50 protein-coding genes and 6 pseudogenes (1 of these 56 only partly in view) are annotated in these 56,582 nt (G+C 68.7%); 26 read left to right on the top strand and 30 right to left on the bottom strand.

Annotated elements, in window-relative coordinates; all coding sequences use genetic code 11:
- Positions 1–73: 73 nt before the first annotated feature.
- A complete protein-coding gene (locus ACQEXA_RS57160) occupies positions 74–1,012 on the bottom strand; it encodes an IS1380 family transposase (RefSeq protein ID WP_433134311.1) in 939 nt (312 codons plus the stop codon).
- A 25-nt stretch (positions 1,013–1,037) separates the two neighbouring features.
- On the opposite strand from ACQEXA_RS57160, the gene ACQEXA_RS57155 reads away from it, so the two are divergent.
- Entirely contained in the window at positions 1,038–2,129 is a 1,092-nt protein-coding gene (locus tag ACQEXA_RS57155) for an integrase core domain-containing protein (protein ID WP_433134310.1), read from the top strand.
- A 66-nt stretch (positions 2,130–2,195) separates the two neighbouring features.
- Here ACQEXA_RS57155 and egtD read toward each other — a convergent pair whose 3' ends face one another.
- From egtD to ACQEXA_RS57120, 7 genes and pseudogenes are all read right to left on the bottom strand, one after another.
- Entirely contained in the window at positions 2,196–3,158 is a 963-nt protein-coding gene (gene egtD / locus ACQEXA_RS57150) for an L-histidine N(alpha)-methyltransferase (RefSeq protein WP_433132875.1), read from the bottom strand.
- Complete coding sequence (egtC, locus tag ACQEXA_RS57145; protein WP_432920262.1) at positions 3,155–3,943, bottom strand: ergothioneine biosynthesis protein EgtC; 789 nt, start codon at positions 3,941–3,943, stop codon at positions 3,155–3,157. The genes egtD and egtC overlap by 4 nt, the downstream gene beginning before the upstream one ends.
- On the bottom strand, positions 3,943–5,259 hold the full coding sequence (gene egtB, locus ACQEXA_RS57140) for an ergothioneine biosynthesis protein EgtB (protein WP_432920264.1): 1,317 nt from the start codon (positions 5,257–5,259) through the stop codon (positions 3,943–3,945). Before egtB ends, egtC begins: the two co-directional genes overlap by 1 nt.
- A complete protein-coding gene (gene egtA, locus ACQEXA_RS57135) occupies positions 5,256–6,575 on the bottom strand; it encodes an ergothioneine biosynthesis glutamate--cysteine ligase EgtA (protein ID WP_432920266.1) in 1,320 nt (439 codons plus the stop codon). The genes egtB and egtA overlap by 4 nt, the downstream gene beginning before the upstream one ends.
- Positions 6,576–6,744: 169 nt before the next feature.
- Positions 6,745–6,825, bottom strand: a pseudogene (locus ACQEXA_RS57130) (hypothetical protein); the annotation flags it as partial.
- Complete coding sequence (locus ACQEXA_RS57125; RefSeq protein ID WP_361005080.1) at positions 6,789–7,082, bottom strand: hypothetical protein; 294 nt, start codon at positions 7,080–7,082, stop codon at positions 6,789–6,791. The gene ACQEXA_RS57125 and the pseudogene ACQEXA_RS57130, both read right to left, overlap by 37 nt.
- A 46-nt stretch (positions 7,083–7,128) precedes the next feature.
- Positions 7,129–8,046, bottom strand: coding sequence for an NADP-dependent oxidoreductase (locus ACQEXA_RS57120; protein WP_432920269.1), 918 nt, complete (start codon positions 8,044–8,046; stop codon positions 7,129–7,131).
- A 489-nt stretch (positions 8,047–8,535) separates the two neighbouring features.
- Here ACQEXA_RS57120 and ACQEXA_RS57115 point away from each other — a divergent pair.
- Positions 8,536–9,707 (top strand): annotated as a pseudogene (locus ACQEXA_RS57115) (IS3 family transposase).
- An 87-nt stretch (positions 9,708–9,794) separates the two neighbouring features.
- Here ACQEXA_RS57115 and ACQEXA_RS57110 read toward each other — a convergent pair.
- Entirely contained in the window at positions 9,795–10,463 is a 669-nt protein-coding gene (locus tag ACQEXA_RS57110; RefSeq protein ID WP_432920271.1) for a TetR/AcrR family transcriptional regulator, read from the bottom strand.
- Positions 10,464–10,701: 238 nt separating this feature from the next.
- Between ACQEXA_RS57110 and ACQEXA_RS57105 the strand changes: the two genes are divergently transcribed.
- The 3 genes from ACQEXA_RS57105 (at position 10,702) to ACQEXA_RS57095 (ending at position 12,962) form a co-directional block, all read left to right on the top strand.
- Positions 10,702–11,154: a carboxymuconolactone decarboxylase family protein gene (locus tag ACQEXA_RS57105; protein WP_433134308.1), complete on the top strand. Its 453-nt coding sequence runs from the start codon at positions 10,702–10,704 to the stop codon at positions 11,152–11,154.
- Between the two features lie 24 nt (positions 11,155–11,178).
- Complete coding sequence (locus ACQEXA_RS57100; RefSeq protein ID WP_433134306.1) at positions 11,179–12,138, top strand: NADP-dependent oxidoreductase; 960 nt, start codon at positions 11,179–11,181, stop codon at positions 12,136–12,138.
- Between the two features lie 359 nt (positions 12,139–12,497).
- Entirely contained in the window at positions 12,498–12,962 is a 465-nt protein-coding gene (locus tag ACQEXA_RS57095) for a pyridoxamine 5'-phosphate oxidase family protein (protein WP_433134304.1), read from the top strand.
- 373 nt (positions 12,963–13,335) lie between these two features.
- Here the strand turns inward: ACQEXA_RS57095 and ACQEXA_RS57090 are convergent, their stop codons facing one another.
- The 3 genes from ACQEXA_RS57090 to ACQEXA_RS57080 form a co-directional block, all read right to left on the bottom strand.
- Positions 13,336–13,845 (bottom strand): hypothetical protein, encoded by a 510-nt coding sequence (locus ACQEXA_RS57090; protein ID WP_433134821.1) that lies wholly within the window; start codon positions 13,843–13,845, stop codon positions 13,336–13,338.
- 226 nt (positions 13,846–14,071) lie between these two features.
- Positions 14,072–14,779 (bottom strand): IS5 family transposase, encoded by a 708-nt coding sequence (locus ACQEXA_RS57085; protein ID WP_433134302.1) that lies wholly within the window; start codon positions 14,777–14,779, stop codon positions 14,072–14,074.
- Positions 14,780–14,930: 151 nt separating this feature from the next.
- Positions 14,931–15,302, bottom strand: a complete 372-nt coding sequence (locus tag ACQEXA_RS57080) for a hypothetical protein (RefSeq protein WP_433134842.1) — start codon at positions 15,300–15,302, stop codon at positions 14,931–14,933.
- Between ACQEXA_RS57080 and ACQEXA_RS57075 the strand changes: the two genes are divergently transcribed.
- Together ACQEXA_RS57075 and ACQEXA_RS57070 are read left to right on the top strand one after the other, a co-directional pair.
- Positions 15,260–15,565, top strand: coding sequence for a CstA-like transporter-associated (seleno)protein (locus ACQEXA_RS57075; protein WP_432920313.1), 306 nt, complete (start codon positions 15,260–15,262; stop codon positions 15,563–15,565). The two genes, ACQEXA_RS57080 and ACQEXA_RS57075, sit on opposite strands and share 43 nt — an antisense overlap.
- 79 nt (positions 15,566–15,644) lie before the next feature.
- Complete coding sequence (locus ACQEXA_RS57070; protein ID WP_432920311.1) at positions 15,645–16,418, top strand: SDR family NAD(P)-dependent oxidoreductase; 774 nt, start codon at positions 15,645–15,647, stop codon at positions 16,416–16,418.
- Positions 16,419–16,613: 195 nt separating this feature from the next.
- On the opposite strand, the gene ACQEXA_RS57065 is transcribed toward ACQEXA_RS57070, so the two are convergent.
- Both ACQEXA_RS57065 and ACQEXA_RS57060 read right to left on the bottom strand, forming a co-directional pair.
- Positions 16,614–17,051, bottom strand: a complete 438-nt coding sequence (locus ACQEXA_RS57065) for a hypothetical protein (RefSeq protein ID WP_433134300.1) — start codon at positions 17,049–17,051, stop codon at positions 16,614–16,616.
- Positions 17,052–17,303: 252 nt separating this feature from the next.
- Positions 17,304–17,714: a hypothetical protein gene (locus tag ACQEXA_RS57060; protein ID WP_433134298.1), complete on the bottom strand. Its 411-nt coding sequence runs from the start codon at positions 17,712–17,714 to the stop codon at positions 17,304–17,306.
- A gap of 963 nt (positions 17,715–18,677) precedes the next feature.
- Between ACQEXA_RS57060 and ACQEXA_RS57055 the strand changes: the two genes are divergently transcribed.
- From ACQEXA_RS57055 to ACQEXA_RS57035, 5 genes are all read left to right on the top strand, one after another.
- Complete coding sequence (locus ACQEXA_RS57055; protein WP_433134296.1) at positions 18,678–20,090, top strand: site-specific integrase; 1,413 nt, start codon at positions 18,678–18,680, stop codon at positions 20,088–20,090.
- Positions 20,087–21,886 (top strand): hypothetical protein, encoded by a 1,800-nt coding sequence (locus ACQEXA_RS57050; protein ID WP_433134294.1) that lies wholly within the window; start codon positions 20,087–20,089, stop codon positions 21,884–21,886. The genes ACQEXA_RS57055 and ACQEXA_RS57050 overlap by 4 nt, the downstream gene beginning before the upstream one ends.
- Positions 21,883–24,069 (top strand): hypothetical protein, encoded by a 2,187-nt coding sequence (locus ACQEXA_RS57045; protein WP_433134292.1) that lies wholly within the window; start codon positions 21,883–21,885, stop codon positions 24,067–24,069. The genes ACQEXA_RS57050 and ACQEXA_RS57045 overlap by 4 nt, the downstream gene beginning before the upstream one ends.
- Positions 24,066–24,602, top strand: a complete 537-nt coding sequence (locus ACQEXA_RS57040) for a hypothetical protein (RefSeq protein ID WP_433134290.1) — start codon at positions 24,066–24,068, stop codon at positions 24,600–24,602. Before ACQEXA_RS57045 ends, ACQEXA_RS57040 begins: the two co-directional genes overlap by 4 nt.
- 534 nt (positions 24,603–25,136) lie before the next feature.
- Positions 25,137–25,910, top strand: coding sequence for a hypothetical protein (locus ACQEXA_RS57035; RefSeq protein ID WP_433134289.1), 774 nt, complete (start codon positions 25,137–25,139; stop codon positions 25,908–25,910).
- Here the strand turns inward: ACQEXA_RS57035 and ACQEXA_RS57030 are convergent.
- From ACQEXA_RS57030 to ACQEXA_RS57020, 3 genes are all read right to left on the bottom strand, one after another.
- Positions 25,907–26,650: a hypothetical protein gene (locus ACQEXA_RS57030; protein WP_433134287.1), complete on the bottom strand. Its 744-nt coding sequence runs from the start codon at positions 26,648–26,650 to the stop codon at positions 25,907–25,909. The genes ACQEXA_RS57035 and ACQEXA_RS57030 overlap by 4 nt on opposite strands.
- A gap of 173 nt (positions 26,651–26,823) precedes the next feature.
- The gene (locus ACQEXA_RS57025; RefSeq protein WP_433134285.1) at positions 26,824–28,491 is read right to left on the bottom strand and encodes a hypothetical protein; all 1,668 of its coding nucleotides are present in this window, start codon (positions 28,489–28,491) and stop codon (positions 26,824–26,826) included.
- A 325-nt stretch (positions 28,492–28,816) separates the two neighbouring features.
- Entirely contained in the window at positions 28,817–30,112 is a 1,296-nt protein-coding gene (locus tag ACQEXA_RS57020) for an ISAs1 family transposase (RefSeq protein WP_433134283.1), read from the bottom strand.
- A 216-nt stretch (positions 30,113–30,328) separates the two neighbouring features.
- On the opposite strand from ACQEXA_RS57020, the gene ACQEXA_RS57015 reads away from it, so the two are divergent.
- A complete protein-coding gene (locus ACQEXA_RS57015; protein ID WP_433134281.1) occupies positions 30,329–30,703 on the top strand; it encodes a hypothetical protein in 375 nt (124 codons plus the stop codon).
- A 46-nt stretch (positions 30,704–30,749) separates the two neighbouring features.
- Here the strand turns inward: ACQEXA_RS57015 and ACQEXA_RS57010 are convergent, their stop codons facing one another.
- Together ACQEXA_RS57010 and ACQEXA_RS57005 are read right to left on the bottom strand one after the other, a co-directional pair.
- Positions 30,750–31,202: a hypothetical protein gene (locus tag ACQEXA_RS57010; RefSeq protein ID WP_433134279.1), complete on the bottom strand. Its 453-nt coding sequence runs from the start codon at positions 31,200–31,202 to the stop codon at positions 30,750–30,752.
- A 73-nt stretch (positions 31,203–31,275) separates the two neighbouring features.
- Complete coding sequence (locus tag ACQEXA_RS57005; RefSeq protein ID WP_433134277.1) at positions 31,276–31,800, bottom strand: hypothetical protein; 525 nt, start codon at positions 31,798–31,800, stop codon at positions 31,276–31,278.
- A 452-nt stretch (positions 31,801–32,252) separates the two neighbouring features.
- Between ACQEXA_RS57005 and ACQEXA_RS57000 the strand changes: the two genes are divergently transcribed.
- A complete protein-coding gene (locus tag ACQEXA_RS57000; protein WP_433134275.1) occupies positions 32,253–32,579 on the top strand; it encodes a hypothetical protein in 327 nt (108 codons plus the stop codon).
- Positions 32,580–32,917: 338 nt separating this feature from the next.
- Here ACQEXA_RS57000 and ACQEXA_RS56995 read toward each other — a convergent pair whose 3' ends face one another.
- Both ACQEXA_RS56995 and ACQEXA_RS56990 read right to left on the bottom strand, forming a co-directional pair.
- Positions 32,918–34,192 (bottom strand): IS701 family transposase, encoded by a 1,275-nt coding sequence (locus ACQEXA_RS56995; protein ID WP_433134273.1) that lies wholly within the window; start codon positions 34,190–34,192, stop codon positions 32,918–32,920.
- Positions 34,193–34,299: 107 nt separating this feature from the next.
- The gene (locus ACQEXA_RS56990; protein ID WP_433134271.1) at positions 34,300–35,190 is read right to left on the bottom strand and encodes an alpha/beta fold hydrolase; all 891 of its coding nucleotides are present in this window, start codon (positions 35,188–35,190) and stop codon (positions 34,300–34,302) included.
- 191 nt (positions 35,191–35,381) lie between these two features.
- On the opposite strand from ACQEXA_RS56990, the gene ACQEXA_RS56985 reads away from it, so the two are divergent.
- The 9 genes from ACQEXA_RS56985 (at position 35,382) to ACQEXA_RS56945 (ending at position 44,309) form a co-directional block, all read left to right on the top strand.
- Positions 35,382–36,620 carry an IS701 family transposase gene (locus tag ACQEXA_RS56985; RefSeq protein WP_433134820.1) on the top strand — a complete coding sequence of 413 codons (1,239 nt, stop codon included), beginning with the start codon at positions 35,382–35,384 and terminating at the stop codon, positions 36,618–36,620.
- Between the two features lie 243 nt (positions 36,621–36,863).
- Positions 36,864–37,790: an IS5 family transposase gene (locus ACQEXA_RS56980; RefSeq protein ID WP_433134269.1), complete on the top strand. Its 927-nt coding sequence runs from the start codon at positions 36,864–36,866 to the stop codon at positions 37,788–37,790.
- A 267-nt stretch (positions 37,791–38,057) separates the two neighbouring features.
- Complete coding sequence (locus ACQEXA_RS56975; protein ID WP_433134267.1) at positions 38,058–38,393, top strand: hypothetical protein; 336 nt, start codon at positions 38,058–38,060, stop codon at positions 38,391–38,393.
- A 244-nt stretch (positions 38,394–38,637) separates the two neighbouring features.
- Positions 38,638–39,141: a DUF6233 domain-containing protein gene (locus ACQEXA_RS56970; protein ID WP_433134265.1), complete on the top strand. Its 504-nt coding sequence runs from the start codon at positions 38,638–38,640 to the stop codon at positions 39,139–39,141.
- Positions 39,142–39,332: 191 nt separating this feature from the next.
- Positions 39,333–39,647 (top strand): hypothetical protein, encoded by a 315-nt coding sequence (locus ACQEXA_RS56965; protein ID WP_433134263.1) that lies wholly within the window; start codon positions 39,333–39,335, stop codon positions 39,645–39,647.
- A 19-nt stretch (positions 39,648–39,666) separates the two neighbouring features.
- Positions 39,667–39,789, top strand: coding sequence for a hypothetical protein (locus ACQEXA_RS56960; RefSeq protein ID WP_433134261.1), 123 nt, complete (start codon positions 39,667–39,669; stop codon positions 39,787–39,789).
- 702 nt (positions 39,790–40,491) lie between these two features.
- Positions 40,492–41,787 carry an ISAs1 family transposase gene (locus ACQEXA_RS56955; protein WP_433134259.1) on the top strand — a complete coding sequence of 432 codons (1,296 nt, stop codon included), beginning with the start codon at positions 40,492–40,494 and terminating at the stop codon, positions 41,785–41,787.
- A gap of 875 nt (positions 41,788–42,662) precedes the next feature.
- Entirely contained in the window at positions 42,663–43,175 is a 513-nt protein-coding gene (locus ACQEXA_RS56950) for an Imm21 family immunity protein (RefSeq protein WP_433134257.1), read from the top strand.
- A 334-nt stretch (positions 43,176–43,509) separates the two neighbouring features.
- Positions 43,510–44,309 (top strand): IS5 family transposase gene (locus ACQEXA_RS56945; protein ID WP_432938706.1). Its coding sequence is split into 2 segments (ribosomal slippage): positions 43,510–43,858 and positions 43,858–44,309, totalling 801 coding nucleotides; the frame shifts between segments, so codons are not numbered across the junction.
- A gap of 35 nt (positions 44,310–44,344) precedes the next feature.
- Here the strand turns inward: ACQEXA_RS56945 and ACQEXA_RS56940 are convergent.
- Together ACQEXA_RS56940 and ACQEXA_RS56935 are read right to left on the bottom strand one after the other, a co-directional pair.
- Positions 44,345–45,880, bottom strand: coding sequence for an ISKra4 family transposase (locus tag ACQEXA_RS56940; protein WP_433134255.1), 1,536 nt, complete (start codon positions 45,878–45,880; stop codon positions 44,345–44,347).
- A 65-nt stretch (positions 45,881–45,945) separates the two neighbouring features.
- Positions 45,946–46,473, bottom strand: a complete 528-nt coding sequence (locus ACQEXA_RS56935; protein ID WP_433134253.1) for a hypothetical protein — start codon at positions 46,471–46,473, stop codon at positions 45,946–45,948.
- A 446-nt stretch (positions 46,474–46,919) separates the two neighbouring features.
- On the opposite strand from ACQEXA_RS56935, the gene ACQEXA_RS56930 reads away from it, so the two are divergent.
- Positions 46,920–47,636 carry a GntR family transcriptional regulator gene (locus tag ACQEXA_RS56930; protein WP_433134251.1) on the top strand — a complete coding sequence of 239 codons (717 nt, stop codon included), beginning with the start codon at positions 46,920–46,922 and terminating at the stop codon, positions 47,634–47,636.
- A 134-nt stretch (positions 47,637–47,770) separates the two neighbouring features.
- On the opposite strand, the pseudogene ACQEXA_RS56925 reads toward ACQEXA_RS56930, so the two are convergent.
- Positions 47,771–48,553: pseudogene (locus ACQEXA_RS56925) on the bottom strand (IS1380 family transposase); the annotation flags it as partial.
- Positions 48,554–48,627: 74 nt separating this feature from the next.
- On the bottom strand, positions 48,628–50,088 hold the full coding sequence (locus tag ACQEXA_RS56920; RefSeq protein ID WP_432920295.1) for a group II intron maturase-specific domain-containing protein: 1,461 nt from the start codon (positions 50,086–50,088) through the stop codon (positions 48,628–48,630).
- Between ACQEXA_RS56920 and ACQEXA_RS56915 the strand changes: the two are divergent.
- Positions 49,996–51,117, top strand: a pseudogene (locus tag ACQEXA_RS56915) (recombinase family protein); the annotation flags it as partial. The gene ACQEXA_RS56920 and the pseudogene ACQEXA_RS56915 sit on opposite strands and share 93 nt — an antisense overlap.
- 531 nt (positions 51,118–51,648) lie before the next feature.
- Here ACQEXA_RS56915 and ACQEXA_RS56910 read toward each other — a convergent pair.
- Together ACQEXA_RS56910 and ACQEXA_RS56905 are read right to left on the bottom strand one after the other, a co-directional pair.
- Positions 51,649–52,380 (bottom strand): reverse transcriptase N-terminal domain-containing protein, encoded by a 732-nt coding sequence (locus ACQEXA_RS56910; RefSeq protein WP_433134819.1) that lies wholly within the window; start codon positions 52,378–52,380, stop codon positions 51,649–51,651.
- Positions 52,381–53,072: 692 nt separating this feature from the next.
- A pseudogene (locus tag ACQEXA_RS56905) lies at positions 53,073–53,669 on the bottom strand (transposase); the annotation flags it as partial.
- Positions 53,670–53,800: 131 nt separating this feature from the next.
- On the opposite strand from ACQEXA_RS56905, the gene ACQEXA_RS56900 reads away from it, so the two are divergent.
- Positions 53,801–54,160: an aminotransferase class I/II-fold pyridoxal phosphate-dependent enzyme gene (locus ACQEXA_RS56900; protein ID WP_433134249.1), complete on the top strand. Its 360-nt coding sequence runs from the start codon at positions 53,801–53,803 to the stop codon at positions 54,158–54,160.
- Positions 54,161–54,265: 105 nt separating this feature from the next.
- Here ACQEXA_RS56900 and ACQEXA_RS56895 read toward each other — a convergent pair whose 3' ends face one another.
- The 3 genes and pseudogenes from ACQEXA_RS56895 to ACQEXA_RS56885 form a co-directional block, all read right to left on the bottom strand.
- Positions 54,266–54,544 carry a hypothetical protein gene (locus ACQEXA_RS56895; protein WP_432920291.1) on the bottom strand — a complete coding sequence of 93 codons (279 nt, stop codon included), beginning with the start codon at positions 54,542–54,544 and terminating at the stop codon, positions 54,266–54,268.
- A gap of 517 nt (positions 54,545–55,061) precedes the next feature.
- A complete protein-coding gene (locus ACQEXA_RS56890; RefSeq protein ID WP_432938702.1) occupies positions 55,062–55,889 on the bottom strand; it encodes an NAD-dependent epimerase/dehydratase family protein in 828 nt (275 codons plus the stop codon).
- Positions 55,890–55,919: 30 nt separating this feature from the next.
- Positions 55,920–56,582 (bottom strand): annotated as a pseudogene (locus ACQEXA_RS56885) (NF041680 family putative transposase); it runs 778 nt beyond the window's last position.

Below are 56,582 nucleotides of genomic sequence, written 5' to 3'. Positions count from 1 at the left end.
CGCCGAGCGGTGTGGACCAGGCGGCCTGGGACGGTGAACAGGGTCCGTTTCAGGGTGGTGGCTGTGGCTCGGGTCAGCTCGTGACCTGCGAGGATGCCGATGGCGTGTCCGAGGTTGTGGCCATGACGGCGAGCGCGAGCCAGGCGGCATTGGCCGTGAAGCGCCCCGAGGGCAGGTGGGCCAGACCGGCGGATTTGAGTTCGGCGATGGTCTGCTCGACCACCGCATGCCGCCGGTGGTCGGCCTCCATCTTCACCACGTCGCCTTGGCGGTCGGTGACGAACGCGTGGTGGTCGTAGCTGGTGAACAGGGCCAGTTGTGAGCCGGGAGTGGGGCGGACCCGGCGGACGATCAGCCGGACCGTGAGTGGGGTCTTGGTGTGCGCGAAGCAGGTGTAGGTGGTCTCGGCGACGTCTGCGCCGGAGACCTCCGGGGTGGACAACCAGTACGGGATCGGCCTCCAGGCGTCCTCGGGTATCGCGGCGATGGCTGCCTTGATCTTGGGGTCCTGCCGGACGGTGATCGAGAAGCGGACATCCAGCGTGCGGGCGGTCAGCAGCACGGCTTGGGAGTAGAACGCGGAGTCGGCACGGACGCTGAGAGGGCCCGCTGCTCCGGCGTGTCGGACTCGGCTGACGGTCTCGGTCAGGAAGGACTTGGCGCCGCGGGCTGCCCCGGCGTTGCCGCCGCGCAGACGGCAGAACAGAACCTGGCCAGTCTCGGGGCAGGTGGCCAGCTGCGGGTGGTAGCCGCGGACCTTGGTGTAGCCGAAGGCCGCACCCTGCTTGCCGCGTCCGTAGACCGGGACGATGGTGGAGTCCAGATCGATGGTCAATGGACCGGCAAGGTCCTTCGGCCCGCCGCCGGCTGCCCACAATCGGGCGAGCAGTTCCCGGGACACCGCGTCGAGTTGGCGGATGTTGTGCCAGCGGAACGACCTCAACCAGGTACCCACCGTCGAGGGAGCACGGGTGGCGTTGAACAGCTCTCCCGTCGCGCCGGCCCTCAGCACGCTGGTCCGCTGGCACCATCTCTGCGTGATCGTTTCGCTGGTGTACAAGGTGACCCGGAAGCTTCTGTCCGTACCGGCGGTGCTGCTGCGCCGCAACACCTCCAAGGACGCCGAGCTGCTCGTGCTACGGCACGAGAACGCGGTACTGCGTCGGCAGTTGAAGGGCCCGGTCCGCTACGAGCCCGCGGACCTGTTCTGGTTCGCGGCGCTGTCCGCGCAGATACCCCGGCCGCCTTGGCGCACGGTCTTCCCGGTCACCCCCGGCACGCTCCTGACCTGGCACCGCCGGCACATCGCCGCCAAGTGGGACTACAGCGGGCGGCGCTCGCGAACCGGACGACCGCCAACCAGGGAGGCGATCAGGAAGCTCATCCTTCGTCTGGCACGGGAGAACTCCAGGTGGGGGCACAGGAGGATCCAGGGCGAGCCGGCCCGGCTCGGCCACCCCATCGCCGCCTCCACGGTCTGGGAAATCCTCCACGCCGCGGGCGTCGACCCGGCCCCACGCCGCTCCGGCCCCACCTGGCGCGAGTTCCTCACCACCCAGGCCGAAGGGATCATCGCCTGCGACTTCCTGCACATCGACACCGCGCTGGGCAGCAGGCTGTACGCGCTGGCGTTCCTCGAGCACGGCACCCGCCGGCTGCATATCACCGGCGTCACCGCCCACCCGACCCGGGCCTGGGCCGTCCAACAGGCACGAAATCTCGCCGCCGACCTGGGCACGCGCTTGGAGTCACTGCGGTTCCTGCTGCACCACCGCGATGACACGTACGGCGAGGCCTTCGACGCGGCACTCGCAGCCGAAGAGATGGAGATCCTCAAGAGCGCGCCGCGAGCGCCGCGGATGAATGCCCACTGCGAGAGGATCATCAGTAGCATCCGGCGTGAGGCCCTCGATCACGTCCTCACCATGGGCGAGGCCCACACACGACAGGTCTTGGCCACCTACAAGAAGCACCACAACACGCATCGGCCCCATCGGGCCCGGGATCTGGGCGGTGGAGTCGAGCTGCAGACCGTTGGTGCCGTGCTGGGCGGGGATCTCGAAGCAGTAGGTGCTGGTGGCGGTGGTGTCGCGGTGCGCACGGCCATGCCACCGCCCGGCAGCACGTAGTAGCGGGTTCCCTTCGCACCGCTGGCGGCGGTGCGAAGGGTGAGCTGTCCCCTCCGCGCGGCTCGGTCAGCGGGTCACGCTCAGCGACAGCGCGAACCTCCCGTCCGTGTCCGTCCACCAGTGGGTCAACGCCAGTCTCGCTGCGGCGAGTTCATGACGTATGCCGTCCTTGCGGAACTTCGCCGACACCTCGGTGCGCATTTCCTCGCCGCGTATGAAGTCCACCGCCAGGTCGAGGGTGGGGACCTTCACGGTCTGCGCCCTGAGCGCCCGCAGCCGCATCTCGATCCACTCGTTCTCGGGGTCCCACAGGGCCACATGGGCGAACGCGCCGGGGTCGAAGTCGGCCCCCAGCTCACGGTTGACGACGGTCAGCACGTTCTTGTTGAACTCGGCCGTCACCCCGGCCGCGTCGTCGTACGCCGCCACCAGCACCGACTCGTCCTTGACCAGGTCGGTGCCGAGCAGCAGCGCGTCTTTGGGCGCCAGGAGCGAGCGTACGGACGTCAGGAACGCCGCCCGCTCGTCCGGCACCAGGTTGCCGATCGTGCCGCCCAGGAACGCCACCAGGCGCGGCCCGGGTGTGTCCGGCAGCTCCAGGCCGGCGGTGAAGTCGGCGATGAGCGCGTGGACGTTCAGTCCGGGCCGTTCGGCGATCAGCGCATGGCCGGCCTGGGTGAGCGCGCTCTCGCTCACATCCACCGGCACATAGGTGTCGAGGCCGGTCAGCGCGTCCAGCAGGTACCGGGTCTTCTCGGACGAGCCGGAGCCCAGCTCCACCAGCGTGCGGGCGCCGGTCGCGGACGCGATCTCCCCGGCGCGGTCGATCAGGATCTCGCGCTCGGCGCGCGTGGGGTAGTACTCGGGCAGTTCGGTGATCTTTTCGAACAGGTTGCTGCCGTGAGCGTCGTAGAACCACTTCGGCGGCAGTGTCTTGGGCATGCGGGTGAGGCCGTGGAGCACATCGGCGCGCAGCGCGGCGTCTGTGGCGTCCTCGGGAAGGGTGCGGGTGAGATGGAACGGGCTCACGTGCTCGGCTCCTCGCGTGGTACGGATGCCATGTCGTCGCGGAGATCCTTGAGAGGGGTGAGCAGGACGTCGGTGCGCGTGGCCGCGAGCAGTGTGCGGTCGGGCACCTCCTGCCATTGCGGGTCGTCGTCGTAGGGCTCGGAGGCCACGACGGTGCGGCCGGGCTCGGCCAGGTACCAGAGCGTGTCCCCCCATGCGGTGGCGGCGATCGTCTCCCCGTTGGTGAGCAGCAGGTTGAGCCGGGAGCCGGGGGCCGCCTCGCCGATCTCCAGCACGGTGTCGGCCAGCGCCTGTCCCGCCTCGTCGCCGGTGCGCAGCCGGTTCAGCACGAGCGCCCAGACCAGCGCGGAGTCGGTGCGCGCCTCCAGCGACAGCAACTCGGCGGGCGGCAGGGTGCGGGTGAGGTCCGCGACCGAACGGGGCCAGTCGGTGACGGCCCCGTTGTGGCTGAACAGCCAGCGGCCCGCGGCGAACGGGGCGGCGGCGGCCTCCCCTGCGGCACACCCTTCGGTGGCGTCGCGTACGGCGGCCAGGAACGCGCCGGAGCGCACGACCCGCGCCAGATCGGCGAAGGACGGGTCGCTCCAGATGGGTCCCATCCGGCGGTACCGGGCCGGCACCGGATCGCCGGCGGCGTACCAACCGACCCCGAAGCCGTCGGCGTTGACCGTTCCATAGCGCTGCCTGCGCGGCGCCCACGACTGCCGGTAGAGGCTGTGCTTAGGCTCCATGAGTATCCGGCCGAGGGGCTCCTCAGCGCCGAGAAAAGCCAGATGACGACACATCAGGCATCCCTCGCCGTACGGAATCCGGAGAAGATCTGCCGCCGGATCGGATAGTCCCAGTTGCGGAACGTGCCGCGGCAGGCCACCTGGTCCACGGCGAACGAACCGCCGCGCAGCACCTTGTACTCGGGCCCGAAGAAGACCTCCGAGTACTCCTTGTACGGGAACGCGGTGAACCCCGGGTACGGCAGGAAGTCGCTCGCCGTCCACTCCCACACGTCGCCGATCAACTGCCGTACGCCGAGCGGTGAGGCGCCCGCCGGATAGCTGCCGGCCGGCGCCGGACGCAGATGACGCTGGCCGAGGTTGGCGTGCTCGGGCCCCGGGTCGGCGTCCCCCCACGGGTAGCGGCGGGACCGGCCGGTGTCCGGGTCGTGGCGCGCCGCCTTCTCCCACTCCGTCTCGGTGGGCAGCCGGCGCCCCGCCCAGCGCGCATACGCGTCCGCCTCGTACCAGCACACGTGCAGGACGGGCTCGTCGGGCGGCACCACCTCGGTGGTCCCCAAGCGTCGCCGCAGCCACTGCCCGCCCTCGCGCCGCCAGTACAGCGGGGCCTCGAGGTTGTTGGTGCGGATGTGCGCCCACCCCTCAGGGGTCCACCAGCGCTCTTCGCCGTACCCTCCGTCCTCGATGAACGCCTGGTAGGCGGCGTTCGTGACCGGGGTGGCATCGATGTAGAAGCCGGGGACCAGACGCTCGTGCGCGGGCCGTTCGTTGTCCAGTGCCCATGGCTCGGTCGAGGTGCCCATCGTGAACGGTCCGCCGGGCACGAGGACTTCGCAGGGACCGTCGTACGGCGCCACCGGCTCCGGATCGGGTGCGGTCAGCGCCCCCGGCCCGCGGCGGAGCTGATGGGTGATCAGCATCGTCTCATCGTGCTGCTGTTCGTGCTGGGCGATCATGCCGAAGGCGAAGCCCGCCTCGGTCAGGCGCCGGCCCTCGAACGGCGTGCTCTCCAGCACGTCCAGGGCCCGGCCGCGCACCTCGGCGGCGTACCGCCGGGCCTGCGTGGGCGGCAGCAGCGGGAGGGTGGGCCGCGCGGCGCGCGGGTGCTCGAAGGCGTCGTAGATCCCGTCGATGTCGGGGCGCATGGCCTCGCGTCCCGCGACCGTGCGCAGCAGCCACAGCTCTTCCTGGTTGCCTATGTGCGCGAGGTCCCACACCAGCGGTGACATCAGCGGTGAGTGCTGGGCCATGAGGTCGGGTTCGTCGACACAGGTGGTCAGGAGCGCCGTACGGTCGCGGGCCGTGGTCAGCGCGTCCAGTACACGCTCCCGGAGCTTCTCCGGGTCTGTCGGTGACCGGTCGTCGGTCATGTGCGGATGTCCTTCCCGTGGAACCGGGTGTCCTCCCCGCCGGAACGGGTGTCCTTCCCGTGGAACTGGAGCAGCAGATCGTCGGCGGGGCAGCGGCCCCGGGCCACGTAGCGGTCGGTGAACTCCGCGACCAGGCGCCGCACGCGGGCGGTGGCGCCGAGCCGGGGCAGCGCCTCGGCCGCGGCCGCGAAACAGGCGACGGCGGCCTCGTGCAGCTCGGGGTCGCTGAGACCGTCGCGGGCGGCGGCGACCCACAGCGGATTACACGGAGCCGGAAGTGAACCAGCCCGCTCCGCCAGGGGTTTCACCGTCCGGTAGGCGGTCTCGGCGGCCTGCGGATCGTCGAAGAGCGCGGTCGTCACAGCGAGCGGCACGATCCATCCGTCGTCGCCCGGCTGGGCATCGATCATGCGGAATTCAAGATGCCCGCGGGGCCGTATCGGAGGAAACAGCGTCGTGAGGTGGTAGTCGAGGTCACCGCGGCCCGGCGGGTCCGCGGACCGGGTCCAGTCCCGGAAACTCATACCGTCCGGCACACGCCAGGGGCCGGTCTCGGCCCGGACGCACATCACGGGCGCGTCCATCACATGCCGGGCCCACGCGACCCTAGGGTCGCCGCCGAGGGGCGCAGCGCTGCTGCGCCCCGGTTCCATGGCGGCCCACACGAACTGCCGCGTCGAGCGCCAGCCCGTGGGCCGGCCGCGTGACAGCGGAGAGTGCGCGAACGCGGCGACCAACACCGCGCCCAGCTGGTGCGCCAGCCACCAACGCCGCCCGTGCCCGAGGGGGCCCGGCTCCTCGTATCCGGCGTCCAGGCACACCTGGACGGAGGCGGAGGAGCACATCATGAAACGACCCTCGGGGCCGGTGCGGTCCAGGTACCGCTCCATGGCGTCATAGCGCGGCTCACGAAGGAAGCGGCGTGGAGGGTTCCAGAGATCCTGGCCGTAGCCACTGAGGCCGATATCGGCCTCACACAGCAGCGCGCGGACCGCCTCGAGGTCGGCGGAGACGGCCCCTATGCACTCCATCAGGGAGGCGGCCGGAGCTGAGCTGAGCTCCAGCTGGCCGCCGGGTTCGACGGTGAGCGCCGAACTCAGGGGCAGGGACCGCAGTGCGGCGTAGGCCGCTCGTAGACGTTCGGGTGATACAGGGAGCCACGGTCTCCGCAGCTCGTGGACGAGCCATTCCACCTCGACACCGAGCGAGCGGGGCGGTCCGGTCTTGAAGCAGATGCCGTGTAGCAGGGCCTCAGCGTCGGACTCGGTGATGTACGAGTCGGGATCGGTATGGCCCCCCAAGGCTGTGTAAGCCATGGAAGTCCTCCTTGTTGCTGCTTCGCGGCCGATCCAGGGCAGATGGACCAGCGGTGATCATTTAGGACTGGTGCGACCCTGTGGTCGCCCCCGGGTGCTCAGGGTCGATGAGTTCCGAATACTCGGGGTTGTGCTCGATGAAGGTGCGCACGATCGGACACATGCTGGTGACCGTCTTTCCTTGCGTGCGCACGTCGTCGAGGACGCGTCGGATCAGCTCGGGGGCGATGCCCTGCCCTGTCTGCGGCACTCGGGGAACACTGAGGTGGCCAGCAGCACGAGTCGGTCGTCGCTGGCGACGTTGTAGGGCAGGCCGGCGATCTCGGTGTCGCCGACGATGGCCTCGTAGATGCCGGTTTTCTCGTCGTTGACGACGTAGAAGTCGAACGCAGGGGCGTGGGGATCATCGATCACCTCGTCGATGGGGACGGCCTGGTCCTGACTGAGGGTGCCTTTCCCGTTGGGGTACTCGATGGCGTAGCGGGTCTGTTCGGTTGGCTCGGTCATGGGGGTGTTCCTTCGTTGCTTGCTGGTCCGGGGGTACGCCGGGTGCTTACGGGCGAACGCGGATGATCGTCTTCCCCTTGACCCGCGTGGTCGGGTTGAAAGCGGCAACGGCCTCGTCGAAGTCCGCGACCTGGGCGATGTTCGTCTGCAACCGACCATCCCGGACCCGCTGGACGACCTCACCCAACTGCGTGCGATCGGCCTCGACGACGAAATCGACCGCCAGGCCTTCCTTCGGCTGCACCTCGGGCGGGCCGGCGATCGTCACCAGCCTCCCTCCGGCTCGGACCAGGCCTGCTGACCGCTTGCCGATGTCACCGCCGATCACGTCGAAGACCAGATCGACTCCGCCAATGTCTTCCAGTGCCTCGTTGTCGAGGTCGACGAATTCCTTCGCTCCGAAGTCGAGTGCGGTCTGTCGGTCGGGAGCACGTCCGGTGCCGATGACGTAGGCACCGGCCTCACAGGCGAGTTGCGTCACCATCGAGCCGACGCCACCGGCCGCGCCGTGCACGAGGACGCTCTGCCCCACCTCGAAGCGGCCGTGCACGAACAGCCCCTGCCACGCGGTCAGACCCGAGATCGGCAGGCTCGCGCCCACGGTGAAGTCGACATCCCCTGGAAGCGGCGCGAGGTTACGCGCCTCGATGGCCACGTACTCCGCCAGGGTGCCGTCGCGAGTCCACTCTGCGAGCCCGAACACCCGCTGTCCCACCGACAGGCCCCTCGTACCATAGCCAAGAGCGCTGACCACCCCTGCAACCTCGTGCCCAGGGATCGACGGCGTCCGGTCACGGCCGAGCCGATCGGTCCAGGTCCCCGGCCACGTCAGCTCACCGGGGGTGAATCCCGACGCGTGAACCTCAACGAGAACGTCGTTCCCCGCAGCCTCCGGCTCCGGACGCTCTTCCAGCATCATCCCGGCCGTTCCCGCGGCCTGGTCCGTCACAACAATCGCCTTCATTCGGCACCTCCCTGTATCCAGTCTTTGCCTGCGCGGCATGCACAGTCCGGTCGCAACTGGACGATCAAGTCCATATTAGTACGGAGTCATATCGCCCGGCAGACCGGGCCGGCGGGCTCGATCGTCGTTAGAGCCTTGCCCGGCCACAGCCGCGATGCATCTGCGCGCGACGTCGGCCCCACCCCGTCCATGACGGGAAAGGCCTGTACAGGCTTGGGTTTCTCGCTTCTCATTTGCGTCCTGCAACCGCTGCTCGCTGCTGCGTGCTCCGCCCTGTGGTCCCGATGGGTGCGCCGCTACTTAAGGCGACTGAGTAGGACCTTCACGTCCACATTAGGATGGCAGAGAACCGTTCGACAAGCATCAGCGGATGATCCCGTGTTGCGGCGCTGGTCGGCGGGGTTCGACAGTGCGAGCAATGCGAAGGGGCCCTCCACCTTGATCGTGGACACCGACACTGGATCTTGAGTTCAGGGAGAGGAGTCCCAGGTGGGGACCTACAAGTACTCGGCGGAGTTCCGGGCTGACGCGGTGGCGTTGGCCCGTTCGTCGGGCCGGCCCGTCTCGCGCGTTGCCGCCGAGCTGGGTGTGACCCACGAGACCCTGCGGCAGTGGATCAAGACGGCGGAGAAGGCCGAGCGGCCCGAGGCGGTTGCGGCGTCGGCGAAGGACACGGAGATCGCGGCTTTGCGTCAGCAGCTGCGCGAGGTGGAGATGGAACGTGACATCCTGCGCCGGGCGGCCAAGTATTTTGCGGGCGAGACGAACTGGTGAGCCGCTTCGAGTTCGTTGCCGACCACCGCGGCGCCTACGGCGTGAAGCGGCTGTGCACCGTGTTGAACCTGTCGAGGTCCGGGTTCTACCGGTGGCTGAAGACCGCCCCGGCCCGCGCCGCGAAACAGGCCGCGGACGCCGCACTCACCCAACGGATACGCAAGGTCCACGCAGAGTCCGGAAAGACGTACGGGGCCAAGCGGATCACCGTCGAGCTTCTCGCGGGCGGCGTGGTCGTCAACCGCAAACGTGTCGAACGACTCATGCGCCAACACGGCATCCAGGGAGGAAGGTTGAAACGCCGGCACCGGACCACCATTCCGGACCCCGCCGCCCAGCCGGTGCCCGATCTGCTACGGCGCAACTTCACCGCATCCGCCCCCAACCGGACCTGGATCGGCGACATCACCTAATGGGCCCATCGTCGGCGGGAAGTTCCTGTATCTGGCCACCGTCATCGACGTGTACTCCCGTCGCCTACTGGGCTGGTCGATGGCCGATCACATGCGGGCCGAGCTCGTCACCGACGCGCTCAACGCGGCCGTCCGCACTCGCGGCGGCCAGGTGGACGACGTCATTTTCCACAGCGATCACGGGGCTCAGTACGGGTCGAAGGCGTTCGCCGACGCCTGCCACCGGGCCGGGATCCGCCGGTCCATGGAGCGGTCGGCACCTCCGCGGACAACGCCGCCGCGGAGTCGTTCTTCGCCTCGCTCAAGCGGGAGATCCTGCCCGACCGGCGCGGCTGGCCGACCGAACGAGTCGCCCGGCTCGCAGTCTTCCGCTGGCTCGGGTTCTACAACCACCGGCGCAGGCACCCCACGATCGGCTACCTTGCGCCGGTCGCCTTCGAACAGAGATCAACTACGCTGGCCATCGCTGCATGACAGCCGGTGTCCACGATCAAGGTGGAAGCCCCTGCCGCCTGGGCCCGCCGGAGAGGACACGACCCTTCTCACGTTCGATGTGCAGTCTCAGACCGTCGGCGGCTGGCGAACCTGCAGTACGTCGACTTCGGGAGACGTCGCGAAGGTCTGCACGTAATCGATGGCCGCCTGCAACGCGTCCTTTAGCGGGGTGATGTCCCGAGCGACCTGGGCGAGGAGGCTGCCGCCCTGGAATGCGGAGAGAAGCAGATTGGCCAGCTGCGTCGGATCCGCGTCAGTGCTGATGCGGCCGAGTCGCTGCATGTGCTGGAGCCCGTCGCGGAAAATGTCCCGCCACTGGTCGAACGCACTCGCGAGCTCATCGTGAACGTCAAGGTCGGTCTTGATGATCTCGCTCGCGAGGGAGCCGAGGCTGCAGCCTTCCTGGTAGGCGCGCTCGTAGCCGACGTAGAAATCCGCCCACTCCCGAAACGTGTCGAGATCGTCAAAGGAGGCGAATCGCTCACCGCGATGGAATGCGAGGACGCGATCGGCCTGCCATGCGATCACAGCCAGGACGAGACTCTCCTTGGTCGGGAAGTAGTGGTTGAGCTGTGACCCGCTGACGCCGGCTGCGCGACGGAGCTGCTCGTTGTTCGTCGCGTGGACACCCTTGGTGTAGATGAGTTCCGCGGCGTGCTCCAGGATCCGGGCACGCGTCGCCTGACCCTTGTCCGTGAGCTTGTGAGGCACCCGAGCTCGTGTCGTGGCTTCCATACGTCACACGATACCGCAGAGTGGGCTTGACGGCCCAGTCTCGGGGGTGCTAAACCTGAGGAGTGGGCCGCTAAGCCCAAAAAATGCTCGGCCTGACCTGGGCTCGGCGACTACTCGCACACCTACCGGAGGTTGATCCGCTATGTCACGACTGAACACACCCTCTCTCGACGACGTTCCCGCGGGCACACGAGGCATCCTCGACAACTTCGGCGCACAGCTCGGCTTCATCCCGAACATGTTCAAGACCATCGCGTCGAACCCGACCGTACTTGACGCAGTCGTGACGCTGCAGAGCACCATGAGTCGCGTTCTGGACGCGAAGACGCGGCACACCATCGCGCTCGCGGTCTCGGAGGCCAACGGTTGCCGTTACTGCCTGGCGATGCACACGTACGTATCGTCCGAACTCGGCGGAATGTCGAGCGACGACATCGACCTGGCTCGCGCCGGGAGCTCGGTCGACCCCAAGCGCGCCGCAGTCGCTCGCTTCACTCAACGGGTGGTCGAGAGCCGCGGGCGAGTCAGCGACGCTGACCTCGCGGCTGTGCGCGGCGCCGGCTACACCGACCCGGAGATCTTGGCGATCGTCACGGTCGCAGTACAGGCCCTGCTGACCAATTTTCTCAACAACGTCAACCAGACCGACATCGACATCCCCGCCGCCAGCTCGGTCGGTACGCCCAGTTGAGCGCCCAAACCCCAGAGTGAAGATATGGCGGCCGACCTGTACCTACCGTCGGCCGGACCAAGTGAAGGGATAACCATGAAGGCAAGCGGAGTGTCCGGACCCGATGCGGACGTCGTCCTCCTGGAGGTGCCTGAGCCGCCGGCTCCTGGTGCTGGTCAGCTTCTGCTGGAAGTGGAGACGGCCGGTGTAGGCCCGTGGGACCGGCTGCTGAACGGTGCGGGCTGGGATGTGGGACTGCGTCCGCCGGCGGCGCTGGGTGTTGAGGGCATGGGCCGGGTTGTGGCCGTGGGTCCTGACGTCGAGGGCTTTGCTGTCGGTGACCGGGTGCTTGCGCATGAGGCCCCGTTGCCCGGTGGCAGTGGCTTCTGGGCTGAGCGGGTGCTGATCACTGCGGCGAGTGCCGCGATCTGCCCGGCGGGGCTGGATCCGGTGCAGGCGGGGGCGCTGCCGGTTGCCGGGCTCACGGCGTACCAGTCGTTGGAGGCGCTGAGGCTCAGCCGCGGACAGCGGCTTCTGATCACCAATGGTGGTGGGGCGACCGGTGTGCTGGCGTTGCAGATCGCTGCGGCTCGGGGGATCGAGGTGACGGTGACTGCGTCCGCTTCAGCTGCTGAGCGCCTGCGTGGTCTGGGTGCGCAGGAGGTTGTCGACTACCACGACTCGGATTGGGCGGGTCGGGTTCGTGGTGGGTTCGATGGTGCGCTGATCGCTGCTGGTGGTACCGCGCAGGCCGCGCTGTCGCAGGTGCGGGACGGTGGGCGTCTGGTGTCGCTGACCTCGGACGCGCCGACGGAAGAGCGCGGTATCACCAGCACGGACCTCTACGTCCGGCCTGACGCCGCTCAGCTTACCCATCTGGCGGAGGCGGTCGCGGAAGGGAAGCTGAAGCAGAACGTGGAAGCGCTCCCGTTGAGTGAAGGGCCGGCCGCTTTCGCCCGGGTGTCCGCCGGGCAGGCCGGCGGCAAGAAGATCGTGCTCACCTGAGCACATCCACGACGGGCCGTCGCGTGCGCAGCCGTACCCTCCAGGCGCGGCGCGCATCAGGCGGTCGCGCCGGTTCACGGTTGACACCACAGGGGGAGGCGTCGACCGCCGGTCGGGCTCCGGGCTCCGGGGACACGGTCCCCGGAACGGCCGTCCGCGCGGCTGCGATCACAGACCGGGGCATCGGCGGACAACGGGCGCAACGCGATCGGGAAGCCCGCGCAACAGCGCAGAGCGAGCAGCCAGGGCTTCCGCGGACCAGGCCATCGGCCCGCTGCGCCGCGCACTCGAAAAAGGCTGCGGCGTGACGGCCCAGGAGGGCGCGGCACGCAGACGTGGAAGGAAAGGTTGAAGGAGCGATGGGAATAATCACTGAGGACATGCGGCAGATCGTGACCAGCTCCAAGCTGGCGTTCGTTGCGACGGTCTGCGAGGACGGCTCTCCGAACCTCTCCCCGAAGGGGTCCGTGCGCGTCTACGACGACGATCACCTGGTATTCATGAACATGGCCTCGCCCAATACGGTGGAGAACCTGCGACACAATCCGCGGGTTGAGGTCAACGTGATCGACTTCCTGCTCAGGCGGGGCTACCGCTTCAAGGGAACAGCCGAGATCCGCGGGGAAGGCGACCCGGTGTACGACTGGTCCCGGCAGTGGGTGCTGAACACCCACGGCGATCCCATCTACCCGTGCCACGAGGCCGTACTGATCCGGGTGGACCGGGCGCTGCGGGTGGACTCTCCCGCGTACACGTTCGGGCACGTGAACGAGGACGACCTGAAGCGTGAGTGGGCCGCCAACTACGGTGTGGCATACGTTTGATGCGACATCGAGACGTCTGTCACGCGGGGCCGGACGCAGACCGTGGTCTGCGTCCGGCCCCGCGTGACAGACGTCTTTCCTGTGCCGAGAGGCGTCGTGCAATGTCCGGCTCAGGCCATGGCAATCAGCATGTACCCCATGGTGATACCCGTCGCGCTCTTGTAGCAGGTCTGCGGGACTCTGTCGCCCGATTCATGGGCGGCGTCGCTGAGGCTTCCTGTGGGGCCGGGGATCGAGGTCGAGCCCGGCGAAGTGGGTGCGGAGCGAGGTGCCGTCGGGGCGCACGGTGAGGCGGGCGTCGATGCGGTGGACGTTGATCGCGACGGCTCAGAGCACGCGGGCCAGGACTGTCTTGGCATGGCCTCGCTAAGAGTCATCCCGTATTGGGATGCCACCCGATCAGTTCCCGCGTAGGGGTACCGCCGCTGGTTGCGGTGTTTCCTGCGCGGGCGGCTGTTCCGACGTGGTCCTTGTGCCGCTGATTCGCGGGTCGGGTCTCATTCGGGGTGGGCCGGTGCCGGTCGGGGGTGTTTCGTCGAGCAGAGGCTTGCCGGCCGGGGATTCCCGGACCGTGGGCTGCCGCGTGGGTGCGGCCCCTGCTGGGGCGGCCACCGCGCTGCGGTTGACTCGACAGGGCTTCTTGCAGCCCTGGTGAGAACAAGATCTGTGTGGTGCGGGCCTGGACGGTGTCCAGGCCCGCAGTGCTGGGATCGTCCGGGTTTTGAACCCGGACGTGCGCGGCGAGTGCGGCGGAGACCATGTCGCGGTCGGCGACCAGGCCGCAGGAGGTGCAGGTGTGCGCCCGGTCGGCGAGGCTTTTCCGCACCTGGTCGCCGCACAGGCAGGTCTGGGACAGCTTCGTGGTGAAGGTCGACGCGCGCAGCAGGCGGCCGCTGGTCTTCTCGCATTCTTTGCCGATCGCGGCGATGAGCCGGCCAGGTGTGGTGGCTTGCAGGGCGCGGCCCCACAGCCGGTACCAGGTGCGGATGTCGCAGTCCTCGACGGTCAGGTTGACGCCATGATCGGCAACGATCCGCTCAGCGATTCGCCGTGCGCGGTGGTCTTTCGCGGCGGCCGCAGTGGCCGCGGCCTCGGCGAGCTTCGCCCGGTCAAGGCGGTAGCCGGCCGAGAGGGTGTCCCTGCGGTTTGCCTGTTTGGGGGAGCTTGTCCTTGGCCCAGTCGACCAACTTGCCCGCGTAACCGCCGTCGGCCCACACCAGGGTGATCGTTTCGAAGAGCTCGCGCAGGTGACGCAGGGCAGGACGGGCTCCATCACGGTCCTGCACGCTCGCGGTGGTGACCATCACGACCAGCAGGAGACCGAGACAGTCCGTGATCACGTGGCGTTTGCGGCCTGCCACCTTCTTCCCCGCGTCGTACCCGCGACTGTTGGCGCCGACGGTCTCCGCGGCCCGGACGGACTGCGAGTCGATGATCGCGGCGGTCGGGTCCACTTCCCGATCTTCGTCCTTGCGGACCTGGTCGCGCAGGTCGTTGTGGATCGCGTCGGTGTCACCGTCCTGGTACCAGCGGGTGAAGACCGCGTGCACCGTGCGCCAAGGCGGGAAGTCTGCGGGGAGGTTGCGCCACTTGCAGCCGTTGTCGTCGACGTAGAAGATCGCGTCGATGATCTGACGGCGGCAGTATTCCTCCGGACGGCCGCCGTACCCGTCCAGCCACGCCGGCCAGGGCAGCACTTGCGCGATGACCTGCCACTGTTCGTCGGTCGTGTCGGAGGTGTAGCGACGGGGGCGGACCGGATGGCGGGTTCCGTGCCCCCAGCGACAGGCCACACACGGGCAGTTGTCTTCTCCCATCGGGGTGACAGTGGCAGCAGCGGACGCGTACAACGGCATGACAGGACCTCTTGGTGCGGCTCGGCTTCGACACCGCTGTTGCTACCGAGAGGTCCTGCTCATGCGGACGACTTCGCCGGTTCCGGCCCGCACCGCCCAACGATCAGATTGTTCACAGGCTCTGAGGCCGCTCGTCGAACCACTCCTTCAGCCCATCCCGCAGTTCCTCCAGAAGAGATCCGTAGCCGTAGCGGTGCGGGGTGGAGTCTTGCGTCCACAGGCGTTCCTTGCCGCAGAAGCCGCAAGTTGTGGTGTCCAGCCCGTTCGGGGCCTTGCACGGGCAGCGCCACATCAGGCCTGTGTGGACTGCGGCCTCCATGACGTGCTCTTGTGCGTGCAGGCCAGCGGCCCTGATGAGCCGGGTCACCGTGGAGGTTGCCGCCGCGTGCGAACTGGCCCGCGTGGCGGCCTCGTCGGCGGGCTCGCTGGGAACGAGGTGATGTGCGCGACTTGCTTCGTCGCAGTTGGGTGCCGTTGTATCCATGGCCGCACCGTTGGGAGGCCACCAGTAAGCGGCGCAACCGCAGAGAGCGCGCGCGGGGAGGTCTTCAGTCTTGGGCGCAGGCCTTGCTCTGGTACCTGCGCGAGCTGGCGGGAGAGGCCGAGTACGAGCGCTACTGCGCCGGGCACCAGCGCCGCCACCGGCTGGCACCCGTTCCCAGCCAGCGCGACTACCAGGCCCTTCGGGCGCACCGGGCCGAGAGCGCGCCGCGACGCGGCCGCGCACATGCCGGGGCGGTGCTGTAGACGCGAGATAGAGCGTTGGTAAACGCCGCGATGGAAGCCTGAGACGAACGAGTAGCCCCATGTAAGGAGCGTGATTTGCATGGCCATGGACTTCGAAGGCAGAAAACTAGTCGTGATCGGCGGGGCCAGCGGGATGGGGCTCAAGACTGCTGAGTCCGTCATCGCACAAGGCGGCAGCGCCGTGATCGTCGGCCGTGCGGGCAAGAAGCTCGACGCCGCCGCGGCCTCGCTGTCGCAGGCGGGGCAGGCATGGTCGATCGGCGCCGACCTGTCCGACAAGGACCAAGTCGTCGAGGCGCAGAAGCAGCTGGCGGAGGACCACGCCGACACCACCCTCCTCGTCAACGCGGCAGGGTTCTACCTGCCGAAGCCCTTCCTCGACCACGGGGAAGAGGACTACGACTCCTACCACGACATCAACAGGGCGACCTTCTTCCTGACCCAGACCGCCGTGCGCGCCATGGTGGCCGGCGGCCAGGGCGGCGCCATCGTCAACGTGGGCAGCATGTGGGCCCACCAGGCCATCGCGGCGACACCGTCGTCGGCCTACTCGATGGCCAAGGCGGGCCTGCACGCCCTGACGCACAACCTCGCCATCGAGCTGGCGGGCGAGGGTATCCGGGTCAACGCCGTCGCCCCCGCAGTGACCCGGACGCCCCTGTTCGACAAGGTCTTCCCCTCCGATCAGCTGGACGGCGCGATGGAACAGCTCAGCGGCCTGCATCCGCTCGGCAGGGTCGGCACGCCGGAGGAAGTGGCAGCGGCCATCGTGTTCCTGCTGTCGCCCGCCTCGAGCTGGACCACGGGCGCCGTGCTCAACGTCGACGGCGGAGTCATGGCCGGCCGGAACTAGGCCAAAGAGGCTTCCCCACCTCGCCCGGGCCCATCGCCTTCAAGCGGCTTGACACATCAGCCTCGCGCCTAACTACACGGCATTGGTCTTAGATCGGGCGGGTGCGGCTGTCTTGAGCGGCAGTGGGCCCTGCACCATGGCGGTGCAGGGCCCACTGCCGCTCACGCCATCTCCAGGAGCTGACGGGGTCCGAGTCTAGGTTCGCGCGAAGGAGTCGCTGCTTTGCCACGCGGGCACAATGCGTTGCGCGGCGCAGAGCTCGGACAGGTCGTCACTTGGCTGGCCGGGCAGAAGGAGCACCTTGCCCGTCCCCGGCGGGAAGAACGATGCCAAGTCCAGCAGCGCACCGATGGCGTACCAGACCCCCGCCGGACCTTCCACGCGCGCAGTCGTGGCGGCGGTGACCACGAGTTCGCGAGCAGTGAGGTCGGAGATCTCGACCGGCAGGCTCCGCCCGTGGCTCGTGATGAGGTACCCGGTCACTTCGTGCCCCTGCTCTTGCTGCAGGAACCGCTCGTAGCGGGTGACTAGGTCCCGTCGTTTGGCTTCGAGAGGGGTGACCGGGTCCTCGGGCGGATAGTCCCAGTTCTCTCGGCAAGATGTGGGCTGAAGATTCGGCTCCTGCATCGTCATGACGGTGTCCTCCTAGGGGACCAGTTCGTTGGGAGTTCGCCAGACGAGCAAGGCGGGTTTCAGGGGCAGCGTGCAGGCGTGCCCACCTCGGTTGGTCCGGCGCGCCGAACCTTCTGTCAGGCGCCACCAACTCAGGCAAGCCCATGCCGCGGCTGCTGAGGCCACGACGATGAGAGGCGCGACGCCGGATGCCCCCGTCGATGAGTCCAGAGCGACGGGGACGCCCGGCGCGGCAATGTGTCGCCGCCGTGCTCAGCGGTTTGGCTCCAGGCGGGAGAAGGCGTACCGGTCGGAGGGCCAGATCACCGTGACTGCCGCATGCCTGAGGAATGCGGCCAGGTCCGCATCCGGCTTGCCGGTGAGCAGCAGCGCGAGATCGGGCTGAGGGGTCAGGTATCGCCTCAGGTCCTGGAGTTCCCCAACGGCCGCCCACATGGCGGTTCGTGCCAGGCTGCAGCGGACAGTGAGGAGCTCGTTCCGGCTGGGGTCATGGTGAGCGGATTGCTCCGTCAGGGTTCCAGCCGGGGTGACGCGGTACCGGATCAGTTCGGTGTCGTGAACGGCCCGGAGGTAGCGGGTGTAGTTGGCGAGTAGGTTCGCGGCTGCGGAACGGGGCGGGGTGCGTTGGGCTTCGTGTGGGATCGAGTCCCTTGCAGCGCTCACTTGGGTGGCGGTGTCCGCCACTGGAGAGACACGTGGAAGGCCGCTGGGCGGAGCTGATTCTGGTCGGAGCCGGAAAACGAGACGCCGGGCAATTTCGAGTGGCCTTCGGGGGTCACAAGGCGCGTCGGCCCATACGTAGGGCAGGTTGTCGTCCAGGTGGTAGAGGCCGAGGTAGCGCACTTGGGTGGTGTCGGGTCGTTGGTGAAAGAGGCGGAGAGCTCGGCCCTCGCTGCGGTGCTGCAGGATGGATCCGTTGCCCTGGGTGAGGACTTGATCGGTTCCGTCCGCGCCTCCCTCACCGGTGAAGTGGACGTGCTGGCCCGTCCAGCCGTCGAAGATCCCGGAATGATGGTCCGGAGTCGTGAAGAGGATTACGTTCGGCATCTTGCGTGAGGGGCTGATGCGGGGGTGGATTCGACCGCCATAGCGTGTGTGCAGCTCATCGCGGTCGATCAGCGTATCTGGAGCGAGGCCCCATAGGGGTGCGAGCTGGTGCGTGGGTGACATAGATGCTGTCATGGGGTTCCTCTGGAGCGGATGGGTGGTTGGCCGGCGCCACCCTCGGGCCTCCGCGTGCAAGCCCCGCAAGTCCTCGGCCCTTCACCTCCTGAATGGCAGAGGCGATCTGGCAGAAGCAGCGTCTTGCAAACGCTGGTGCAGGCATCTACGCCGTGGTCAGTCCGCGGGTCGAATCGCTCGTCGGGCCAGTGGTCACACGCCCCCGGGCCCTCCCCCACGGACGAATACTCCGCCCCTGCCCCGGTGACACGGCCTACTGCGGGGCCGGGGGTAGCTGTGAGTGGTTCACCTGGCGTCTGGGCTCTTGGGGTAGGGCGTCACGGCCAGCGGGCCGAGCCGGATACTCTCCCGCTCGCGCCGGTTTCTCCCCAGCCGGAAGACATACCGGTGTTCTGTGGACATACGCTGTGTTGCCCCATGTCGTGTTGCGGCTGAGGGAGTCAAGTGGCTTACGAATGGCGGCTGTTCTGGGTTGGTGACGGGGGTCTTCCCGCAGGGGACCGACCCGTACCCGGCTGGGAGGACTTGGAGGAACGCGAGCGAGCGCTCGGGCTGCGCGACCGGCAGCCGATCCTCGTCTCGCCGGAAGGCCGGGTCGATCCTCGGCTGAGCGAGTGCCTGCGACGCTCAGCGTTCTCGGCCAAGGCGCAGGGCACGCAGATCACGTACGCCCCGCTCTACCGGCTGTTCTTCACCTTCCTGTGGCAGCGCGGACTGGACTGGAACGAGGCGTCGGAGGACGACGTCGAGGACTGGGAGGCCTGGCGTCGGCGAGGGGCGACGAACCCGACGCCGGTCGACGGCGGCACGTGGGCGAAGGAGCAGGCCGCGTTGAAGCTGCTGTACGGCATCGCGGCCAAGCGCGGCCTCGTGCCGGCGAACCCGGTCACGCTCGCCTCGCCGACGGACGTGAAGACCTCGGACGTGAAGTGGCTGTCGCCCCGGGCCTTTCGGCTGTGGCGCAACGTCGGGCTCGGCGGCATGCTGCCGAGCGGCCTGGAGGACGAAGCGTGGCGCGGCCGTTCCGCCGGCCGCGACACGGCGTACGCCGACCTGACGTACTCCAGCGGCCTGCGGCGCCGCGAGGGCGGCACCCTGCTGCTCTGCGAACTCCCGGCGCTCGGGCGGCGGAACTACTACCCGGGCAAGGTGGGCCAGGGTGTGGCCAAGCGGGCCGGCTACACCTTCTACGTCGGCCACCCGGCGCTCCAGCGCGTCGAGGGCTACCGGATGAGCACCCGCGCCCTGGCGGTGACCCGAGCTCGCCAGCGGGGCGCCTACGACCGGCTGCCCGACCTGCGCATCATCCAGACGGTCAGCCGGGCGGGCCGCGTGCGGTGGAGAAGCCGCGACGGTCGTACGGGCGAGAGCGCGCTCGGGAGGCTGACGGCCGCCGAGCGGATGCTGCTGTTCGTCGAGGGCGAGGACGGCCTGGAGCCGGCGATGCTGTGGCTGACCGAGAGCGGGCTGCCGCTGCGGTACACGAGCTGGACGAAGGTCTTCGAGCGGGCGAGCGACCGGTGCGCCGCATCGGGGCTCGAGGTCTTCGCGACGCCGAAGATGCTGCGGCACTCCATGGCCCTGCGGACACTGATCGCGCTGCACAACGCGCTGGATCGCCGGCTCGGGCTGACGCCGGCTGAGCGCCTGCACTACGAGGAGGTGTACGGGCAGGTCTGGCTGATGGTCAAGGACATGCTCGGGCACCGCAACGACCAGGTGACGCGGGATGTGTACCTGGAGCCGGTGCGCGGGCTGCAGTTGGAGTCGCTGCTCGGCGACGACGACAACCCCGTGAACGCGGAGAAGATCGCGGAGCTGGCGGCGCGCACGGGCCTGATCCTGGACGCGGCGTGAGCGGGCGGGGGCGCCGGGCGGCGCTGCCTCCGACGGACTACCGCAAGGCGCCGGTGCTGGACGCGGACGGCCTGGTCATCCGCCCGGTCAGCGGCGCCGGGAAGCCGCTGGGCGTGTGGGACTTCCGCGACAGCCCCGGCCCCGTCGACTTCCGGCGGGCGCTGGTGGCCGCGCTGGCCGCGCAAGGCCGGGGCTGGGGCAGCCAGGACACCTACCAGACGAACGCCGGCGCGCTGAAGCTGCTGTTCAAGGACGCCGCGGCGGCCGAGCCGCCCGTCGCCGCGACCGGGCAGATCACGGCGGAGTGGTGGAAGCAGTGGAGCGGCGACATCCACGTCCGCCGGGTCCTGGCCGCGGTCGTCCGGCGGGCGCCCGGGGTGCCGGAGGCGACCCGCGTGTTCCTCCAGACGCCGCGGCGCCGGCCACCGGCCCGGCGCGGGCGGCCGCGCAAGCAGGCCCACACCCGGGAGGAACTGCGCCGGATCCGGGACGCGGCCGCCGCGACGGTGCGCGCCGGGCGGCTGCGGATCGCGGCGAACACCGCGGTCCTCCAGCGGTGGCGGGCCGGGGCGATCGAACGCGGGGACGGCGACTGGCCCCTCGGGGAGGTGCTGGACGTGCTGGCCCGCACCGGGGACCTGCCGCGCTGCCCCAACAGCGCCGACCGCGCGGTGACCGCGTACGCGGAGCGCGCGTGCGGCTTCCAGGGCAACGCCGCCGCGCTGAGCCGGCTCTTTCCGACACCGGCGGAGATCGGGGCGGCGGCCGTGCTGCTGATCGTGCACGAGGCGTGGAACCAGTCGGTGCTCAAGAAGATGGACGTGCCCACCTGGTGGCCGAACGCCGACCGCGAGGACCCCACCGTGCACCAGGTCGACACGGACAAGGCCCGGCGCGGACGGCGCCGGCACGCGAGCAACACGCTCGTCGACCTCGGCGAGGGCTCCAGCGGCCGCGCCCTGCGGCACGTGCTGGAGCTGACCGCACAGGCCCGGACCACCCTGGAGGCGCTGGGCCGGCCCGCGACGAAGCTGCTGGTCGGCCACCGCGGCCTCGGCGGAGCTGAGAATCTCCGGGACCACGAGGTCGGCAAGGCCCTGGAGGGCGCGATCCGGCGCTGGCAGCAGCAGGCCCGCGCAGGCGGCGTCGACCTGCCCACCCGGGTGCACGCCCAGGCGCTGCGCCACAGCGCGCAGGCGCACCACGGCCGGGCCCGCAACAACACCCAGGACACCCACGAACGGGACTACCAGCTGAAGGACGAGGACGTCCGCGCCGCCTCGCGCGGCGCGGTGGAGCTCGGGCTGGCCCAGGCCCTGGCCTCCGCCCGGCAGACGGTCGCCATGCGCCTGATCGAGGAGGTCGACGCCACCGGCGAGGTGAGCGCCGAGCTCGTGGCCAAGGAGGCCGGGATCGACGTGGAGGTGGCGCGCCGGATCGTGGCCGGCCGGCTGCGCACCCCGGTCGCCTCGTGCGCGGACTTCCTCAACTCCGACCACAGCACGGCCGGGATGCCGTGCGCGGTGTCGTTCCTGCTGTGCTTCGCTTGCCGCAACGCGGTGGCCACCGGCCGCGACCTGCCCCGCATCGCCTATCTGCACCAGGCGCTGGAGTCCCTGCGCTCGGCCGTCACGTCGGCGGTGTGGGCCGCGGACTGGGCGACGCACCACGCGCGGATCGGCGACTTCCTCACCACCTACACCACCACCGACGCGCGGCCCCGACTGGTCGCCGCCGTCGCCGACAGCGAGCGGGATCTGATCCACGCGATGCTTGAGAGGAGGCTCGACCCGTGAACGCAACCTCGCCTCTCCGCGCCGGCCCGGAGGTCGTCGACCCAACCCCGGACGCCTTCGTCCTGCCGTTCAACCGGCTGCGGCCCGGCTTCGACCCCGAGCAGCTGCCGCGCTTCCGCGATCTGGCCTGGCGCCTGGCGCTGATCAGCCCCAGGGAGTCGAACCGCTCGCTGGTCATCGACTGGAGCCGCTGCCCCGCCGGGCTGCGCCCCGGCGTGATGCGCGCGGCCTTCGCCGAGCTGAACATCCCGACCCCGGCCGTGCTGCTCCAGCAGCGGGCCTCGCGCTCCACCACACAACCGGGCACCCTGCGCCACAACTTCCAGATCTGGATGCGCTTCGCCACCTGGCTCGACGGCCGCGGCATCACCGAACTCTCCCAGGTCACCACCGGCGACCTGGAGGCGTACGCCGAGCACCTGCGCCCGCTCGGCCGCCAGTGGCGCACCGACGCCAAGGCCCTGTGGGTGATCTCCCGGCTGTGGGCCTACGCCCCCTACCTGCCCGAGCACGACCGGCTGGTCATGCCGCCGTGGGAGGACCCGGCCGCAGTCATGTCCGACTTCCTCGGCACCAACGACGACACGCCCAACGGCGAGAACGCCGTCGCGATCGTGCACCCGGCCGTCATGGCCCCGCTGCTGGTGTGGGCGCTGCGCACGGTCCTGGATCTGTCCCCGGACATCCTGGCCGCCGCCCGCGAGCACCGCCGGCTGCTCGCCGCCATCCCCGACAGCGCCCCGCGCGGCGGCACCGAGACCGCGGTGGCCCACCTGCGCGGCCTGCTCGCGGCGGGGCGGCAGCTGCCCTCCAGCGGTGCGCCCGGCGCCACTGCCGTGCGCGCCCGCTTCGGCGGGCCGCTGCCGCCGATGGCCAACACCTTCCTGGCAGGCACCCTCGGCGTCACCACCTCCCAGGTCGCCCGCGCCCGCGGCATCCTCAACGACGAGCTCACCCCGGCCGACTTCGGCCCCGCCCCGCGCCTCGACGTGCCGCTCGCCGCCTGGATCGGCGCCGCCCCGTGGCGAGAGGCGATCGGCTTCGACGACATGGACGTGCTGATGCTCCACCTGTCCACCGCCGCCCTGATCTGCTGCGCCTACCTCTCCGGCATGCGGCCCGAGGAGGTCCTGGCCCTGCGCCGCGGCTGCTGTACCCGCGTGGAGCGCGACGACGGCACCGTACGGTTCGAGGTCCGCGGCCGGCACTTCAAGGGGGTTCTGGACGAGGACGGCAACGCGATCGGCGAAGGCGAAGTACGAGCGGACCCGTGGATCGTGCTGGAGCCCGTCGCGCGCGCCATCGCCGTCGTCGAGGAACTCGAAGACGGCGAGCAGCTGTTCACCCGCACTCTCTACCGGTACGCCAAGGGCACCTGCATGCCCCGCACCGGCCTGTCCTCCGATACGGCCGTGGAACGGATCCGCGCCTTCACCGCCTGGGCCAACCAGCTCGCCACGCGCCACGACCGGCCCCACGAGCTGATCCCGCCCGATCCCGACGGCGCCATCGCCCTGCGCCGCTTCCGCCGCACCGTCGCCTGGTTCATCTACCGCCAGCCCGGCGGCCGGATCGCGCTCGCGGTGCAGTACGGACACGCGGCCACCGCCATGTCGGAGTCCTACGCTGGCCGCTCCCAGGCCGACATGCTCGAGGTCCTGGACCAGGAGAAGGGCCTGGCCCTGGCCGAGACCCTCAACGAGGCCGGCGAACGCGTCGCCGCCGGCGAGAAGGTCAGTGGCCCGGCCGCCGACCGCTACCGCGCCGCGGCCGCCGAGTTCTCCGACCGCTACGCCGGGACCTACCTCGGCAAACGCGAACTGCGCGCGCTGGTCGCCAACCCCCGCCTCCAGGTCTACGAGGACCCGAAGGCGTTCCTGACCTGCAACCACGACGCGTTCACCGCGCTGTGCAACCCCGACCGCGACCGGGTGCGCGACGGCGGCCGCAGCACCCCCGACCACTCCCGCTGCCATCCGGCGTGCGCGAACATCAGCCGCACCGACAGCCAGATCACCGCCCTGCGGGCCGAGGTGGCGCGGATCGACGCGGACGCCGACGCCGGCCTCGACCCCTACCCCATCGCTACCCGCGAACAGCAGCGCAAGGACCACCTCACCGCCATCATCCGCCGCCACGACGCCCAGCAGCCGGCCCACACCGAACCCACGGAGCGACGATGAACACCCCCGCCGCGACCCCGACCGCACCGGGCCCGCGCGGCGGCGCAGCGCTGGCCCAGCTCGTCGGCGAGGCCCTCACCCGCGCCCAGGGTCACGCCGACACCGAGGGCGCCGCGGAGATCAGAGCCATCACCGACGCCATGGTGCGCCTGCTGATCGGTGCCCCGCTGCGCTCCGACGGAAAGCTGACCGTCGTCTCCCTGGCCATCGAAGCCGGCCTGCGCCGCAACAAGCTCACCCACAAGCACACCGGCCTCAAGGACCTGTTCTACGCCCTGGTCAAGGCCCGCACCCCCGTCCCCGAGGAGCTGCCCGATTCGGCGCGGGCCCGTGCGGCCAGGCAGCAGCAGGACCTGGCCCGCGTCCGTGCCGAACGCGACGATCTGCGCGGACAGGCGCAGCTCCTGGCCCGGATCGTCCACGTCCTGGAGATCGAGAACAGCAAGCTCAAGGAGACCAACGCGGCCTTGGAGCAGCAGGTGGCCGCCCAGTCCGCCGTTCCCGACCTCACCCGCCGGCGGCGCCGGCCCTGACCCGGCGTCAACGCCGAGCGGCGGCACCCGCCCGGGTGCCGCCGCTATCGCGTACGCAGTCCTAAAGAGCGAAGGCGCCGCCCTCGATGAGGAGTTCGGCATCATGAGGCACACCAGCAGCGCGGTGGCCAGCAGCACGACGACCTGCCTCCCCGCCGGGTCACCGCGCCCCCTTCACTGTCCATCCGCCCCTGAGTCTGGCCGCCACGCTGCAACCGTCCTGAGCCCGGCCGGCGGGGAGCTGAAGTTCCTGGCCGTGTTCGACACGGCCAAGAGCCCGGCCGCCTGCGGCCCGAACTCGCCCTCCCGTGGCTGCCGACTCACTAGCGCAGTCCCGCAGGGCTGCACCGGCGCGGAGCCGCGCAGATCCCCGCCCTCTACCGGGCGGCTCCCCCGTGCCCATAGCGCGCCGACCGCTCCGGCGGGCATGGGGACGTCCCGGAGGGTTGCGGATAGGCCCTGCTAATATCCGTACATTTAGCGGAAGTTGAGGTCTCCGTGGCGAAGTCCCCCGGCGTCGGTATACACCCTGATTTGCCCGACACCCTCGTCCATTTCACCGGCCGCCCCAGGGGCGCGTACGGGCCGCAGGCTCCGGCCTTTGCGGCGGGGACGGCTCAGGAGCGGATGGTGAGCATCCTCCTGGAGGGGAAGCTGCGAGGGGCGCAGGTGCCGGGCTCGGACCTTCCGGTGGTCTGCTTCAGCGAGCCGTCCGAGGAGGCCCGAAGGGTCATGCTTCGGACAGGGGTGAGCCAGCGAGGGCCGTACGAGCCCTGGGGTCTGGTGTTCGACCGCGAGGCGCTGCTCGAGATCGGCGTCCGCCCGGTGATGTACCTCTCCGGCGAGGAGATGGACCTCACGGGCGGCCTGCCCGACAAGTCTCGGAACCGTCGAGTCCGTTACGAGCCCGGCCACGCGGACTGGCTGCACGAGCGGGAGTGGCGGCTCTGCTTCACCGAGGAGACGGCCCGGTCGAACGGCGCCCACCTCGCCATCACCAGAGAGTTGACGATCGGCGTGATCGTGGGCGAGCAGGGCTGGCACCCGCCCACCCTCCAGTACCGCCGGAACCTCTCGCTCCCCGGGCTACCGCGAGGCGTGACCGCCTCCGCCCACACCACGATGCAGTTGTTCGCGGGCGCGGCGGACGGCCTCAGGCGCTGGTGGTGGAACGGAGAGGACTTGGTCGAGGACGGCGTCTTCGAGATCGGCGAGCAGATGCAGATCGCGGCGGCGTACGGCCAGGAGTACGCCGACAACTTCAGGTCGGCGCCGCGGACGTCGGCGCCGGACCTCCGGCGGGCCTAGAAGCGGCCCTCCTTGTCCAGGTTGATCAGCATGACGATCCACACGGCGGCGGCCCGCACCACGCCCAGTGCTTCAATCCGGGTCAGCTCCACGTCCTTCTGGCCGCCGCCATGGCGCACCCAAGGCATCGCGGAGCCGTAGTTGTGCAGCTGGTTGATCGCCTGCCACAGCGGGGTGCGCTCGCCTTCGGGGAACAGCCGGCGAAGCCCGGAGTTGATGTCTTTCTGCCCGGAGGCGATCTTGACGACGCCCTCCAGGGTGTTGACGGCCAACGCGACGGCCTGGCGGTCGTCCCCGGCCTTCTGGGCGGTCAGGGCTTTGGACCAGTTGCTCCGGGCGGCGGCGTACTTCCCGGTGAGCAGGGTCAGCGGGCGGACGGTGGCGTCCTGGACGTCCAGTTCCTCGGCCCCCTCGTCGTCCTCGAGGAAGGAGCCGTCGACCATAACGAGCGCGATTTCGGCCTCCTTAAGGATCTTGTTGACCCGCTCGTCGTAGGCCGACGATCCCCACATGCCGTTAGAGGTCAGGGCCTGCTCCAGCAGGTCGAAGACCTTGGGGTCCGGCAGCCGCTGCAGCTGCTCATTGATCCATTCGGGCAGGTCCCTGCCCCACAGGCCGGAGGGCACCGGGATGTCGAGCCAGGCTGCGAGGGTCGCAACCGCCTCCTCCTCCAGGGCGTGTACGACGTCCTGGAGTACTCGGCGCAGCCCGGGCGGGGCTACCTCACGTTCGTGACTCATCGTCAGTCCTTGTGCTCGTCGTGGTGCTTCGGCCTTCATTGTCGCCGAGCCGGCTGCCGGGTTCAGCCCGTTTCGTACGAGTGAACCGCTCCGGACGACGCCGGGCGGCGGGTGGCGTGCGTTCCCGGGCCCGGCGGAGCGGCCCAGGAGCGGCTGCCCTGCGGTCCCGGGGATCAGGTCGTCGGGTCGAGTGCGATGCGCTGCCCGTGCGCGTGGCTGAGCAGGTACAGCGCCGCCTGCAAGATGAGCGCGACGTGGTGCTTGGGCGGGGTGCCGGCCAGGCCGTGGAGGATGTCGTTGCGCACGTTCATCCCGCGGTCGGGGTCGACCAGGAGAAGTTCCAGCGCTCTGCTCCAGTCCGCCGGATACCCGGCCTCCGGCATGCTCTGCAGGAGCTTGCCCAGCAAGTCGACTCCACCGGGGCTCTGCCCCCGGGCCACGGAGACGACAGGAACCCGGGAGCGCAGGAGTTCCCGGAGGATCTGCTCGACCTGTGGCAGCGCGACGCACGCCGCGGCGTCGAGTTCCTCCAGCCAGTAGTAGAGGAAGGCCCGGGCGAGGGTTCGCGCACGGGGCTCGGGCAGCACCGTCTCGTGCACCAGAGCGGCGATCATCTCCAACTCGTCGGGACGGAAGCGCTCGTGGATGCGGTCGAGCTGAAGCGCGGTCAGCATCCCGAACTGCCCCAGGCCGCGGACCTGCATCGCCACGGCGAGGTCGTCGTCGGCCTCTACGGGCGGACGGACGAAGACCGGTCCGGCCGAGTTGACGCGCGAACGCGGGATCTGCAGCAGACCCTTGAACGGGCTGTCGGTCTCGGCCTCGATCTCGGCTTGCGCGCGCATCACGGGGTGGACGTCCGCCACGGTTGCCCACAGCGCGGTCAGCAGATCCGGGGCGGCATCGACCCGGGCCCGCTGCCCGGCGATCACCGCGCGCGGGATGGTGCCCTCGGTGCGGATGGAAGTCCACTCCAGCTTGGTCTGCTGCAGGGCCATCTCGGCACGTGCCCGTAGTTCGGGCAGGCCCCGCTTCCGCGCCTCGGTCGCCGCCCCCGTCAGGAAGTACAGGCGGCGGTGCCCGGCGTCGGCGGCCTCTGCGGCGTCCAGGAGGGTGTGGACCACAGCGGTGTCGATCTCCGTGTGGCGGCTCTGGGGCGCGTCTTTTCGCAGCACATCGAGGAGGCCGATCCGGGCGTCCACGTCGTGGGTGCAGAGGCTGCCCGCCTGCTCGGCAAGGTCCGCGACGTCGTACTCAAGGGTCTGCAGCGCCTGCAGGACGACCAGCAGGGCCCGCCCGTCGTCCTCGGCTCCAGCCAAGAGCAGCTCGGCGAGGGCGAGGGCGTCCGTGGTCGCGCGGTCACGAAGGTCGGGTTGCTTGAACTTGAGGGCCAGCTCCCCGGCCCTCTTCAGGCACAGGGCGGCCCGTGCCCACCCGTAGCTGTCCTGGGAAGCGGCCAGTAGAAGCTGCGCCCCATCGAGGTAGCCGGAGGCCGCGCCACGGACGCGGTCGGGCTTGCGGCCGTGGCCGGCATCGAGCAGCAGATGATGAAGGTGGCCGCGAAGGAGCGGATCACCCACGCAGTCCGCGTACAGGCTCCAGATCTCCAACTGGGCCGGCGTGGTGGGCGGAATCGGCGGAACCTCCCCCGCCTCCTTCCGGGCCTTCAGCACCTCAGACGGCCGGCGGCGCAAGGCCGCGACCAGCGCATCCCGCTGCTCAACGGCCATACTCGAACCGACGTCCATGGCCGCGAGGGAGAACGCGGCGGCTGCGTTGGAGACGGCGTCCTTCGCCGCCGCCATGAGCGCTGTCAGCACGCTCGGCTCGATCTGCGGCATGGGACCTCACTTTCGTCACCAGCAGTATCGGAGCAGCCGGGGTCCGAGCGCACCGATTTTCGTGCGCCCGGGCGGGAAGCCCACGGGTTCAGCGGCCGGGTCAGAACGGCCGCGGTGACCGGCACCCCGAACACGGCCACCCCGCGCAGTTACGCCTCGTCGGCGTCGATGTCGTACAGACCGAAGCGGAACCGCGCGGCGGAAGGAGCCGGAGTAATGGTGCTCGACCACGAAGGTCTTCGATTCCTTCTCCGGCAGCAGCTCGACCGCGTACCGCCGGGCGTCGAACCCAGGGCCCCGGCGTTTGCCGGTGATGTCCGGTTGATCATGTGATGCTGTAGAGGGCGAGGACGCGGTGGCGTTCGGTGTGGGCTCGGCGTCCGGCGGCTGTGTTGACGTAGCCCGCCAGGTGGAGTGCGCCGCGGATCAGGTCGCGGACGGCAGCCAGGACTGCGGGTGTGTTGTGGGTCCTGACCTGGGATTTGTCTTCGCCGAAGACGACATCACGAACCCAGTGGACGGTGTTCTCTACGGTCCAGTGTCCGCGAGCCCAGGCTGCGATCTCGGCCGCGTCGGCCTGTTCGGCGGGCAGGTCCGTGATCGCGTACACGGTCTGGCTGCTCCACTTCTTCGCCCCGTACAGGCGGCGTTTGCGCTGGATACGCAGGACCTGGCGGGCGTGCGGGAACAGTAGGCCGTCGACTGTGACGACCTGGACATGGCGTCGCTCAAGGCGGCCGTGGCCGCGGGAGTCGTCGCGGTGGATGACGGGCACCTCACTCCAGGGAAGGCGCTGGAGCTGACGGGCCAGGTTCCACTGGTTGTTCTTGATAGTCAGGAGGTAGTGGGCGCCGCGTTGGTGCAGGTAGTCGGCGTGAGTGCGTTGGGCGTGCAGGGCATCCACGGTGACGACCGCGTCGGCCAGGTCGGCGTCGTCGATCTGGTTCAGCAGCGGGGCGAATTCGGGGATTTCGTTGGTCTTCGCGCCGATCTCGCGCGAAGCCAGGGTGATGCCGTCGCCGTGGCGGACTGCTGACAGGACGAAGACCCGGCTGCCGTCGGCACGTCTGGCGCCGCGCAGGCACTTGCCGTCCACTGCGATCGCACGACGCCGCCGGGGTATCGGATCGGCCCGGGTGGCAGTCTGGTGGGCCCGGCGCTGTTCACGCTCCACGCCGCCGTCCGGCATCTGCGGCGCGGGCACCACCGGCCCGTCGGGCAGCAGGGGGTGCAGCCAGGCGTAGCCTGCCGCGCTGAGTTCGGCCGGATTCAGGCGCCCCAGAACACTGCGCAAGGTCTTCTCGCTCGGGACGCGGTAGCGGCCGAGCAGCGGATGGTAGGGCAGGTTGAAGGCGGCGAGTCCCTCAGGAGCGGCACGCTTGCACCATTCCGCCGCCGCGGTGATCGAGTCATGACCCGCCGGTGTTATTGCGCAGACCACCAGCGCCAGCAGCGAGGCGAGCCGGTAACGCACCCCACAGGCGCCCCGCGGATCGGTTACCGCCTCGAACTCGGCGACCAGACTGCGCACTTCGTCCCTCGTGCCACTCTCGGCAAGGGTTTCCAGGCGGGGTACAGGACAGGCGGGAGCAGGGATGGGGGATGATGGCGGAACGAACACGGCACCCTCGTGGATCTTGAAGCGTAGAGAACTCCATGATCCACAGGGGCCGTGTTCACCTGATTCCGGGGCTCACCGTCGGCATCAACTCGCCCAAGACCGGACGAGCCCGGCAAACGCCGGGGCCCTGAACTCGGGGTAGCTGCGCCTCGTGGAGGAGTGCCGCCGTCGGCCGTGCGTCCGGGGCTCCGCGACTCTAGCGAGCAAAATGGGCCCATGTCCAAGGCGATCCGCATCATGTCCGACCCCGCCGACGGCCCGGAGATTTGGGGCGTGGGCTGGCTCTCCGGTAAAGGCGCGGAGCTGCTGCGCCAGGCCGGCGACGACCACCTGACGCATGTGGCCGCGTGGCTGGAGCGGTACGGGGATCTCGGGGAGGACGGCCGGGGGCACTTGCTGGTGCCGGCGCTGTGGGCTGGTGTCGACGACCCGGACGACCAGGAATGGGTGGCCGGTGTCGTGTGGCTGGAGGAGGCGGCGGCCGTGCTCTCGACCTGGGCGGTGGAGTACCCGGGGAGCCGGCTCACGGAGCTGGCCGAGCTGGTGAATGTCGCGGCCGGGATGCGCCGGACGCCGTACATCTGGTGGTGAGCCGACGGCTGGGGGCTGGGGATTTGGCCTATCAAATGGACGGCCACTACACGAGCCGGGCCGTGACAGCGAAACAGTTGCCGGCGTCCATCTCGGTGAGCAGCTCCTTGCCGCGGACGTCGGGGCCGGCCTCGCGCTGGAGCACCAGGGCGCACCATCCGGCCTCGCGTACCAGCACGCCCCACAGCTCGGGTGTCGGCAGGCCGCTTTTGAACTGCGTCTCGCCCTGGTAGTCGATCCGGTAGGAGGTCGAGCTGGGCAGGGTGATGGTCCAGTCGGGGTGGGGCGTCTCAGGAATACCGTCGCTCGGCACGAGGTGGGTGAAGCCCGTCTCGGCCAGGGCCTGTTCGAGCGGTGTGCGCGGGTTGGGGATGCCGCCGCGGAGGTCGAGGGCGTGGATCTTGGGCCGCATGCCCAGCATGGGCAGGGGGCGGCCGTTAAGGGCTCGGACGCCGACGACTTTGACGTTCACTGCGGCGAGGAGTTCGAGCGCGCTCATGTGGGGAGCCTAGCGGCGGGGTGGGCTGGAGCCGTGGCCTCATGCGCCACGCGCCTGAATCCGGTGATCACTATCACTTAAACAGGGCACCGCCCAGCAGGGCGACGAAGGCGGTGATGATTGTGGCAGCCCCAGCGATTACAGACGCGAGGACGGAGTCGCCCCCTCGTGACGGCTGAAGCGTCGGAGGGTTCCTGCGCTCAACCTTGCAGTTGGTGGCGGACACTCGGACATCAATCTCGGGTTCATTCGGCACTACTGATTGCTGCTCGCCGGCGTCGACCAGGATGACGTACTGAAGTGTCTGTCCCTTGTGGAGGGGCGTGCTGGTGTCCAGCGCGACATGGTCGGGGTGCTGTGTGGCGTGGAGGACGCGTCGGACCGTCGGCACCGAAGTCTCACGTAGGACGCTGACCACAGTGCCGCCGGTCAACACGATCTCGATCGGCGTGCCGAGGAAGTGCGCGGGTTCGAAATCCTTGTTGCCGACGTTGCTGACCTCGACCTCGACGATCTGGGGGTGGCTGAGCGCGGTCCCGGTGAAGGTGACGGTGATGCCGCTTGTCTGAGCGGCTGCGCGGCCTACAAGGGGGCTCACGCGGGCCGACCAGCGAATCTTTCGGCGTGGCCAGGCGGTTCGGCAGGTGACCCAGATGGCCAGGAGCCCCACAGGGACCGCGGCCCAGGCCGCCACAGCTCCGGTCGCCGCCCAGAAGTTCTCACTCGGCCCGTCGGCCAACATGCGTATCACGATCGGCAGTTATACCCTGTCCCAGCCGCGGTCGAAGCCTTGTTCATGTGGAGAAATGGCTACTTCCGGCTTCCGGCGGTGAGTAACTCGGAGGTGCTGGACGCTGGCTGGCGTCTGGTCACATCGTGGGGTGCATGAGCGACGCACCAGCAGTGGACTACGAGCCCAACCCTCTCGGTACCCGGTGGCCGCCGTGCCCGGTGTGCGGCGCATGGCCGACGGTGACGGCGTACCCTCACCCCACGAGGGATGGGGGCGGTATGGGTTTCTTGAGTCGCTGGAGGAGCCGTCGAGCGCAGGTGACGGACTCTGAGGAAGCGATGTGGGCGGCGTACCAGGCGGGCCACGCGGAGCATCACCGCGAGTGGAACACAGCACCTGCAGTGGCCTACTTCATCGACGGCCGCGAACCGCTTGTCGGCACGCTGAAGCGCCAGACGGCGACTCGTCTGCTGTTCGAGTCGCCAACCCACACAGAGATGATCTTTCGAAGGAATCTGACGGCGCTTGACTACGGCGACCGTCCCGGAGAGTTCCGCTTCACCGTCGAAGGTCGGGCGCTGGAGGCGATCGTATTCACACCGGCCCGTGAACTGGGCTGGATTTACTGGGCGGCTGGGAGGTAGCCCTCTCCGCTGTGAGGCCGCCGGTTAGGTGGTCTCATGCCACGCGCTATTGTGCACGCCCCCGGTCACGACCGTAACTGCTCTCTAGCCCTTCAGTTGTAGATCATGGTCCTTGTGGTACTTCTGACGTCGCGTGAGATGCGGACCGATCCATGCGTCGTCGTGCGCGGGTGCGGCGGTGGCAGGCGCGGGCGACGGTCTGGTGCAGGCGGCGGTAGGCGGACCAGGCCAGGCCGTGCCGGATACGCTCGGCCCGGTCGGGTTGCGGGGCGAGCAGGATGATCAGGCGTTGGATCTCGAAGGCCGTGAAGCGGACGGGGGCCGGGGTGTGGGTGGGGTCATCGTGGTCCCCCTCTCTGGTCGCCGGTCAGTGTGGGCTGGTCTTGGCCGAAGCGGGTGGAGGCCAGTGGGCCCTGTTCCCGGGCGGCTTGGGCGTCGCAGCCGGCCAGGAAGGCGGCGGCGAGCTGGGCGAGGGTGATGTGCCGGTACCAGCCGTGGTAGGAGCGGACCTCGTAGTCGGCCAGTCCGCAGGCGGATTTCGCCAGCTTGATCGCTTCTTCCACCCGCCAGCGTGCTCCCGGGACCAGCACCAGGTCTTCCATCGCTGTCCCGGGTGGTCCCCAGCCCAGGTAGTAGTCGCGCTTGGCTGGTTCCTCGGGGCGGCGGCGCGCGATGATCCATCGTGCCCAGGCCTCGTCGCCGACCGGCTCGCCCGGGTCGATGATCCGGCGTGCCCACCACTGCCAGACGCGGGTGTCCAGCTGGGAGGGCCCGGCTGGTAGCTGAACCCAGTCCTCCTCCTGGGCGACGCGCTCCACCAGCCGTCCCGCATGCCGCCATCCCGGGCGTGCCAGTACCGGCGTGTTCGCCTGGACCGCTACCACGTAGGGCAAGTGATGTTCCTCGAGGAAGGAGCGGAAGGCCTTCTCCCGCCCGTAGACCTCGTCCGCCGCTACCCACACCGCTCCTTCGCCCTGGGGCAGGTCGGGCAGCGCCCGCTCGATCATCGCCTCTGCCAGCCGCGGCTTGGTCATGAAAGCGCGGTCCTCGGGCACGTGCGCGGCCCGGCAGCGCGCCGGGTCGCCTGTCCACTCCTTCGGCAGGTACAACTCTCGGTCGATCAACGCCTGACCGGCCCCGGTCGCCCACGCGGCCATCACCCCGACCTGGCAGGGGAAGACACCCCCGAGCGCCCCGGAATACTGCCTGGCCACCCCGGCCGAGGCCGTGCCGCGCTTGGCGAACCCGGTCTCGTCCACCACCAGCACTCCCGCCCCGCCCGGCCCCGCGCCCTCCCCATCATCCGCCAGCGCCGCGACCACGTGACGCCGCGTGAAGTCCCGCATCCCCTCCACGTCCCAACGCGCACGGTCCAGCAGATGCTGCTGGTTCCACGGCGCACCGTCGCCGGCGTACTCCGCCAACTGCCAGCCGTTCTTCCGCGAGACCGGCCCCAACAAGCCCCGCACACACGCCGCAACCCGACACCGCACGTCCACCCGGGGGAAGAACCGGCCGACCTCCAGCAGCAGGTCGTCCAACTGCCCGGCCCACTCCTCCGCCCACTCCCGGTCCGACACCGCGCCCACAACGTCCAGCAACTCGACCTGCATACACGCCAGTTACCCGCCCTACGAGATCGACGAACTACGACCCCGACCATGATCTACAGCTGAAGGGTCTAGTACTCCAGCCGTAGATCGTGATCTTCAGAGTGGGTTCAAGTCTGAGGCACCGATTGCAGTGGCTGAGGCGGGTCAGTGGTGAGGAAGGTGCGGATGGTCTCGGCGATGGTGGGCCAGTCGTGTCCGAACCAGATGAAGTGGCTGTCGGCCTGGCTTTCGACGAGTTCGGCGTGGGCGATGACTGCGGCAAGGGACTGGGCGTGGGCGAACGGCACGGCTCCGTCCTTGCGGGTGGCGATCACGAGGGTGGGCTGGCCGACTTCGGTGGTGACGTCGGGTGCGGGCTGGAGGTCGTTGATGAACCCGCTTCCCGACCGCATCCGAGAGAACAGCGCAACCAACGTCGCCCGGTCCTGGGCGCGCAGGGCAGCAACGACGTCCCGGACCGGCAGCGTGGACAGATCGCGCAGTAGCAGCCGCAGGCACGTCTCGGGCGCGAGGCGCATGAGCCCGCGCATCGCGCCCCAGGTGGCTTGCTCCGTGGCGGCGGCGAATACCACGTGTGCGCCGATGCGGGTACTGCGATCGGGCCAGGCAAGCCACCCGACGGCGCTTTGAAGAATCAGCCGTTCCACCAGGTCGGGATGGCGCGCCGCCATCGTTGCCGCGGTTGGTCCTCCCCCGGAGATCCCCACGACGGCGGCGACCTTGGCAATACCAAGGTGCTCGCACAGCGCCCTGGTGACGTCGGCGAACCCGCTCACCGAAGTTCCGGTCGACAATGGCGTGCGACCGTAGCCGGGACGCGATGGCGCCAGCACCGTGTAGCCCGACTCAGCGAACACTTCCTCACCCAACACAAGACTGGCCCGCATGTGCCCGCCGTGTAGTACCACCACCACGGGGCCGCCTCGCTGTTCCAGCCGGTACTCGACCGGGCCCTGGTCCAGCCGGACGACCATCGTGGACCGTTCCGCCTCAGTCATCGCGGCCATCCTTTCTGATTCCTCCGGGCTGATGAGGAGGGCCCTGCTTTCACCAGGCGATCTCCTTGTCCCGGTGTGGAGAGGGGTGCGGCCACCGTTGATCATCGTGAGTTGTGTGGACAAACGACGAGACGGTGGCCGCAGGCCACAGCATAGATCCCGCTCGGTGGCGGGAGGCGTTCGAGGTCCTGATGGGCCGGATAGCAGGCCGATTCGCGCGAGTTGAACCCCGGCGCCGGGTGAGGGACTTGGTGCTGGGGCTGCTGTCGGACCTGCCGCGCAAGAACTGCTGGAGCATCGCGGAGTGGGCCGGGGAGGCCACCCCGGACGGCGTGCAGCACTTGCTCAGCCGGGCCAGGTGGGATGCCGACGCCGTGCGAGACGACGTGCGTGAGTACGTGCTGGAGCACCTGCGCGACGAGGATGCGGTGCTGGTGGTCGACGAGACCGGGGACGTGAAGAAGGGCACGCACACCGTCGGTGTCCAGCGCCAGTACACCGGCACCGCTGGCAGAATCGAAAACTCCCAAGTCGCCGTCTACCTCGTCTACGCAGGCCACCGCGGACATGCGGCGGTGGACCGGGAACTGTATATCCCGCGCTCGTGGACATGTGACCCGGACCGCTGCCGGGCCGCGGGACTGGGTGATGACACCGTCTTCGAGACCAAGCCGGAGCTGGCCGCCCGCATGATCGGCCGGTTTCTGGACGCTGGGCACCGCGTGGGCTGGGTCGCGGGGGACGAGGTCTACGGCGGCAACCCGAAGCTACGGGCCGCGCTGGAAGAACGCGGGGTCGGCTACGTGCTCGCCGTCGCCTGCTCGGCCGAAGTCACCACCGGTGCAGGGAAGTTCCGCGCGGATGCCCTGGCCGCGAAGGTGCCCAAGCGGGGCTGGCAGAAAGTGTCGGCAGGGGCTGGCGCCAAGGGGTACCGCTTCTACGACTGGGCCGTGGTCGACCTGGCAGAACGCCGGCCCGGCAGTCACCGGCTGCTGATCCGCCGCAACCGAACCACCGGTGAACTCGCTTACTACCGCTGCTTCTCACCCGCCCCGGTACCCCTGGCCACGCTGGTGCACGTCGCCGGTTCAAGATGGCGGGTGGAGGAGACCTTCCAGTCCGGCAAGGGCCTGGCCGGACTGGACGAGCACCAGGTCCGCCGCTTCACCTCGTGGTCTCGCTGGGTCACCCTGGCCATGCTCGCCCACGCCTTCCTCGCCGTCGTCCGCGCCGACGAACACTCCCGCCATGCCGCCCCGGACGGGCTGATCCCGCTGTCCTGCAACGAGATCCAGCGACTGTTCATCGCGCTCGTCGTCCGGACAATCCACGACGCAGCCCACCGGCTCCACTGGTCCGCCTGGCGACGCCGTCACCAGGCCCGATCCCAGGCCTGCCATTACCACCGACAAGCCACTAGTCAGACATGAAGATCACGATCTACGGCTGGAGTACTAGACGATGCGAAGGGCCGGCGGGTCTCGCGCTGATCTGAGGCCGGCACTTGCGCCCTACAGCGGGGTGGGGGAAACGCAGGAGGACTCAGTGCCCGTGTACAAACTGATCCCCTGGCGAGGGCGAGGCGGTCAAGTTCGTGCATAACTACCCGTAGAGACAGGGCCTCTTGGTAGCACCGGGGGTGACGAACCACTCCGAGCACCAGAGGCCCTGCCATGTCATTGAACGCCGCCTGCGCGCCCGCTGTCACGCCGTGCGCCGAGTCCGCCTGCACCTGCGTCGCCTGCCAGTGGGGTCACGGTCGGCGTCATCCCGCCCGCGTACGCCACTACACCTCGGAGACCACCGATGCGGAATGGCAGGTCATCCAGCCGCTGATGCCCTGGCCCACTTGGCTGGACGGCAACGGCGGTCGCCCCGAGGAGTACTGTCGCCGCCAGATGGTCGACGCGATCTTCTACGTCGCCGACAACGGCTGCAAGTGGCGCAACCTGCCCGTCGACTTCGGCATCCCCTGGCGAACCGCGCACGCCGTCTTCACCCGCTGGTACCAGGACGGCGACGTCGACGCGCTCCACAACGACCTGCGCGACGCAGTGCGCCGCGCCGAGGAACGCGAGGCGGACCCCACGGCGGCGATCATCGACTCGCAGTCCGTACGGGCCGCAGAGACCGTGGGTGCCGACAGTCGCGGATACGACGCGGGCAAGAAAGTACCAGGCCGCAAGCGCCACGTGATCGTTGACTGCATCGGCATGCTCCTGGCCGTCTTGGTCACCACAGCCAGCGTCCAAGACCGGGACGGAGCCCGCCCCGTCCTGTCCCACCTCCGCGAACTCTTCGAGACGATCACGCTGGTGTGGGCCGACGGCGGTTACGCAGGCAAGCTCGTCGACTGGGCCCGCGAGAAGCTCCAGCTCACCCTGGAGATCGTGAAGCGGAGCGACGACATGCAGGGTTTCACCGTGCTGCCGCGCAGGTGGGTGGTGGAGCGCACGCTGTCGTGGATCTTCCAGCGGCGTCGGTGCGTACGCGACTACGAACGCTTACCCGAGCATCACGAAGCCATGGTCAAGTGGTCGATGATCATGCTCATGAGCCGGCGTCTCGCCCGCGCCACTGCTCAACCATCCCGGAAGTGATCAGTTTGTACACGGGCTCTCAGCGCGCCCGCGCTGGGCGGACGGCGCGGCACGATTGCGCCGGAAGGCGCCCTTGAACGCGTTCCGAAGCGCCTTCGAGAGCCGCCTCACCACGAGCAATAACTGACCGCTCAACAACAAGCGTTGACTCCCCGGTCCCAGACGCACACGGATGGCCTAGAGCGTAGCGTGAAAGAAGAGGGGGCAACTGAGCCGTCAGGCAGCAGTCTTTGCTGCCCGCTTGCGAGAAGTGACGGGGAGCCAATCATGTCACGAGACGTTTATGGCCAGTGGGACATAGTCCAGACCGGTGGCCACACAGTGGTCGTGCACGTTTTTCAGACGGCCCTGGACGGCAATTTCGACGGCGCCAAAGCCGTGGAAACGGATAGCGGCTATGCCGACATCACCGAGTCCAGAGTCACCAACGACGAAATAACCTTCTTGATCCCGTGGTCCAGTGGAGCCAGGGGACGGTACACGGGACGCTTCGACTCTCAGGGCCGAATGACGGGTGTGTGTTTCGACGAGGCCCATCCCGAGAACGTTGCGTCCTGGTACGCCAGAAAGGAGCCTGACAACACGTTTCCGTTTAGAAGGTAGCAACGGCTCCGGCCTCGGGCTACGCGGAGTAGTGCCGGCTGGCCAGCAGGAGCGCCGGGGTGCCGGCGGCTCCCAACGGGGGTAATGGAGCCGCCGGCGGCTCGTGGAGCCCGGGGCTCCTACGCCCTGCGTGGAGCAGGTGCCCCGGCTGAGTCGACGCCAGCAAAAATGCCGGGCGATAGTTGAAGGCGGTACAGAATCTTCACGGCCGCCGGCTGGTGCCTGGGTCTCGTACCGTGGCCGCATGTCCTCCTCGCAACCGTCGCTGCCGCCGATTCGTGTGCTCCTGCCGGACGGCCAGGAGCTGTACGGCCGGCTGCATGAGCGTCGCCAGTGGCAGCTGGGCGGTTGGATGTGCCGGGTCGGGATGCCCATGTGGGCCAACAACGGCCCGGCCGAGAGCGTCGAGCCCAACGAGTACCTGGTGTGGCTGACCCCCGAGCAGGCGCAGCCCGTCGAGGGCGTTTCCTACGACGCGGTCCCGACGTTCCCCTTGCCCAAGGAGGATGAGGGCCAGGGCCCGGCCGATGACCGGTGGGCGTTCAAGGTTCAGCGGACCCGTCCGCAGCGCGGGCGTCCGGGTCAGGTCATCGTGCACATCTGGGACTGTGGCTCGGCTCCTGCCGGCGCGGACGAGATCGACCTGTTCGACGCGCTGGAGGTGCTGCGGTCCACGGCCGGGGCGTTCGCGTGCAAGGAGTGCGGGGCTTCGGTGGCGCTCGACCCGCTGGTGCGGGACGGTGAGTAGGGGGCCCTGTCTCCTGGGAGTTTCTTGGCCGGTGCGCCGGGGACAGGGCCTTTCGGTGCAGCCGGTGACCCCGCCTGTAGGTGTGGAGGTGGCCGGGGCCGAAGTGCTGAATTCGGGGGTTACGCCCGTTCCTCTTACGCGCTGGCTTGCAGTGGGTCACACTGTGGCCTCTGTGTGAGTAAGGGGGGACGATGAGTAATCCGTACATCAATGCGCCGATCCGGGCGCGCATGTACTCATCCACTGTGGCCAAGGTGATCTGGGTCGTGGTCGTCGTGGCGTCTGCCGGTCTGATGGCGCCGCCGCTGTTCTTCATCGCGGCGAAGAAGCGGGTCGTGGCCATGTACGTGCCGGCCCTGTACGCCGTCTTCGCCTGGGGCACGCCGATCGTTGCGTCCGTGGTCGGCAACGCGAAGAACTGGTCGGGCGGTGTGCTGGTCTTCACGCTGATCGTCGCGGCTGTCCACGCTGCGATTTTGGACACCGATTGGAAGGCCGGCCGCTAGGCCGGGAAAGGGGGCCCTCGTGATTGGGCTAGTGATCTTGATGTTCCGGCTGACGTTCCGTATCAGCTTCGCAATGATCGACATGGCGTTCTGGGCGTGCACCTTGGGGAAGGTGGACCCGCGGATGCGCCGGTTCGTGTAGGGCGTTGGGGTGTGGGCCGGCGGCTGCTGGCGGGGGATGGGGATTACTGAAGACCGTGCTCGAAGGTCATTGACCATCGTCCTTGCTGCTGGGATCCTTGCCGCCACCCGCCGCTCTGGCAGAACTTCGATTCCAACTAGGGGGTCCAGTGAGACGACGCCGGCTCATCTCCGCGTTCGCAACAACCGCTACCGCCGCGACGATGCTCATGATTCCAGCCACGGTCACCTCTGCATCCGCAACTGACTGCACAGTCAGTGCGCAAGGACAGAACGTCGTCAAAGCCACCGTCGCCGGGGAGGCGTGGGGCGAAGGGATAACGATCTACGGGAACCCGTGCGGACGTCAGGTGAGGGCGAGGGCCCACTGCAACGAATTTCCGTTCGGGACCTACTACGTCCGCGGAAACATCACGACCGCCCCGGGCTACAGCGAGGCGTGGTGCGCGCCCCCGAACCCGCTCTACGGCACCCAAGGTTGGGAAGAGTACTACGATGGCTCGTGGCACTTCCACGCGGCGTAGCGAGGCAGCCATAACCGTCGGAAGGGGCTGAAGATCCCGGGGATCTTCACAGGGCCCCGGCGTTTGCCGGGCTCGTCCGGTCTTGGGCGAGTTGATGCCGACGGTGAGCCCCGGAATCAGGTGAACACGGCCCCTGTGGATCATGGAGTTCTCTACGCTTCAAGATCCACGAGGGTGCCGTGTTCGTTCCGCCATCATCCCCCATCCCTGCTCCCGCCTGTCCTGTACCCCGCCTGGAAACCCTTGCCGAGAGTGGCACGAGGGACGAAGTGCGCAGTCTGGTCGCCGAGTTCGAGGCGGTAACCGATCCGCGGGGCGCCTGTGGGGTGCGTTACCGGCTCGCCTCGCTGCTGGCGCTGGTGGTCTGCGCAATAACACCGGCGGGTCATGACTCGATCACCGCGGCGGCGGAATGGTGCAAGCGTGCCGCTCCTGAGGAACTCGCCGCCTTCAACCTGCCCTACCATCCGCTGCTCGGCCGCTACCGCGTCCCGAGCGAGAAGACCTTGCGCAGTGTTCTGGGGCGCCTGAATCCGGCCGAACTCAGCGCGGCAGGCTACGCCTGGCTGCACCCCCTGCTGCCCGACGGGCCGGTGGTGCCCGCGCCGCAGATGCCGGACGGCGGCGTGGAGCGTGAACAGCGCCGGGCCCACCAGACTGCCACCCGGGCCGATCCGATACCCCGGCGGCGTCGTGCGATCGCAGTGGACGGCAAGTGCCTGCGCGGCGCCAGACGTGCCGACGGCAGCCGGGTCTTCGTCCTGTCAGCAGTCCGCCACGGCGACGGCATCACCCTGGCTTCGCGCGAGATCGGCGCGAAGACCAACGAAATCCCCGAATTCGCCCCGCTGCTGAACCAGATCGACGACGCCGACCTGGCCGACGCGGTCGTCACCGTGGATGCCCTGCACGCCCAACGCACTCACGCCGACTACCTGCACCAACGCGGCGCCCACTACCTCCTGACTATCAAGAACAACCAGTGGAACCTGGCCCGTCAGCTCCAGCGCCTTCCCTGGAGTGAGGTGCCCGTCATCCACCGCGACGACTCCCGCGGCCACGGCCGCCTTGAGCGACGCCATGTCCAGGTCGTCACAGTCGACGGCCTACTGTTCCCGCACGCCCGCCAGGTCCTGCGTATCCAGCGCAAACGCCGCCTGTACGGGGCGAAGAAGTGGAGCAGCCAGACCGTGTACGCGATCACGGACCTGCCCGCCGAACAGGCCGACGCGGCCGAGATCGCAGCCTGGGCTCGCGGACACTGGACCGTAGAGAACACCGTCCACTGGGTTCGTGATGTCGTCTTCGGCGAAGACAAATCCCAGGTCAGGACCCACAACACACCCGCAGTCCTGGCTGCCGTCCGCGACCTGATCCGCGGCGCACTCCACCTGGCGGGCTACGTCAACACAGCCGCCGGACGCCGAGCCCACACCGAACGCCACCGCGTCCTCGCCCTCTACAGCATCACATGATCAACCGGACATCACCGGCAAACGCCGGGGCCCTGGCGTCGAACCCGCCCTCACCGACGTGACGGAAGGAGTGCCGTCGACCGTTCCACCGCTGGCACCAGTCGGAGGCGGTGGGAACCTCGGCCAAGCCGTCGAACGGAGGGGTGTCTTGGACGGTAGTCACGGCCGCGAGCGCGGCGCGCTGGTAGCGTCGTCAGCAGAGCGGCAACACGTGGAAACTGTCCGCAGAACCGATGGGCTCCGAGGTGCCTAACATTGCGCGCACCGACCGCCTCAAAGGCCTCCCGCAGCCAGACCGTTGGGTCGCCGCCCGCGGGGGGAACGCGAGCTCCCAGGGCGATCAGCCTGGCCTCCGCGTACTCGTGCCCCTGCTCCTGACGGCGGATCTTCTGCGCCGCTCGGTCATTCAGCACCGTTCCGTCCGGCAGCAGCTTGACGGTGCGAGGCGTCGCCCTCCCCAAACAGACTGCGTTCGAGGCCTGATAGATCGTGCCCACATGGCCGACTGCGACCGCCGTTCCGGAGGCGTCCCTTCGTGGCACGGGGTCGGTGAGAATTTCAGCGCGACTTGACACTTTTCAGCGAGAAGTGGCACCTCTCTGACCTCGCCTGTTGTGACTGAGCGCGATAGTTGGCCCTTAAGCACGCCAGTTGGCCCCTGAGCGCGATTCCTGGCCCGCCAGATGAGCCGGGACACGATAGTTGGAACCTGGCCACGCATATTGGAACTGGGTAGCTCACGACGCCCCTGGCCTGCGACTCTTCGAGATGCTCGGCATGTCTTATCGACAGTTGGCATGCGTGATCGCGAGCCGAAGCGCGCTGGTCGTCCGGAGGGCAGGCTTCTTGTCGCTGCCTGCATGTAGCTTCCTCGCATGGTCAGGTATGCAGATCCAGGCGTGGTCGAGTGGGTGGAATCCAGCGGCGGTCCGTTGGTGGTGATCCCTGAGTCAGCGTTGCCGTCCTGGCTCGGGGCGGACAGCGACGAGCACAGGGCTGACTATGAAAGTGCCTGTGAAGTCGACGACTGGATCGGCCTCATTTCCGTCGGCCAGGAGTTCGGCCTGGTCCTCGGCGGCGAACCGGCCTCGACGGCGTTCCTCCCTCAGCACGGACTGTTCGTGCGCTGGTGCGCCGCAGAGTCGGAGGCAGAGTTCCTCGAAGGCGTCGGCGCGGCGATTGAGGTGGCCGTGTGGGAGCCAGAGCTGCTCTGGGACGTGTCGGGGCCTGTGGTCTTGCTCGATGCCGTCTGGTCGGGGAGCGAGTTCGAGGGCGAGGATCATGTCCGTGTCGCACTGGAGCCTGGACGTTATGCCGTGTGTGCGGCGTATGTGGAGCCCAATCCGTTGACCTCGCTCGTTCTGGTGCAGCTGCGGAGCCTCCCGTAGTTTCGGTCCCGATGGGTGACACGTGGTGTGCTTCGGCTCAGATCGTGATCGGCCGTCGATCTCTGCGGCCCGCGATGCCGCCAGGGGGTTGGATGAGCATGTGACTGTCTATGACGTAGTCCGCCAGCTTCCCGCCATCGCCGACCTGCGATGCCTTGAAGCCCACGTCTACGGTGGCCTCGACGAGTGGGGCCTGCACGGCGGCTGACTCGCCGGCGCTGTCGGATGTGAGCACCTATCTGGCCGGAGGGGCCACCTATCGTGCTCAGTCACACCTGTCCTCGGCCTTAGACGTCATCTCATTTGGCTTGTTCGATAACCTCTGGGTGTGGAGATCGTTGAGCGGCTGGTGCCGGACGAGTTGTGGGAGTTGTTCCAGCGGGTGGTGCCGGAGGCGCCGACTCGTCCGCAAGGAGGAGGTCGGCGCCGGCACGGGGACCGGGAGGTGCTGGCTGCGATCGTGTTCGTGGCCACCTCGGGCTGCACGTGGCAGCAACTGCCGTCCGCCTCGTTCGGGCCGTCGGGAGCGACGGCTCACCGGCGCTTCACGGAATGGTCAAAGGCCAGAGTGTGGGCGAAGCTCCACCGCCTGGTCCTCGACGAGCTCGGCGCCCGTGGCGAGCTGGACTGGTCCCGCTGCGCCATCGACTCGGTGAACATGCGGGCCCTGAAAAAGGGGAGCTGACGGGCCCGAATCCTGTAGACCGGGGTAAGTATGGTTCGAAGATCCATTTGATCACCGAGCGGACCGGTCTGCCCCTGTCCGTCGGCATCTCCGGCGCGAACCTGCACGACAGCCAGGCCCTCATCCCGCTGGTGAAGGGAATACCGCCGATCCGCTCCCGACGCGGACGCCGACGACGCAGACCGGGAAAGCTCCACGCCGACAAGGGATACGACTACGACCACCTGCGGCGATGGTTACGCAAGCGGGGCATCACACATCGCATTGCCCGCAAGGGCATCGAGTCCTCGACCCGACTGGGCCGGCACCGTTGGACCGTGGAACGCACGATGTCCTGGCTTGCCGGATGCCGACGACTGCATCGCCGCTACGAGCGCAAAGCCGAGCACTTCCTCGCCTTCACCAGCATCGCCTGCACCCTCATCTGCTACCGCAGGCTTACCAAATGAGATGGGTGCGGCTCTTCTGAAGTGAAGGTCGTGGATCAGGCGGTCAGTCTGAATATGGCCTGGTCAGGGTTGGGGTAGAGCCGTTCGTGTTCGCGAGCGGTGTGGAAGGCCCAGTAGTCGTCGAGGTCGCCGTTGCTGGTCACGGCGCGGAGTTTGAGGACGGCTTCGGCGCCGTGCAAGCCCCAGCGGGCGCCGGTGATGTCGAGGCGGTCGGCGATCAGGTGCCGGCAGGCGCCTTCGATCGCGCCGGTCGCGATGGGCCAGCCCTTGTCCAGGGCGGTGTCGTAGTGGAGTTGCTCGAGATGGCCGGTGAGGTAGCGGTGGCAGGTGATGACCGCCTCGCGGCGTGAGGCCGCCAGGTGGGCCTGGTCGGCCAGGGCGAGGAGTTCGTCGGCGACGCGGGCGGCGTGACCGGCGAGGATCGCCGTGATACGGTCGGCGGTGAAGACTTCGGCCTCGCGGCTGCCGGGCTTGTGGAACGCGTGCGCGGCGTCCCAGACGTATTCGGTGACGTGGACGAAGTCGATGAGGACGTGGATCTTTGCGTGGCGGCGTGCGGCTTCGGTCTGGATGACGTCGAGCTGGTGGCGGGCGCCGTCGACCAGGACGATCCAGTCCCGCATGTGGTGCGGGTCGCGGGCCTGGGCCTGGTCGAACGCTTCGGCGATGACCTGCTCAGGGGTTTTGACGAGGGAGGCGGTCAGCCACTTGTTCTCTGCTTTCGGGCGCGGGCGGCGGGTGCGGTGGCCGCTGCGGCCCTCGGGCGGCCCGATCACGTCGTGCGGGCGGCGCGGTGCGGGGCGGGTGTCGAAGAGGCAGGCGATGGTGGCCATCCGTTTCCGGTTGGGTTTCTCGCCCGGCGCGAGCCGGCCCCGCCGCCCCTGGGCCGCGGCCTGCGCGGCTTTGCGGCGGGTGGCCTTGCGCAACCCCTCGGGCCGCATGACCACGCCCTTGCCGTCGGCCTGGATGACCAGGGGCATGTCCCGGCTGCAGGGCAGCGGGATGCTCGCCCGGTAGAAACCGTCGATGTCCGTGGCGGCCTCGACGACGAGTTCTTCCAGCCGGCGTTTGCCCACCACGGTGCCGCACTGCCGCCCGACGGCGGCCAGGGCCTGGTCGAAGGAGCCGCGGACGGCCTCGGTCACGGCCAGGCGGCGCAGGCCCATCGAGTGCCGGCCCGCGGGCAGCGACAGCAGCACATCCGCGGGATGCACGTTGCTCACCCCGGGCCCGCGGTGCGCAACCCGCCCCACCCTCACATGGCCGAAGACGGTGGACAGCCACCGCTCATGGCCCCGCTCCCGCCACGGACGCGTGTGCCCGTCCGGTCCCGTCACCCGCAGATCCGGACAGGCACGGAGGTGTTCCTCCTCGCGTATCGCGCGCAGGTCGAGATGGTCCTGCAGCAGTTGACGCATCAGCGCGCGTCCCGCCGCCCGGAGGTGTTCCTCCAGCTCGGCATGGGTCCATGCGCCGGCCGTCTGGCCTGACAGCGTGGCCGTCAGCAGGTCGAAGGCACTGACCGAGCGCGCAAACGCCTCAGGCGTGCCCCGGTTGTCGTAGTGTTCCATCCGGGCTCTTCTCTCGAGGTTCGTTCTGGTTCGCACCTACGAATCTAGAAGGAAGAGCCCTTCTTTCAGGGCGAGTTGGACGAATGAGTCTTTCTGGTGCGGGATGGGGTGAACAGGCCGGGAGTGGTCTCGTCCAGCCAACCGCGCACCACCAGACGCTTCAGCTTCGACCGCGTCACCTCGATCTTCCCGTTCTCCACCGGCAGACCGATCCGGGGCACCACCTGCTTGGCCCGCACCGGCCCCGGCGCATCATCGACAACCTCGAGAATGTCCTGGTAGACCCGCGGCAGCGCGCTCGCCTCCATGCCCGGCTGCCACTTCGGCACCGACAACACCCCCACGACCTGACGCTCGGCCCCCGCGAACGGCGACCCGTCCCCGGCTGACGACACCGACTCGTCCACGGCACTGTCGCCCGTCATCCTCGCCAGGAGTTCAACGACCGTCTCACGGGTGATCACCAGCCGTGAGAGTCTCTCCCGCTCAGCCCCCAACCGCTCGGTCAACTCGGCCAGCTGGACCTCGAGTTGTTCCACCCGCCCCCGGACCTCGGCCTCCTCGGCTTCGATCACCTCGAACAACGACCCCATCGACACCGCCTCCTCCCCTCAGGGCGAAGACCTGCCCATCCCGACGCCAGTCAACGTCTCCCCAGGTCAGTCCGTCCCTCGAAACGAGCCGCACCCAAATGAGATGGCGTCTTAGGACCCGGTACAGACGGCCTTAGAAGGTGTCTTCTCACCGAACTCGATCGCCGCCTTCTTGCCTGTCAGGCAAGGATGGGAGTGTCTGATCAAAGGATCTGGCTCAGTTCCAGTAACCGCCTGGTAGGCCCTCTCAGCAACCTGACGGTTGCGGTGAGTAACGAAGACTCCGAAGACGTTCTGGCGACCTGACATCAGGCAGGGGTGAAGTTCCCGGTAAGAGTGGGTCTGCGAAGATCAAGCGCCAGCCGAGAGGCTTCACACATGGCGTCCAGAATCGCGGCCGTCGGGCCTACACAGCCGGCCGTCCGGACATGTGATCCACTTGAAGGGTGACGGATTGGCCCAATCCTGGAATAGATCTACACCTGGACCTGGGGGCGGCCCGGGGCGTACGGGCCCGTCTTGAACAAGCGCTGCGACAGGCCGTACGGGATCAGCGGCTGGCACCAGGCAGCCAGCTACCATCGTCACGAATACTCGCGCAGGATCTAGGCGTCGCACGGAACACGGTCAGGGACGTATACGATCAGCTGGTCGCCGAAGGATGGTCGACAGCTCGTCAGGGTTCGGGGACACGGGTGACGCGGGAGACATTCAGCGAGCCCTCGCACAGCAAGACCGCTCCCGTGGTCAGCATGCCAGAGGAGTTCGCTGAGTCATGCCGCGGTCGAAACTACCCTTACGATCTGCGGCCCGGCTCACCAGATCTCTCGTCATTCCCGCGTCACGTCTGGCTTACCGCGAGCCGCCGGGCGCTGGCAGCCGCGCCCCATGAGGCTTTCGGCTACTCCGATCCTCGTGGGCGGCTGGAACTTGCGCGAGTCGCTGGCCGAGTACCTGGCGCGGGTACGCGGAGTACGCACCACCCCAGAACTCATTGTGTGTGCTCCGGATTCGGTCAAGCTATCGGGCTGCTGGGGCGAGCGCTATACAAAATCGGCGGGCAGCAGATCGCGGTGGAAGCACTGGGTTTGCCCAATCCCCCGACAATCCTGCGCGAGGCCGGGCTAGCCTCGATCATTCATGAGTCCTCGTCAGCTTGCTGACGGGGACGTTGTGTCTGTGTGGTGGGTCTTTTCGGGTCTGGGGCAGGTTGAGGACCCGGCTTTCGCGTCGGGTGGGCGCCGGGTTCCACTCGCCGGTGGGTGGTGCGGGTCGTCGGGACGTTCGAATTTGCTGGTCAGCCAGGGTTCGGGCGGGTATGGAGCCTGTCGAGCGCGTGGGTGATGACGTCGGTCCAGGGCCATCGGGCGGTGAAGCGGAGCCAGCGGCGGCGTCCGGTGTTCACGAGTTGGGCGCAGGCGGAGAACAGCCGCATGCGGAGCTTCTTCGGCTCCCAGCGGCGGATGTCGCCGGTCAGGGCGAGCATCGACATCCAGGCGAGGAGGTCGAGTGCGAGGGAGACGATCTCCAGCCAGATCCGGTTCTGGGCGGTGTCGTGCAGGGGCAGGTTGCGCAGGCCGGTGTCGCGGGCGTTTCGGATGCGGTCCTCGCAGCGAGCCCGCCTGCGGTGGCGCAATTCGAGGTCAGCGAGCTGGCCGCCTTTGGTGTTGGTCGCGAAGCAGGTCAGCCGCAGCCCGTCGATGTCGGTGAAGCGCAACTGAGCGCCGGGGTGCGGTCGTTCCTTTCGGACGATCAGCCGCATGCCCTTGGGCCAGGAGGAGAGGTCGGGCATGTCAGTGATCTCCGCGACCCAGGCGCCGGGCCGCTCTGTGCCGCCCGCGTCGTAGGCCGGCGTCCATGCCTTCTTCGGGATCCTCAGAACGGCCTGGTGGATGGCATCGGTGATGGTCATCCCGACGGAATACGACAGCCACCGGCCGCGCCTGGAGAGCCAGTCGAGGAAGGTGTGGGTGCCGCCGCCGGAGTCGGTGCGGATCAGTGTCCGCCGTCCCCGTCGCAGGTGCTTGGGTAGTTGGGCCAACGCGAGTTGGGCGGTTTCGATGTGGTCGGCGGCGGTGTTGTCGGGTAGCCCCAGCGCATTGCTGCGCCGGGGCCCCCTCAGAACCGTGCGTGCCTGCTTTCCAGGCACACGGCTCAAGCAAGTCCCGCGGGCCCGCGGGCAGGCAGAGTTGCTGGTCCCGGTGCGCGGGCGGCGATGCGCCGCCGCGCGCAGTGGGCGTGCATGAGGCAGCGTGCGGTGTCGTCCGGTGGGCTGCCATCCTCGGTGGCGAGCGCCGTGCGGCGGATCGCCTTGCGGACGGCGGTGAGCCACTGCTCCCACTCGGTGGGGCTTTGCGGCTCTTGATCAGCGTGCAGCAGCAGAGTGCCGCAGCCGGGACAGCGGCCGTGCTGCGCGTGTAGCAGCCGCAGCACGAACCGCCCCAGCGGGGGCTTTCGCCGCCGTCGACGATCGGCCCAGTAGCCGGTCAGAGCGGGATCGTCCGGAGACGCTCTGCCCTTCACCAGCCGATGCCGGACAATCTTCGTCCAGGAGAACTTCACCAGGAAGCGGCCGGTGTCCCGGTCGCCGAACACCCAGCGATCCCGCCTGGTCGGGTGGAACGCGCCGAAGTACCGGGCCACGACCCAGCGTTTCGACTTGTTCGGGTGCGCCCGCAGTCCCCACCGGTAGGTGAGCCGCCACATGTAGTGATCCAGAGAGGAGAAGATCTCCTTGGACACCCCGGTGCGGTAGTAGGCCGCCCAGCCCCGGATCACGGGGTTGAGCTTGTTGATCACCGCTTCAGCGTTGGCCCCGTGCAGGGCCTCGACCTCAGCGGCCAGCCTGCTGCGAATGCGCCGCACCGCTGCCTTGCTGGGCTTGGTCAGCAGCTTGCCGTTGCGATAGCGGCGGACGTTGAACCCGAGGAAATCGAAGCCCTCTTCAAGACGGACGACGCGCGTCTTGTCTTCGTTGAAGGCCAGTCCCTTCGGCGCCAGCCACACCGCGAGCTGCTGCTTGACCTGCCGGGCCTGCTCCTCGCTGACGCACAAGGCCACCAGATCGTCGGCATAGCGGATCACCACGGGGGTGCCCGGCTCCGACTTACCCGCGTGCCTCATCCCGTCAGGGAAGTACCGGACCCCGGCGGCTTCCTCAAGCCCGTGCAAGGCGACGTTCAACAGCGTCGGGCTGACTACGCCCCCAACGCAATGGGCAACTTCTGCTTCGAGGTCACGCTGAGTTACCGGCGGGTGGAGCGGCCGCGGCGGGGCGGGGGCGGTTGAGATGGCCGGCGGTACGGTCGGCTCATGGCCAGTGGTCTCGGTGCCGGCGGCCAGAGCCCTCCCCGGTGGGCCGAGGCGACAGCCCGGCGAGTACGGCGATGAACGGGGCGAAGGTCGAGACCGCGTGCGTCTTCGACCGCCTGGCGGCCGCGGACCTCTCGGCGGCCTACGCCATCTTGGTACCTCCGCGGCGGGCCCGCGTGCGGCGGGCCGGCCAGGAAGGAGCGCCGCATCATGACGAGCGCGGCGATCTACGCCCGGGTCTCCTCGGCCCGGCAACGGCAGGATCAGACGATCGGGTCGCAGACGGCGGCGCTGCGCGCGCACGCCGCGAAGCTGCGGCTTGAGCTGCCCGAGGAGTGGGTCTTCGAGGACGAGGGGCACTCCGGGGCCACCTTGATGCGGCCCGAACTGGAACGGCTGCGGGACCTGGTCGCGCAGGTCGGGGTGGACGTGGTGCTGTGCTACGCGCCGGACCGCCTGGCCCGCAAGTTCGCCTACCAGGCCCTGCTGATCGAGGAGTTCGCCCGCGCGGGCACCCGGGTGGAGTTCCTGCGCGGCCCGCGCGGCGACAGCCCCGAGGACCAGCTCCTCATCCAGTTCCAGGGCATGTTCGCCGAGTACGAAAAGGCCCAGCTGATGGAGCGCTACCGGCGGGGAAAGGCCTACCGGGCCCGGGCCGGCTCCATCAACGTCCTCGGCGGTGCCCCGTTCGGCTACCGCTACCGGCGCAAGAGTCCGGAGTGCGGGGCCACCTACGAGATCGTGGAGAGCCAGGCCGCACTGGTCGCGGAGCTGTTCCGCCGCTACACCGACGAGGGCGCCTCCATCGCGGAGCTGACCCGCTGGCTCACCGAGTCCGGCACCCGCACCCGCACCGGCAAGACACGCTGGGACCGCAGCGTGGTCTGGGGCATGCTCCGCAACCCCGCCTACGCGGGCACCGCCGCCTTCGGCAAGACCCAGGCCGTCCACGAACCGGCGGGCCTGAACCGCCGGGCCCGCCTGGAAGGCCGCACCACCCCCAGCCCGGTCAAGGCCGTCGCCCGCCCGCCCGAGGAATGGATCACCATCCCCGTCCCCGCCATCATCAGCCCCGCCACCTTCCAGCGGGCCGCCCAGCGCCTGACGGACAACAAGAAATTCGCCTCCCGCAACAGCAAGGACCCCTCCCTGCTGCAGGGCATGATCGCCTGCGCGAGCTGCGGGTACGGCTACTACCGCAGCCACACCACGACGACCGCCAAGAACAAGATCTACTACTACCGGTGCCTGGGCTCCGACGACTACCGCCACGAAGGGGGCCGCGTCTGCGCCGGCAAGCCGGTCCGCGCCGACTACCTCGACGCGGTCGTCTGGGACCACATCACCGCCCTGCTCGCCGACCCCGCCCTGATCCGCGCCGAGATCGACCAGCGCCTGGCACAGGCCCGCGCCGGCGACCCGGCCACCCGCCAACGGCACCGACTCCAGCTCGCCCAGGCCAAGGCAAGCACCGCGATCACCCGCATGATCGAAGCCTTCCAGGAACAGCTGATCACCATCGACGAGCTACGGGCCCGCATGCCCGGCCTGCGGGCCCGCGAGGCCGACCTCCGCCGCCAGCTCGACGCCCTGGAAGCCCAACTCGCCGACCGCGACGCCTACCTGAAACTCGCGGACGACCTGGAAGGCTTCCTCGCCCAGCTCCGCCACCACGCAGCCACCGCCACCCTCCAAGAGCGCCAGCGCGTCCTGCGACTGCTCGTCAAGGACATCCTCATCGGACCCGAGAAGATCACCATCCGGCACCGCATCCCCATCCGCGAACCCACCCCCACCAGCCGACCCCACGACCGCGCCCCCGACACGGAGAGTGACACGGAGAGTGACCGCGGCCCGAGTTATCTATTGCGTTGGGGGCGTACTCACCCCGCCTTGTGGAGTCCCCTCCTCGGTCGGGGTGAGCTGTTCCCGCTCGACCACGCCCGCCTTCAGCCACTGCCTGATCTGTTCCCGCGCGGGGAACGTGCCGAGCTGGCGGAGAAGATGCCCATGGTCGATGCGGTCGAACGCCGCTGCCAGGTCCGCGTCGAGAATCCACCGGCGGTGCGGGTTCTTGCCCCCGACCGCATTGAAGATCGCCTCGATGGCGTCGTGGCAGCCACGGCCGGGCCGAAAGCCGTACGACTTCGGCTCGAACCGTGCCTCCCACTCGGGTTCCAGCGCGTTGAGGGCCCGCGCCTGGAGAGCGCGATCAACGATCACCGGAATGCCGAGCGGGCGCTGTTTCTTCCCTCCTGCCTTGGGGATATACACCCGCCTGACCGGCCGGGACTTCCAGGAACCGGAGGATCGCTGCATCCAGTCAGCCAGTTCGGCCTTGCCCTGGGGCAGCAGCACCACCTTCCCGTCGATCCCGGCGGTCGTGCGGCCAGCGTTGATCTCCGTGACCCGGCGCACGCTGAGCAGCGTGTTGGCACGGGAGCGGAGCATCAGCTTCTGCAGATTGCGGACCCTTTTCAGGTCCCCTGCCTGCGATGCCGTGAAGATGCGCTGCCGAAGTCGCCGTACGTCGTCCTCAACCTGCTGCCAGTCGACGGCCAGCCAGTCGGTGATCTCGTCCTCGGGTCCGTTCACCGCGGCCGTGGCCACGGCCGCCTAACTTGTCCCTTGGTTCCGGTGCTTCGAGCATCTGGTCTCCACAGACTCACCTGGCCCACGTCGGCACCCTTTCGGGTTCGGGCATGTGCCCGTATCCGGCCGGTTATGCAGGGCGATCGGCGGAGGGCCGAACATGTTGCCCCGTCTTCCCGCTGCCTTTCGGCCGCCGGCGTTTGCTTCTTGGGCCATCCTGTTCCCGCCCGGGGGCTGGGCCTTCCTCACGGTCGGCTCACCGCCCGGTCGCCCGGGCGGACCCCGTCGGGGTTTCCACGTTCCACACAGTTGAGACGCGACCGGGGTGGGTGCCCCCTATACCCCGGGGACGGCGGTGTCCTCCCGGTCGGCGGCAACCTGTCCGACCGGCACCCGCCGCTTCTCAGCGGCCAGTCCCTGCACTCCGCTGGAGACTTCCGTCTGGCGGAGCCCAAACGTGACGAGGCATCATCAGGGGTTCACTCGCGTTCACCCGTCCGGTCTTCCCCTTGCCTGTGGCCCCCGGACGGATCGGGGACCCTTGGGCGTCTTCTTCGAGCTCCGCACCCCACCGTTGCCAGTGACGCACGTCGAAGCGGGGACGGGCCTTGGACACTGGCCCGGATCTACACCCTCGACATCAGTCAACCCTCCGATCGATGTGATCACTCAAACTGTGCGACCTCGTGTCGCACGGAGCCCGCGTTGCCGGGCCGCAGCAGGGCGGCCACCGGTTCCCCGGACCCGGACTGGCCGTGGTCGACGAACGCGACGAGGGGATGGTGGCCGAAGGTCTTCTTCCAGGTCGCGGTGGCGTCCTGCTTCTCGGAGTGGGCGAGGACGAGCACGCCGTCGATGTACACGGTCACCTGACCGTCGGCGGCCGGGCTGCTTGCACCGGCCACCTCCCAGACTCGCTCGCGCGCTTGGGAACGTGCGGCCCGGATTGCCGCGAGGGCCTTCGGTCCGGATACGGCGAGAGCGTCGAGGAGACGGGAGACTGTCGGATCGGAGGCCACCGGGCCGAACACGTCCGGCTCGGCCCGCAGCATGCCGACGTCGGCCAGGCAGTCTCCTCCGAGCGCGACAGCCAGGGCCACATCCAGCAGGATCTTGCTCGGATCGTGCACGGCTCGCGGCTTGCGCCACGGCGTCAGTGCCGCCGATATCGCCGTGTCCAGCCCGGACTTGCGGACCGTCTCGACCAGCAGCACCGACCCGGCCTGCGAGACCACCCCACGGCCACCGCCCTCGACACGGACACGCGGGTACAACCCGCTACGCTTCTTCACCTGGAGAGTGCTTCTTTCCTTGCAGCTGACAGGACCCTCAACAAGTCCCATCGTTGCAGGTCAGCGGCACTCTCCACTTATTTGATCAAGACCTGGACAGGCCCACTCGCGAAAGCGCGAGGCTAGAAACCGTGCAACTGTCACTCGACGCTGACGGCGCCTGCGTCGACCAGCTGACTGGCGAGGATGCGGTGTTGCTCACGCCGTCGCATCAATTCCCGACCGGCGCGGCAATGCCACCCGGGCGACGAACAGCCGCCGTGGCCTGGGCCCGCGAGCACGACGCGTTGATCGTGGAGGACGACTACGACGGTGAGTTCCGGTACGACAGACAACCAGTGGGCGCGATACAAGGCCTTGCCCCGCATCACGTCGCCTATGCGGGCACTACAAGCAAGAGCCTGACACCGGCTCTGCGACTGGGCTGGCTCGTACTACCGCCCCATCTACTAGGACGGGTCGTACGCGAGAAGTACCTCGCCGATCGCTAGTCCTCGGTCTTCGACCAGTTGACCCTCGCCGAGCTGATCACCTCGGGCGGGTACGACCGACATGTGCGGCACATGCGCGCACGTTACCGGCGACGTCGGGACCAGCTAGTCACAGCGCTGGCTCAGCGTGCCCCACACGTGCACGTGTCCGGAATAGCCGCCGGGCTGCATGCCGTCCTGAAACTCCCCGCAGACGGGCCGACCGAGGCCGAGCTGGTCGCCCGCGGGCAGCAGCAGGGGCTTGCGTTGGAGGGGATGGCGTCGTTCGGCAGTGGCACTGTGCCGGCACTGGTCGTCGGCTACGGCACACCGCCAGAGCACGCCTTTGCCGGCGCGCTCGAGCGTTTGTGCGCTGTGCTCGAAACTACGGCGGCTCGTAGTCATCGGGGATGGTCACTTCAACGGCCTTGATCAAGACCACGACGCGGGCCGTGGCTGGACCCACCGTCCGCGCATCGGCGGCCGAACGAAGGGCCCAAATGCCAAACGAAGCTGATCGCGAAGCGGGTGTATCTCCACGCGTGCGGCGGAGAGCAGGCAAGCAAGCCGAGTCTGGCGGGAACAGCCTCCGCCTCTGTCGGGAAACTGCTGGTCATGCCCTGACCGTACGGATGGACACCGATTTGCAGCGTGCGCCAGATGACGTAACAACGAACCTTCGCCGGCATCGCGTGAATCCCGGCCTCGTCCGGTCTGACCACCGACCACCGGCTCAACCGGGGGCGGCCGAAGCTGAACCAGGCAGGAAGCCCTACACCAGGTCGTCAGTGCGGTGATCGTAGGGACGACATCCTCGAGGCGGCCGGGGTCAAGCGCATCAGCTTGGGTCCAGCGCTCTACACCCACGCCAGGGAGGCACTCCAACAGGCTCCTGCCCGGTCCCGGCGGCATTCCGTGGATCTCAGCCCAGGGCGGGATAGTCGCCGACAGCAAGGTCGTCGATCAGGCTCGGGTGGGTGGGCTCCCAGCCGAACCGTTCTCGGGTCAGTGCACTCGACGACGGCATGTCAAGGGCAAATAGGCGACCGACGACGCCGAAGCGCTCAGGCGGTGCCGACTCGACCGGCACCGCGAGCACACCGCCGACGGCCTCGGCCAGCGACCTCATGGTGTCGCCCCCGTCAGCTACCGCGTGCAGGACCGTGCCCGGCTCAGCGTCCTCAAGTGCGATGCGGAACAGCGGGGCGGCGTCAAGCCGGTTGACCGCCGGCCATCGCTGCGTGCCGTCTCCGACGTACGTTGACACGCCCGTTGTCTGCGCAGCGGCGATGAGCACCGAGCAGAAGCCGTACTGCAACCCGCGCTGGTGCACGGAGCGCGGCAGCCGCACGACAGAGGACCGGACACCCTGGGCGGCCAGAGCCAGCACCGCCTCGGAATTGCGGCCACGGCCACCGACCGGACCGTCGGTGGTGTCGGGGTCCTCTTCGGTGGAGGTGTGACCCGGCATCATCGGCGTGAGGCCGGCATGCACGAACGGCTTGCCGCTGTCTGCGAGCGCAGCCCCGAGGGTCTGCACGGCGCGCGCTTCCTCGGCGATGCCCTGCTCCAAGTTGCTCCAGTCGTTGCTGAAGGCCAGGTTGATGACACCATCGGCCTGCGCGGCTCCGGCGCGGAGGCTGTCAAGGTCGGAGAGGTCGCCGCGGAGCGGCGTCCCGCCTGCGGCGGCGACGGCCGCCGCCGCCGCATCGGAGCGGACGAGGCCGAGGACTTCGTGACCGGCGGCGATGAGTTCGGGAACGACAACTGAGCTTGATCTTTAACCTGCACGGTTCTTGTGTTCCGCGATGCTGAGATCGCGTTTCACGGTTTTACCGACGTCGTGGTTGGGTGCCCGGCGGCGGTTCTTCGAGCCGGTCGGGCGTCCGGGGCCGGGCCGGGAAGGTTTGGGTGCGGCCGCCGGACGGGCCGTCTTCGCTCGGAGGTTCCGAAACCCCCGCCGCACCCGCGCGGGCGTGAGCCGGCCCCGGCTCGGCGGGCTTCTCCCAGGGGCGGCGAAGATCCTCGGCGAGTGGGCGGGCGAGCCGGAGCTGCGTGTGGGCGATGATGACCAGCCAGGTCCAGCGGTCCGCCGTATCGGGCTCACGGACCTTCGGACGGGTCCAGCCGAGCGTCTGCTTGATCATCCTGAAGGTGTGTTCAAGATCGAACCTTCGCAGGAAGGCCTGCCAGAACACATCGACCAGTCCAGCGCTCGCACCGGTGACCGACGACCACAGCCAGACCGGCTTGGGGTCACGGTCACCGGGCAGGTACTCGACCCTGAGGCGGATCAACGTGCCATGCAGAACGGGGAGTTCGCCCTCGTGGTCCAGCCAGGGCCCGCGGTGGGTGAGCCGGGGATGCATCCGGTCCCATGCCATCGCCTCGGCTTTCCCGTAGCGGGTGGTGTCGGTGACGGTCGCCACCTCCGGCTCGTGCC

The sequence above is a fragment of the Streptomyces sp. CA-106110 genome (genome assembly GCF_050936285.1).
Classification (GTDB): Bacteria; Actinomycetota; Actinomycetes; order Streptomycetales; family Streptomycetaceae; genus Streptomyces.
Note: the sequence above shows the minus strand (reverse complement) of the source record. Positions and strands in the feature narration are given on the sequence as shown.

Coding starts and splice junctions, on each gene's coding strand:
- egtC (WP_432920262.1), bottom strand. CDS start 3,943: ATGTGTCGTCATCTGGCTTTTCTCGGCGCTGAGGAGCCCCTCGGCCGG.
- egtB (WP_432920264.1), bottom strand. CDS start 5,259: ATGACCGACGACCGGTCACCGACAGACCCGGAGAAGCTCCGGGAGCGT.
- egtA (WP_432920266.1), bottom strand. CDS start 6,575: ATGGCTTACACAGCCTTGGGGGGCCATACCGATCCCGACTCGTACATC.
- ACQEXA_RS57125 (WP_361005080.1), bottom strand. CDS start 7,082: ATGACCGAGCCAACCGAACAGACCCGCTACGCCATCGAGTACCCCAAC.
- ACQEXA_RS57120 (WP_432920269.1), bottom strand. CDS start 8,046: ATGAAGGCGATTGTTGTGACGGACCAGGCCGCGGGAACGGCCGGGATG.
- ACQEXA_RS57110 (WP_432920271.1), bottom strand. CDS start 10,463: ATGGAAGCCACGACACGAGCTCGGGTGCCTCACAAGCTCACGGACAAG.
- ACQEXA_RS57105 (WP_433134308.1), top strand. CDS start 10,702: ATGTTCAAGACCATCGCGTCGAACCCGACCGTACTTGACGCAGTCGTG.
- ACQEXA_RS57100 (WP_433134306.1), top strand. CDS start 11,179: ATGGCGGCCGACCTGTACCTACCGTCGGCCGGACCAAGTGAAGGGATA.
- ACQEXA_RS57095 (WP_433134304.1), top strand. CDS start 12,498: ATGGGAATAATCACTGAGGACATGCGGCAGATCGTGACCAGCTCCAAG.
- ACQEXA_RS57085 (WP_433134302.1), bottom strand. CDS start 14,779: ATGGGAGAAGACAACTGCCCGTGTGTGGCCTGTCGCTGGGGGCACGGA.
- ACQEXA_RS57080 (WP_433134842.1), bottom strand. CDS start 15,302: ATGGATACAACGGCACCCAACTGCGACGAAGCAAGTCGCGCACATCAC.
- ACQEXA_RS57070 (WP_432920311.1), top strand. CDS start 15,645: ATGGCCATGGACTTCGAAGGCAGAAAACTAGTCGTGATCGGCGGGGCC.
- ACQEXA_RS57065 (WP_433134300.1), bottom strand. CDS start 17,051: ATGACGATGCAGGAGCCGAATCTTCAGCCCACATCTTGCCGAGAGAAC.
- ACQEXA_RS57040 (WP_433134290.1), top strand. CDS start 24,066: ATGAACACCCCCGCCGCGACCCCGACCGCACCGGGCCCGCGCGGCGGC.
- ACQEXA_RS57030 (WP_433134287.1), bottom strand. CDS start 26,650: ATGAGTCACGAACGTGAGGTAGCCCCGCCCGGGCTGCGCCGAGTACTC.
- ACQEXA_RS57025 (WP_433134285.1), bottom strand. CDS start 28,491: ATGCCGCAGATCGAGCCGAGCGTGCTGACAGCGCTCATGGCGGCGGCG.
- ACQEXA_RS57015 (WP_433134281.1), top strand. CDS start 30,329: ATGTCCAAGGCGATCCGCATCATGTCCGACCCCGCCGACGGCCCGGAG.
- ACQEXA_RS57010 (WP_433134279.1), bottom strand. CDS start 31,202: ATGAGCGCGCTCGAACTCCTCGCCGCAGTGAACGTCAAAGTCGTCGGC.
- ACQEXA_RS56995 (WP_433134273.1), bottom strand. CDS start 34,192: ATGCAGGTCGAGTTGCTGGACGTTGTGGGCGCGGTGTCGGACCGGGAG.
- ACQEXA_RS56990 (WP_433134271.1), bottom strand. CDS start 35,190: ATGACTGAGGCGGAACGGTCCACGATGGTCGTCCGGCTGGACCAGGGC.
- ACQEXA_RS56985 (WP_433134820.1), top strand. CDS start 35,382: ATGGGCCGGATAGCAGGCCGATTCGCGCGAGTTGAACCCCGGCGCCGG.
- ACQEXA_RS56980 (WP_433134269.1), top strand. CDS start 36,864: ATGTCATTGAACGCCGCCTGCGCGCCCGCTGTCACGCCGTGCGCCGAG.
- ACQEXA_RS56975 (WP_433134267.1), top strand. CDS start 38,058: ATGTCACGAGACGTTTATGGCCAGTGGGACATAGTCCAGACCGGTGGC.
- ACQEXA_RS56970 (WP_433134265.1), top strand. CDS start 38,638: ATGTCCTCCTCGCAACCGTCGCTGCCGCCGATTCGTGTGCTCCTGCCG.
- ACQEXA_RS56965 (WP_433134263.1), top strand. CDS start 39,333: ATGAGTAATCCGTACATCAATGCGCCGATCCGGGCGCGCATGTACTCA.
- ACQEXA_RS56950 (WP_433134257.1), top strand. CDS start 42,663: ATGGTCAGGTATGCAGATCCAGGCGTGGTCGAGTGGGTGGAATCCAGC.
- ACQEXA_RS56940 (WP_433134255.1), bottom strand. CDS start 45,880: ATGGAACACTACGACAACCGGGGCACGCCTGAGGCGTTTGCGCGCTCG.
- ACQEXA_RS56935 (WP_433134253.1), bottom strand. CDS start 46,473: ATGGGGTCGTTGTTCGAGGTGATCGAAGCCGAGGAGGCCGAGGTCCGG.
- ACQEXA_RS56895 (WP_432920291.1), bottom strand. CDS start 54,544: ATGACTACGAGCCGCCGTAGTTTCGAGCACAGCGCACAAACGCTCGAG.